Genomic DNA, 57,671 nt, shown 5'->3' with positions numbered 1-57,671 from the left:
ACTAAATAAAGCGCCTTTATATAATCCGTCAATATTTTTATCTTTAACTAAGAGATCAACCTTTTTAAGATACAATGCTTCTGCGTACAGCGGTTGTTCTAATCCCCTAAATCCGAGAGGTAATGAGATTGGAGCGCATCGACCAAAACTTCCTAAATCGATTAGTTCAAAACCCATGCTTTCTAACAAAGGGTGAATATCAAAAAAGGTTTTCTGATCTTGATATAATTTTACAAATTCGACTTCTAACTGTATTCCTATGCAATTATTCACTAGAAAGTCTTTTGCCCCTTCTAAAATATCATATTCGGTTCCTTGTACATCTAATGATAAAAAGTCTAAACCAACATTCTTGGAGCGTTTTAAGGCTTCTTCTAATGAAAGTAAATTAAGTTCAATTGATTTAACGCGCTTACAAGCTTCACCAAAGATGTATTCTCCATATCGAAAATCTCTTACAAATCCATAATTTGCATATTCTTGATTAAAAGGATATAAAGAATTCGTTGTTGGGTGGAAATTTAAATTAAATAAAGCGCGTCCCGTTTTTTTTCCAATACAATAAGGATAGATGCTAAATTCCCCCCAGCCTTCCTGTTCAACTTTTTTCATTTGCTCAAAACAATTTTCATCCGCATCGTACAAAGCCAAATGAAAATCTCGTAATAAAATACTATCTGCTAGCGGCAAGGGATAAGTTCCATTACGACCGCCGATGTGGTGATATGTAATCATAACAAGTTACTCAGCGAATTGAAATTGAATCATCCCCGCTTTTTATTTTTTCAACAGCGCAGTGTTGATTTTGGAAACAACATTTTTGACCATTATACTTAATGTTTCTTATTTTGCAACTCTCTCACTTTCACAAAATCTAATTGGTGAGTTATAGAAATTTTCTGATTGAAATTAAAGAGTGGTTTAGGTAATGATATATACAAAATTGGCCAGGAAGTTAGGAGATTAAGCCTCTACAAATAATTTCAATTTCTGCTTTACAAAGAAGAGGGGTTTATGAAGTAATATCAATTACTATCTTATTCTTTAGCGCTATTGTCTTAAATCTCCTAATAGATCCCAAGACAACATAAAAGATAAATTGCGCTTTTTGCATCCTGTTTGTTCTCTAGCTAATATTGTACATTCTAAACCCTTAACATGAGAAGTAAGGATTTATTGGTTTCCTGGATCTGGTAATATCCTTTTAGTGAGTTTTTTAAGTGATCATATTTCTCATAAAGAGAATTCTGAAATAGAAAATTTTTATTGTAAGCTAGGAAGTCATTTTTATTTATTAATGGATGATATGTTAAAAAAAGCCATGTCTAATATATTTCAGCCAGAAACTATAGCGTTTGATGAGAACGATACACAAGCAATATATTCTCCTTTGTATAAAGAAAAGGAATATTTAAATTTGTAAAAAATACAGGCTCTATGATCATTATGAGGTTTCCTCTCCATACATTTACATGGGAGAGGTGTCTGTAACTCACAATATTCCCCATACAGAGTTTTTAGACTTTTTTAACAAAAAAGGGTATAACAAAGATAGTCATTATTTGTCATCCCTTGAGATACAATATTTTCTTTTTATCTAAAAAAGAAAGGGTAGTTTTTTTGATAGAATTTACCAATGGAGAATCCACATAGCACACTATCGCGCGCAATATTTACGACATGTCATGTTGTTAGAAATAAAAAGAATGTTTTTATAATTCGTTACGAAGATATTTTCATAGCAGATAGTAGCGCGCGTTATCATGACTATATAATTATATGAATTTAAATGTAAAAGATGAGGAAATAATAGCATGGAAAGATAATAACTTAAAATATAAAAAAAATTATAGATTTTGGACAATGTTATTTTAAAGGTTCTGCTGCTGCTGATAAATAGAAAGCCTATTTCACAATGGAAATTTAAAAAAACTAGGAATCATTGATTTAGCGAATAGCCTAGGATATAAAATTTCAGGAACAGATTTCATTAAAAGTAAATCTCATGAAACTGAAAAAAATAACTTACCTTTCTCTAAAGTGAATAAGCGTTGGCTTATAGGTTATTTACCTACTGGCGCTATAGAAATACCGAATACCAACATTATACTACGCCTCAAAAACTGAAATTATTCTTTTATTCTATCGGTTATGATAGTTCTTACATTCAACAACTAAGCATTAATTCAGATTTTTCTTATTTCCTAGACTCTTCTTTTATAAAAATAGACGAAAGTTCTTGCAATCTTATAGGAATACCTCTTACTTTTTAACACCTAACTGGGGATTGTATTAATGATAACGATTTTAATGATTCTTTGTGCGGCTTAAATAACTTAGCCAAAAAAGTTTATCAAGTTATCTAATAGAACCCGACACGTCTAAACCATTAAAATGTGTCGTCGGTAATGGGCGAGAAAGTTTATGGATAATTTTGGCACAGCAAGCTGCACCAACGTTATCCATAGATGTTATCATCCGTTGTCCATAGATGGGGATTGATTAATATACAACAATAAATTTTTATTGATTTGTAATAGCTTCTGATACTAATATCAGTAGTTGAACACTGACTAAACGATCTTTGTCTATTTCAGTTTCATTTTAAATAGAAATACTATTTTTTGGAGAAACATAAGTGTCTCAACATTGATTGAGATAGCTTTTTTGGATGGGAAATACTGTTTTTAGTGCTGGGGAGTTAAGCCAGATGTCTAAACCAATCGCTATTATAAAGCATTTAAAAAAAAGCTATTGAATATATTAACGTAGCTACCCTGAATATCATCTACAGAATGATTTAGAAGGCAGCCTTCGGAAGAGGGGATTAACCAAAGAACTGATTCTGTCTGTTAAAGATGTAATTAGGAACTTCACTGAAGATAACGTCCAAGAACGCAGATGAATTAGAGTGGTTAGCAAATTTTGTAGGATTATATTTACATGAATTTGTGAAAAGTATACAGATATATTTAGAGATCATTAAAGTGGCGGAACATAAGCATTCTATTTATCGTTCTCTTATGGAAGTTTATTTCTATGATTTAGATACGCTGGTTAATTTTGACCTTATAGAAAATGAAACTTCTCAATTTACAAGCCCATCGGAATGGGTTGATCCTATATTCTACTGTATGTCTTATACTTACATGGGGATTTTACTGCAACGTCTTGGGCGCTTTTGGGATGCTCGGTGTGTATTTAATATGGCAGTCCGGTTTGACTGAGATCCTCGCAATATAACTTGGACAGCAGAATATAAAAACTTTGAGCTTGACTACCTCGCGAGTATAGAAAGCAAAGATTTGTTACAACGACAAGAAGTATTATCCACTGCTAATAACAACCCACTAGTTATAGTGGGTTGTGTTTTTTTGGTGTGCATAGGCAACTTTTTTAAAAGTCAGCGGTAGCTTATTTTTTATTCAAAAATAACTTAGAACTTTTGAAAAAATATTGGAACCCCATTCTGTAATTTTTTGTACTTTTTTTGATAAAATCAGTTTTTGGCGATCAAAATTTTATCAAGAAATTTCCTCTTTTTTTCTATTGAAATTCATGTAATTTCTGAGCGACTAATTTCGAAACATCCTGATTTGGTTCCGAATGCTTATGATGTGACTCCTAATTTAGCATACTCCCTTTCAGGGTTGTTACAGACTTGTTTTCTAATTATGGACAAACGATGTAATGCTAGTCTTATCAATTTGACTCCAGATGCGATATTTTCTGATATCACTGTCGCTGAAATAACTGGCGTAGTTAATAAATGGTATAAAGTCATATTTGCTCCGGGCATCCAATTAAATAGAGAAACTGTTTTAGATGATGTTTCAAAATTAACAGATCATAACAATGCTTCTACCTTTAGAGTTTCCCCAGCGAAACTCACCGAACTAGCTTTTAACAATCTACATCCTGCGAAAAAAGCTTCTTTCTGTACTCGTGAAAAAAAATGACTTATCCTGGCTTTTTATTATGGTGGACAGAGAATGGTTTATTCGGTCACTGTTTTCAAATGCATCCGATCTTCATTAAGTCCGAATTTCTTCAGCATACTCCTATTCGGCGATTTGACTCAATTGACGGTGACTTTATTTACCTAATGCTTCCTTGATGTTAGGATTGGCAACAAAATATTTATATCATAACTGAACCTCGTCAAATAATCATGTTTGAATTGTCAGGATCAGATATTCCGGTCGATATTAAATACTATACTAACAACCTTACTCAGATTCGGGTTTGTGGATTGCAAAAGTAATGCGCCCTTTAAGCTTCTGGCTGTTAACGAAGCGAATCGTATTTGGAAATATGAAAAATGTAAAAAATAATCTAATAGCTCATATGGATAATGTGATTTCAGATTTGGCAAAGTTAGGCAATAGATTGAAATGTGATCGATTGCTGAACGTAGCAGCTATTTTAGAAAAGGCGGATTCCAATTTAAAAACTCTTATTGAAAACTGGAAGCTGGGGTCTAGTAATTATAAAGTAGCGCCTTCCAAACTTGGAACATCTATTGATGCGATTGTGGTCATATATTCTTTTGCTGTTTGGACAGTTGCTATATTGAAAACTTTCTTAACATATGCTTTCTTAGTTTGTTAGCCGAACGCAATTTTGGCAATTTAATGAATAATAAATATAGTTTATTTCTTCTCTATATGTGCGATGAAGATGTTCCACTTTTTGAAGAGACGGAGAAATTTCAAAAACTTAAAAGAATTATTTCTTTTGAAATAGTACCTATCAATCCCCAGAAATTTAAAAATAAATACGCTGTTTTAAGTAACGTCCAATCTCATACTGTACAGCGTAGTCATTTCTTTGATGCGATCTGCTTTCTGTATTCTGATTTCCTATTGGCTAAAGGGGAATTAAGTTTTGTCTGCAAAAGCTAGCCGAAGGGTATGAGGGGGTTGTTTCCCCAGTGCCACCGGTGTTATTGGAGGATTTTTATGAAGTTTTAAATAGTCATTTTACTGATTTTGTGCAGTACACTGGAGATGGGATTAAAGATTTTAATATATCAATCACTCCGCGAATATTTGTTCGCTATGAAAAACCTATTTTGCATCCTATGATGCGGGATAATAACGTTTCCTATAACCTTAACACAGGAAATCACGCTTATGTGCTTTAGCTAGGTCCTTTAGATGACTTGCTTATCCGTTATTTCCATAGCCATCCGGTGATGTTAAAAGTAAAGAATGACATGCCTGAGTATTCGATCCCTTTTGATAAAACTTTAGATGAATAGTTTTTACCCTCTGCTTATCCGGCAGCAGATCGCCTCTATTTTATTCAGGACTCTGATGAGCTAGCTCTTATTAGTTTAACTGAAGAAGACTTCGTAACGCCTTATGTAGGAGAAAGTTATCATCTCGATGCAGTATCCATTGCTACGTGGGCTGAAAGTTGTGCAACACCCATGCAAAGATTATGTTAATTACTATACACTATGGCATGAAAATGAGCTGATCCTTTTAAATTTTCAGAAAACCATTGACCGATCTAAGATAACAGTCGTGGAAGTTCAGCGGCGTCTTTCCATGCCAGATCTCGTTGTTCAATCAGAAAGCTCTAAGATATACCTTGCGAGAAAAGATCGAGCTCTACGTTATGTAAAAAAGAATATTATATAAACGATTTCAATTAGGCCAGAATTAAATGAAGCTAATAAAAAACCTAGCAAAAAACAAGCAATTTTTAGTTCAATATTGGTTAATATATTATATCTATTATTGTCGTATAAAGTTTTAAAATGGTTTTCTCGTAGATTTTCTCCAAGAATTAAAGCCTGGCGTTTGTTTGATTCATTAAAAGACTTACTCGAGACACGTCAAGCACGTGTCTCGAGTAAGTCTAACTGGAATAAGTTTATGAATAGTTCCAGAGGTGTTGAAATTAAATTTACTCATTACATTTCGTCCGTTTTAAAATCTATATTCTTTTTTTCTATCACTTTTTCCGAAAAAAATATGACGATGGCAATACCTAGCTAAAAAATCATTTTAGTTGATCGTAATGATAGCGTTCTTTTAATTTTTAATTTAAATTATTCCTAAGTGAAATTCATCCTGAGCTGGAGTTGTAATGAAGGATTCATGATTAAAAAAATATAAAGAGCTTGTATACAAAATTTTCCGCATACGGAAGATAGAAGAAGAAGTTGTGTTTCAATATCCCAAACGCAAAATCCGATGCCCTACGCATCTTTCGATTCACAAGAGGTTGTTGCTGTGATGGTTTTTGAAAATTAAGCACCATTGATCTAGCAGTCAATAGCCATCTAGTATATAATTATTATTTGATCAAAACGGCAGTCTCAAAGCACTAATTTCTAAATTGTATCTATAAGTAAAGGGTGTTACTGCTGGTTTCGGCGGGTCGATGAATCTAACGACCTTTCTTCGTTTCGTGGCAAGCACTGCTATCCTAGCTGAAGAAAGCTGTCGATATTATTACTTTATGGAAAGTGAGAAAAGTCATCGAAGGAACCGATATCACCGTAGTTGCTATGTCATAAATGACGATATAAGCGCTCCGCACTGAAAAGTTTTTAAAAGCTCAGGGTATTCACTGTGAATTAATAAACTTTATAAAACCATTAAACCGATTGATTTGGAAACAACCGACGCTTCAATTAGGAAAACAGGAAGGTTTATAGTTTTGGATACCGCTTTTGAATTTTGCTTTGTCGCGAGTGAAATAATTGCGATAACAAACATAGATTGATTCTCTATACTACTCCAACCGATAAAGCGATTGCTGCACCTAATTATCCTGCACTAACATCATCCGCACTTGCTGAGTCGATGTACACCGATAGCGATGATATCACTCATGCTATCATCAAGGTTTTTCAGTTGCCGGTGAATGTTGAATCTTTATAAAAAGAAAGAGATCTTAGACAAAGAGATGTGTCAATCGATTAGTTTGGACAACTTTTTTTAAAATTAAGGAATCCATGGTGATTAATAAAACACAGAGCGTACTCTTCATATTTCATTCTGCTGGTGTGATATTATCAGTGTTGTGTTTTATTTCAGAATTTCAGAAGCACTATTCATGTGATTCTATCCTGATGAATTAGGGCCTATGAGTGTACTTAACAGTGGTACAGGAATTATTTGTTGAACAGGACTTATTATTTGCACACTATCGTTAATAAATCATCTGCTGATTTTGATCTATGTCTAATGGCGAGAATCAGTGAGATATTCATAAGCCCATATTTTGGCTGGATATTCTCTAGGATATGTTTTTGCGATTTTATACCCTTATCTATATCATTTTTTATTTAATAGAATTTTTGGTATTGAGCTTAAAAGTAGTATAATTTTGGCTCTAATATTATATTCATTTGCCATTTTTGTATTGACGTATGGCGTAATAAATTATATGTTTTGTTTTAGCTTAGCAATTTATTCATATGCAACATATTATTTTTATGTTAATCTCTCTTTTTAAAAAATATTTAAAAAGTGGTAAACATTTTATTTGATTTTTTACCTGTTAAACCTTAACAGTAACTAAGTATTCTTAGTTATTAGTAGTTTTTTCATTCCTCTATACTATACATTTGGTACGCTTTCCAGCGGGATCAGTATAATTAGTATCGTCCTCTAAACACGTTTATAAAAACAGTCATGACTGACAGGAAGTTTATAATTTTGTTAACCATTTATACTAATCTATACTATTAGTAGTACAATTTTAAATTTTTTTTCTCCAGAGGTGAGATAAGAAAATACACATGGACACCTTTAGGAACGTTTTTATATGGTATTGCATATATAATTACTTCACTAGAAGAATCAACTTATTTCACATGTAAGTATTCTGTGATTTTTATTTTATTTTTTCACTTCGACTGTTATGTATGTTTCTCACTAATGATAGAATAAAAACAAAGCAAAAGTTACTGCATTTTCTGCTTCTCTGCGCCAATTTAATGTATTTATTATTTACAAGTTATTTAATTGAAATTACTCCGATCTTATTGGGTGGATCAATAAGAACACATTTTTTTCGTTTACTTTATCCATATTTTATTTCGTTTGTTAGTGATAAATTTCTTTTCCTTGAACATGGTCAACTCGCTATTCGGAAATACTTATTTTTTAGTGTATCATCGTTTGTAGCTGTTTTTTAATAGATTTTATAATTACAGAACAAATTTCTTATAAATTAAAAAAATTGGAAAGTAAAGAAAATTAATAGATAAATCTACTATTATTCTTAGTTCTAATTTCTGTTTTCTTTCTACATCCCGATGAAAAATGGAATTTAAGAATATTAGAGATAATGTTCAGGCATAAAAATATTAATTTGAATCAATATTTACAGATAGAGAATAAATAAGCTCATCCCGAAACGAGTATTAGTAAATTTTCATTTACATGCTACCTTTTCCATAGAAATAAGTCAGGAAAGCATGAAACAAATGTTACTAATATTTTAGTTGATCACTACTTAAGGAAAAATCAATATATTTCAGAAAAAAATAACCAATTTAATCTACGCCATTATGCCAATAGGCCTGAAGTCGACATCTTTACAACCATGGTAAGAAAAAATTTATTCGATGTATAAAGTTTCTGTGACACGCTAGTTTAAATAGTTGCTGAACTATCTAACTCCATTATATACATGTAGACATATAGGATTTTTCCAATAGGATATTTTTTTACAAAACTGAAACCGATGTCCACAACAATATACTAAGTTTTGAAAACATAAAAACTACTCTATAATTATGTGAAAAATTGTTATTTATTCTATTGATCTTTATTTTTTAATGTACAATCTAAGTTCAATACTAAAAAGGTGGTAATTCGATAAGTTGTGATAATTCTTATCATTCTTTGTCGACGCATAGGGAATGCGTATTTAAAAAAATATCCAAGCAATTTGTTAGCATAATAGATTATCTGAGTGAGACAAATATCCATCTGTTTTGAGGATGGTAATGGGGGCAGTGTTAAAAACTTGGCGGGAGTTTAAATGAAAAATGATGCGCGTATTTTTTTCACGGGTCATCGAGGACTTGCTGGCTCAGCGATACTGCGTCGGCTTAAAAAGTAAGGTTATTCCTTACTTATCATTCGAATTCATCAAGAACTTGGCCTTATGGATAAAGAAAAAATATTTGATTTTTTTGAAAATAGTTGTCCAGAGTATATGTTTTTAGAAGAAGAACGTGTTGGAGGTATTAATGACAGTAATTTACACTCCGTTGATTTTATTCGCAATAATTTAGCCATCCAATAGAATATCATTGAAGCATCATTTCTATATAAAATTAAGCGTTTATTATTTTTAGTGAGTCCATGTATTCACTCTAACGGCGCACAACGACCACTTAAAGAAGTATATTTTAATTCGGTAAAATTATAGCCTACGAATCGAGCGTATTCAAACACAAAAATTTCTGGTATTGAGAATTGTTTGGATTATAATCGGCAAAATAATACATAATATTTATGTGCCATGCCTATGAATCTTTTTGGCCTTAATGATAATTATGATTTGGAGAATGGACATGTTTTAGCATATTTAATTAGAAAAATACACGAAGCTAAAGTACAAAAAAGACCCAGTTTTGTATTATGGAGTAGTGGGAAAGCAAGATGAGAATTTTTATATTCAGATGACCTTGCAGAGACCTGCTGCCATCTTATGAATCCCCCGATGAATATTGTTAAATCTGTGTTTGAACAAGATGATCAGCTTCCCGTCGTTAATATAGGAAGTGGTAAAGAAATTAGTATCTATGAGCTTTCATTACTTATTCAAGATATCATTGGATATCAAGGGGATTATTTGGGATCATAGCACAAACCAGATAGTGCATTTACTAAAGTCATGGACGTTAGTTTAATGCAATACCTTGGTTGGTCTGCTGGGAGATAAGCTATTGCAATTGAGGGAATAGAGAAAAATGCGTAAAAAAGCATTTATTACTGCTATTACAGTGCAGGATGGCTCTTATTTAGCAGAACTTTTTTTGAGAAAAGATTATGAAGTACATGGTATGATCAGACGATAATCTTCATTTAATACTCAGCGTCTTTCATATATTTATGAGGAAAGATACAAAGAAAATGCACATTTATTCTTGATATTATGGTGATATCACAGATGGTTTAGTGCTCAATAAGCTTATCAATGAAATAAAACAACATCAAATCATAATTTAGCGGCACAAAGTCATGTGCGTGTTTCCTTTGATACCTCTGTCTATACTTTGGAAACGATTGGACTAGGAACATTAAATACTCTAGAAGCAATTAAAAATGCTGATAATGCAAAAGAAATACGCTTCTATCAAGCTTCAAGTTCAGAAATTTATGGTGATATTAAATCAGTTCCGCAAACAGAGTCCACTCCATTTAATCCTTGTAGCCCTTATGCTTGCGCTAAAGTGTTTGCACATTACCAAACCATTAATTATCGCGAGAGCTACGGGCTTCATGCGTCAACAGGCATTCTTTTCAACTATGAAAGTCCTTGGTGTGGTGAAACGTTTGTTACCCGAAAAATTACCTCTGGGATAGCAAAAATCTAGCCGGACTTAAAAAAAATTTATTTGCGTAATCTAGACGCTAAACGTGATTGGGGATATGCTAAAGATTATGTCGAATGATATGGCTTATGTTGCAATAAGACACTCCTGATGATTATGTGGTTGCAACAGGTGAAACATGGTCTGTTAAGGATCTATTAGAATATTCATTTAGTTTAGTTAATCTTAATTGGCGTGATTATGTTGTAATAGATACAAAAATATTATAGACTTGCCGAAGTTGATTTTTTGTTAGGGGGACCTGAGAAAGAAAAAGAGAAGCTTGGTTGGCAGCCAGATACTTCTTTCCATAAGCTTATCAAAATTATGCTTGAACATGACCTCAAATCTTATGATGTTATCCTGCCGTTGTCAAATGAAAAACAAACAGTTGAAGTTTGTATAGGAAGCTTAAATAATCTGTACTACGGTGAGGAATCTACTATGGTTTCAGAAAGAGCGAGGAAGTTATTGAAGCGTGATATTAATACAGCAGATAGAAAACTTGTACTTGATCTTGCTGTTATAGTTCCAACATTAAATGAATCGGCTGTGATTGCAAGCGTTTTAGAATCTATACGCTATAATCCCCCAGTGTTCGTTACACTGTATTATGTCGCCGATGGGGGAAGCACTGATCGCACGGTTGAAATCGTAAAAAAATGTCTGAATCAGATCCAAATATCATTTTCCTTCATCAAATTAAAAACAGACCTGGTAATCAGAGAAACGCTGGGGTACGAATGGTACTAGAATGGCTAGTGAAAAATACGTCACATACGGTATTTACTGAATTGATTCAGATGATGAATGGTCTGATGGCTGTTTCTTTGTGAAAGTTCGATTTTATTATTGGATCAAAATATTTGTATGGTTTCAGAGTAGTCGGGAGGACGCTTTATCAAAGATCATAAGTTACTGTTACAGTTTTTTAGCAAGGATTTTTTTGCGACGATTAAGAGATTATAGAAACAGTTATCGTTTTTATTCCTATGAAACTGCCAAGTTAATTTTATCAAGAAAGTTTTCTTATTCTTCACCAATTTATTTACTTGAAACTTTGATCATCTGTATGTCAAATGGCCTTAAGATTATTGAGTTACCTTCAACTTATGTAGAAAGGAACATAGGTAACTCTAAAATTATATTTACTGATGTAATTAAGGGCTTTTTATTATGCTGTCTTTGTAGGCTTTAAATATAATTTTTCACGCTATAAAGCGTTTCAATCAAATCAAGGAAATATGACTAGTTATCATCAAATAATGCTCGATAGAATTAACCAAAGCTCCAATCTTATTCCAGTGTTGCATTTAGGTAACTAAGCACTAACAGGAGTTTTCCCTAGTGATGTGACAACAGCAATAACACAAGGGCCGCTGGAATTAGTATGCTGTGAAGATACTGGTGTATTTCAACTGAATCATTCCTATGATCCTGCAGAGATGTATGGGGATAATTATGGTTATCGTTCTAGATTAAATCAGGCAATCATCGATCATTTAGCTAATAAAGTTAATTACCTAGGAAAGAATAGTTACGCTTCAAGATAATGATGTAGTCGTTGATATTGGCAGCAATGGTGCGACTACTTTTAAAGGTATATTCCAATCAAAAAATCAGATGCATTGGTATTGATCCAGCAGGGAAAAAATTTAAGCATCATTATTTTTTTCCGAAGAGGCTTATCACTCTGCTGAAACTAACCCTGTTCGTATTATGACTTCAATTGTGATGTTTTACGATTTAGAATCGCCTATTTCATTTTCAAAACAAGTAGAGTCGATATTGGCTGATGATGGTATTTGGCATTTAGAGCAAAGTTATATGCCATACATGTTGCGACTTAATTTTTACGATACTATTTGTCATGAAAATTTAGAGTATTATTCTTTAAGCACTATCAAAAAGATTTTGGAGATGGCGAATTTTTTCCTAATCGATGTTGTCGCAAATGACATAAATGGTGGGAGCTTTGCTGTCACAGCTGCAAAATCAACTAATAAAACGATCAAATCAAATCAGCTAATAATAGATTGGATGTTAGAACAAGAAGACCGAATGGGTTTAAATGCTATACATCCCTTATGCTGTCTTTAAGGAGCGTGTTGTGCATAAAATCGAACTGAACGAACTAACCAGTTTAATTAGAGCACTAAATTTGGCTGGTAAAAAGGTATTAGGTTATGGTGTGTCAACAAAAGGAAATGTAGTGCTCCAGTTCTGTGGGTTTATTGAAAAAGATATTCCAGCTATTGCTGAAGTCAATCCAGACAAGTTTAATTGTGTTTTACATCGGGGACACATATCGCAATCGTATCTGAATTAGAGGCATGGGCCATGAATCCAGACTATTTTCTGCTATTGCCTTGGCATTTTAAAGAAGGCATACTTCGCAGAGAAAAGCATTATAATAAATAGCGCAAGGCGGTAGATTTATTCTTCCTTTTCCCAGAGGTGAGGATTATTTAGAAAATGAAATCAGCGCAACTTCAGAAAGGCCCTCCAAACCAATCGCCTGGCACGTCTCTTGGTTTAGCGTCTCTTTCTTTCTGTAAAGGTTCAACATTCACCGGCAACTTTAAAACCTCAGCAACAGCTCGAACGATATCATCACTGTAGGTGTACATCGGTGTGGCCAATGTGGGTGACGTTAGGACAGGATAATCAGGCGTAGCCAAACGTTTTGGTGGTGCAAGCAGGCTAGAGAAGCAATCAATGCTTGCTTTTGCAATTATTTCACTTGCAACAGAGCAAAATTCAAAACCAGTATCTAAGACTAATAATCTTCCTGTTTTTCTTATTGAAACATAAATCGTTTCCCAATCAAGAGGCTTAATGGTTCTTAAATCGATCAATTCGCAGTGGATGCCTTGAGCTTTTTTTAAGAATTTCAGGGTATGCAGTGCTTCTATCGTCATGTATGACATAGCAACTACGGTGATATCGGTACCTTCGATGACTTTTCTCGCTTGCCCTAATGGAATATAGCGATAACTGTCTTCGACTTCATTGACATGAATATTATGCAGCCATCGATGTTCAATAAAGATAACTGGGTTATCATCAAAAATGCTGGATAATAGCAAACCATAGGCATCTTCCGCTAACGAAGGCATCACTACTTTTAAACCGGGTATATGCGCAAAGCAGGCTTGTAAACTCTGGCAATGGGTAGGCCCCTGCCCCCAGCCTCTACCCACAATAGCGCGGATAGTTAAGGGGACGGGCATAGTACCGGCAAATAAACTATACCACTTAGCAGCTCCATTGATTATTTGATCCAGCGATAATAAAGCGAAATCTAATCGGCAATGCGATAAAACGGGACGGAATCCATTAATTGCCAACCCGATCCCCACCCCAGTCATGCCATTTTCAGCTGTTGGCATGTCGAAAACTCGGTTTTCGCCAAATTCTTCAAGCAATCGCGTGGTAGTGCCAAAAATACGCGCTGAATCGTTGATACCTAATCCATAGCAAAGTACCAATGGGTCAATCTGCATTGCTTTTCTCAAGGCAGCATTGATTCTATGAATAAATTTTTTCTGACTCAAGTTAGCAGCTCATCCTTTTGTTTATCCAACTGATGTCTTAGCCATTCATTCCGACTATCAGCATATCGATAACGAAATCGGTCTTCAGGAGGGGGGTATGGTGAACTTTCAGCAAAAGTGAACGCTTCATCAATTTCATTTTGGATTTCGTGCCGCCATTTATCGATTTCTTCCGGGGAAATGGTCCTGGCAGTTAATAGTTGAGATTGCAGTAGTGAGAGAGGATCTCGGGCCATCCAATGATCAAATTCAGTTTTCGATCTGTCGGTAAATGTTTCCTCTTCCGGGCCGCAATGCACTTTGAAACGATACGTTTGAAATTCTAAAAACCACACTCCGCCATTTTCCCGCAGATCTTTCATCACCTCACAAACGCTATGAAAGCTTGTCGGAATGTCATTTCCGTCGATATTTTGTGTCTTAGCACCTATTCCTTTTACCATTTCGTGGATGGTTCGATTAGCTGGCTGCCTTAAGTGCAGCGGCGTGTTAACAGAATACAAATTATTTTCGCAAACAAACAAGATCGGTAGACGTTTCAATACTGCAAAATTTAATGATTCATAAACCACACCTTCTTCAACGGCAGCATCCCCTAAGAAGATGGTAGTTATGAGATTGCTTTTTTTAAGTTTTTGTGAGAATGCTAGCCCGACACCGATAGGCACTGTATTAGCTACGATAGCGGTACTGGCGATGAAGCCGACGGAAAGGTCGCTTAAATTCATAGAACCGCCTCTCCCGGCAGTGGCACCCGTAACTTTTCCGTGCAATTCAGCAATGAGGGCTTTGAGATTCCCGCCTTTAGCTAAATAATGAGCATGAGCTCGATGGGTGCTGAGCGTTAAATCAGTATTGTGCAAATTTTCACAAACCATAATAGGAACAGCTTCCTGTCCAATCGAAAGATGGGTTGGACATCGCATTTTCCCGTTGGGATATTGAAGAGCGATTTCTTCCTCAATCATTCGTATCCGCAAGAGCTTGTACAGTAATTCTTTATATCGATTCCAATCTTCCATCCGTATCGAGGCCTCGCTGGTCAAATACTCATTTCCACTGTGGGGGAAGTTTAACTTAAAAATTAAGTTCGCCTCACTATAAATCTATTTAATTTTAAAATCAATAAAAGTGAAAGCTTTATCATTTTGTACGCGCTCAAGGTGGAGTTAATCCATACTAAAATATATTCTCAATATTTGACGAGGTAGCGTCGCTTGGTACATGTATTTAATGTCCTTTTTTATGGGTTATTTTTCATAAAAAATATTCTCGAAGCGCGTGAATTACTTGTACGGGCTTGATCATGCTTTGTTCAGCGAACAAGGTTAATTTCCGATGTAGTTTGATAGAAAAGATATTTTGGAGTAAGGTTCTTGTCAAGTTTCGAATTGTTTCGCGTTTTATTAAATTTAAGAATCTTTTTTTTCTTCGGACATTTCACTTGCTAATGGCGCTTGAAATGCAGCTTTGATGCTGTGGATGCTGTCCTTAAAATGTTCCAATTACGTTCCTTTGAAGTCTGTGTTAGTTGGTTGAGCGTTTACGACAACATCGGGTTCATCTAAAATAAATGACATTTTCGTAGCACGTGGGTCCCACTAAAATCTCATAACCCGATTGCCACTTTGGGTCTACAAAAATTCTTCAGAAGTCATGAAAAATTTTGGAAATAGGTGTTTAATAAAATAATTAGATTTTGGAAATGGATATGTATAGAGGTCTTTGTAATCTACTTGTGAAATCTTTTCTAAGTCCAGTAGCGGTCATCTGCAGAATTTGTTGTATATGATCAGTTGACTACTAATAATCATTGCAACATTGTCATGTGTTTTAAATGCTTCGACTTGCCTGAAAAGTAAGGTACTGCGAGGCCGATAATCGTCATTAGACAAATAAATGAAATATTTCACCCGCATTAATGCGGAAATGAAACGTCGGATATGTGCTCGGTCTCCTTGTATAGATCCTATGTTCACTTTGTTACGAATATTAACGAATACGCTTATCCTTAATAGGCATTGACAACAGCGAGGGTATCATCTGATGAACAATCATCAATGATAATTATCTCAAAACGCTTATTAGTAGTTCAGGATTTTCAATTGAGGTACTATACATAAGTTATCTTTAATTTCGATGAATCTTAAGGCGCGACATCAGGTCAAATGGCTCTTTTTGAGAAGTCAGTTATAATTATATGTCTTTAACATTTCTTTTAAGTCTGAAAAAAACCTATCGTCGTCTACGAAATCACCTTCTTTGAGAACAGACGGGGATTCGAATCTATTTTTAATAGAAATAAAATAACGGTTTAGCGGTGTATCATAAGTAGATGGATTTTTTGAAATCATGTCACAAATTTCGTAGAGAAACTCATTATAATTTAATTTTTTTTGTTTCGTAGAGATGTGTTCATCGATATGTTCATCACTCAGTTCTAAGCAGTGTATATCAGATTCATTATTGCAAGAAGCTATTTGTTGATCAAATGGAATGTTAATCGATAGCAACTGATTTAGAATAGAATTGTCAATTGGATAGTAATCTTTTTGGAATTTATAATTATAATGGTGACAATCTAACAATATAGGGTGATAGTGATAGGCTCTTAGAACAAAGCCATTTGGGGTTTCAAAAAGCAACTGAGCGCGGGAGCTAAAATTTGTATTATTTTCTGATACGATGATTTTTTTAGCCGCTGGATGAAGATTAGTGACTTGAAGCATTGTTAAAACTGAGGCAGGCACCGTTAGTTGAATTCTTTCCTTACCTTTAAAAAATTTTTCAAGCTGCTGAGCAATTTTTTGATAATCTGTTCTGGATGTGCTGATGATTGCTACTTTTTTTCCTTCAATTAAAAAAAATGTATTCGTTAAGAATCTGTCTGACAATACAAAATCTGGCATCATGAATGAAATATAAGATTTATTTTTTACAGCTATTTCGAGCGCTTGAGTTTGTAAAGCCCCTAGAAGGATGTATTTAATATTCGAAACGATACCTGTTATTTTTTTGGAATATAGAAAAGGAAAATATTTAAAATTGGATTTATAAGCTTTTATCAGAGATCGAGGTAATATAATAAATTCTATATTGGCGTAGTTTTTAACATACTTTATTATCGGTGAGAGCGAAAGATTGTTTTTTGTATCAATATCACAATGAACGAGTACAATTGTCTTATACTTTTTTGAAATGGAAGGCAAATTTCCTTCAGCGAGTAACGATGGAATCAAGTAGGTTTTAACTTTTTCAGCATATGCTTTCCCCCAGCAACAGAAATGAATAATGTAGGCGTTATTTATTTTTAAGGTAAGCAGATTTTTATCCGTTATTAATAAATAACGATACAGTTTAATAAAAAATTTAACTATAGACGGACGAAAAAATTTATATTTGCTTTTTAGAAAGGATATTCCTGACGCTAAAGAATTTTCTTTAACTATCTGAGGAACTTTATCTAAGGCATAAATACCGAGTAGATATTTGATCCCAGAATAAAAGAAAATTCTTATGTATTTTGCAGTCTTAATTAAGTATTTTTTTGATAATTTATGCATTTATTTGAGTTTGCGATAAAGTCACGCTATATATAATGTTTCTCAAGATAAAATTCCCTAAATTTTTTGATAGTATAGTTAATTTCCTCCTCCGTTAAATAAGGATGTGCGGGGAGAGTTATCACTGCTTCTCCATGTTTTTCTGCCATAGGAAAATCACCTTGTTGATAACCCAAGCTTTTAGCAGCGGGTTGGAGATGCATTGCAATCGGGTAGTGTACCTTTACTTCAATGCCGTTGTCTTTCAAGTATTGAAATAATTGATCGCGATATTTTACTCGCAGTACATAAATATGGAAAACATGGTAAACGCCTTCGCGACGTACCGGTACGTCTATGAATTCTGATAAATCAACAAATGATTGATCATATAAGTTCGCAATGCTTCGGCGTTTTTCGGTAATTGTTTCAAGCTGATTCATCAGCCGATTCGCAATAACTGCCTGAATCGTATCCATGCGGCAATTAATACCATATTCGACACAAACATCACGATTAATTAGGCCGTGATTTCGATAAAGTCTTAGCTTTTCTGCATATTCATCGGAGTGCGTGATAATCACTCCCGCATCGGACCAGACATTCAGGTTTTTAAGGGGGTGTAAACTAAAACAAGCAAATTGTCCCCAGCTTCCTACGAATTTATCATTAATTCGTCCCAAAATTGTTTGGCAGGCATCTTCAACGATATAAAGATTGTGCTTTTCAGCAATCTTTGCAAGGGCTGTCATATCGGCAATATTGCCTGTGTAATGAACTGGCATAATCGCTTTGGTTTTAGCCGTAATCGCTGCTTCAATTTTTTCAGGATCAATCACATAACCATTTTCACTGTCAACCAATACAGGCGCAGCGCCTGCCTGGACAATAGCGCCTACGGATGCAATAAAAGTGTTCGCACAAGTGATGACTTCATCACCCGCACCAATATTTAGCATCTTAAAAGACATCGCTAATGCGTCAGTGCCTGTGGCAACGCCGATGGCGTGTGGTACGTTGTGCAATGTAGCAAATCGTTTCTCAAATTTTTCTAATTCTGCGCCTAATGTAAAGTCAGCAGTTTTGATGAATTTACGAAGGTCATTGAGATAAGGTTCAATATCGGCAAACTGACGTTCTAAATAAGAATAGGGTACACGCATTACATACTCCTTCTTTTCATTATGTGTCACACTCGTGAAAGTGAGTGTGAGGAGTGATTTTCTTTCTTCTCTACGATGATGGGTGAAGAATAAAACGTTTTAATTTCGTTGATAATATAATTTTGTTGTTTGAGACTAAGTTCTGGATAAATGGGTAATGACAGGGTGTGTTGGGAGGTTTTCTCCATATTCGGGAAGTCTTTTGGGCTACATTGTAAAGTTTTTATCGCAATAGGCTGCCTATAGATAGGCACTTGATAGTGAATGTGAGTTTCAATCCCTTGGGTTTGTAAATATTCTTTTAACTCATTCCTTTTTTCTGCCTTTGTAATATAGGTATGAAAAACGGAATGATATTCGTCATTTGAGATAGGTGGTGTTACAATTTGCGGTATATCCTTTAATTGTTCTGAATAATGAGTAGCAATTTCAATCCGTCGTTTTGTCCATTTTTCGAAGTGCTTGAATTTTATATTCAAAATAGCTGCTTGGATAGTATCTAGACGAGAATTGCTGCTCCAATAATAGCAGGAACCGTCGTTAGAGAGTCCATTTTGTCGGAGAGCGTGAATACGATCGTTAAGCATTGGGTCATCAGTAATAATGATACCGCCGTCTCCGCAGGCGTTTAATGTTTTGTAAGGGTGTAAGCTAAAACAACCTATCTTAGCGAACGTTCCCACTAATTGGCCTTTATATTTTGCTGAAACCGCTTGCGCGCAATCCTCAATAATCTCTAAATTATATTTTTGCGCAAGCCGGCAAATACGTTCCATATTGCAAGGTCTGCCTGTCCAATGCACTACCAATATTGCTTTTGTTTTTTCAGTGATCTGTTTTTCAATTTGATTGACATCGATGTTATCATCAGTTCCGATGTCAACCATCACTGGTGTAGCGCCAACCAACGCAATACTGCTTACTGTGGTGATAAACGTATTGGCTGTGGTGATTACTTCGTCGCCTTCGCCAATTTTTAAAGCTCGTAATGAAAGAATAAGTGCATCAGTACCCGAATTAACGCCGATAGCGAATGATTTCTTATGATAATCAGCGAATTTTTTTTCAAATTCGACAACAGGGTTGCCTAAAATAAAATGAGCTGTTTGAAAGGTTTCTTCAAGTGAAGTAAATATTTCTGGGAGCAATCTAGTGTGTTGTTTATCAAGGGCTGAGAATGGTACGTTCATGTGCAGATCCTCCAAACAGCTCTCACATTATAGTATTAGTGGATTGTTTTTGTCGATTGTTTTTATTCTCTAATAACGCATACATTGAGTCGAATTCCCTAGAAATGATTTCCTCTTCATCATCCTTCCACACCCAGCGTTGAAACTGATTAGCAAAAGGAGGTGTTTGGTTGAGACGGAAACCGATTTTTAGCATGTTTTCTAAAGTGGCTGCGGACTGTTCTTTTACGATCATTTTAAAAGTGACATAACGGGTGTGTGCATTTAACCAACACAATGACATCGGGCCGTTGTTAACGCCTAGGTTTAAATACGCTAATTCATAGAGAGCGGCGCGTAGCCCCATGTTCCAACAAGCGGCTTCGAAGTACGTAAATTCTTGGAGTGGTTTGGGTGGACTGTGGGAGGCTTTTTCTGTGTCAGGGACAATAACGACAAAAAATTCTTTTTTATTGAGTTTCTTAGCGAATGCTGCCCAGGCGGTTATATTACTGTTTCGTTCTGGCGTGTAATCGTATTGTCGCAAAGTGATAACAATCACTTTGCGATGATTGGCGCGCTGTTCCAACCATTCGGAAACATAAGTCCGTGCTTTGGCAGTAGCGCGAAATGACATGAAATTCTTGTATTTCAGGCCATCCTTTGTTTGATGTGTGGTAGGAAAAGTGACGCTGTAATTGTTTGGATAGAGGTATCGCGCTTCTTTTTTTATCATTAAAGCTTCTTCTCGTGAAGCACAAAAATAAAGACTAGGTTGATTAGCCAGCAGCATTGGCGTTGGTAATAGAATGGAATAAATGCGCCACCAGCGGGCAACATCGTTGACGATCGTTTGGTATTCGGAGTCTTCTTTTCTTAAGCCTTGTGATAACCCGGGTACGATGATAATTTTTAGCTGTAATAGCCGATGTTCTTTACGCCTTGCTTCTGCAATTGCCAACGCCCAGCAAAAATTGTAAGTAATGGGCTCTACTTCGAGATCGTAAAAAAAGTATAGTGTATCAGCGTGGCTTTTTTTTGAGCGCCGATAATTAATAATATCCATGAATTTACACAGAAGTGGATAAATAGCGAACTTAAAGGGCTTTAGGTACTTCCCTGTTTTCGTCACAGGCTGTAAGATTTCACGCAGCACTCGCCGCATGAACCATCGCCAACCTTGTGCCTTGATTTTTTCCCTAATGGCGATCATCTTTTTACTTCGACTTATAAGTTTATACAAAAAAATGTAGATTACTATATCTTAGATTAAAGATGCAAGAATTCCTAAATATTGCAGTAAGCATCTATTTGGTTGATTTTATTGAAAATAATTGCGAAAATAAAATGAAAAACGAAACCTAGGGAATCATTTAGTGATAAATGATGGTCAAACTCTTTTAGAGTGTATCATAAAAATGATTTATGATGAGAAACTTAATAATGAGATGAGAAACTTAATAATGAATACACAGGGTTTTGAAAAGAACGTCAAGTCATTTTATGAGGATTCTCTGCGCATTTTTCCCAAATAAAAATATTACTTGAAGCAATCAATCAATATAAACAATAATTGCCTGAACTTATGTAGATGGTGGGTTAGCATTTTTTGCACTCTTTTTTCTATGTCAGAACTCCAAGGTTATTCAACAACAATAAGTACGATAAAAGCCTATTGCAGAATTTTATATTTGACTTTGCGCAGTTTGCTAAACAGCTATTATCCTTTGATATACTTTTTAGGCATATTGCGCGTACTATCGATATTTTGCATTTAATGCTATTAAACGTCTAAAAGGTATTTTTAGCGAGAATAATCAGGAGTTTGTTGCACGGTTCATTATTTTTGTTTCTGAATTTTTATTCGCTATAACGAATATCATTACTGATCATGCACGCATAAATAAAAAATCTGTTAGATTTTAGAAGAAAAAATTCTAAATACACTTTTATTATATGGGTAATTATGGGAAATCCTTTAGATGTTCTTTTTTCAATGCTTAATCAAATTGATATTCTTGAATATGATAGAGATCATCGATTTACAGCTTATTGCGCTTATTATGTTGAAAATTATATGCAAGAAGCCCTCAAGAATATAAATGATTTAAAATATAAGGATCTTTGTTACCGGACTGAGAAAAAATTAAGAGAGTTTTGTGATTTTATTGGGATTATTGTTTCAGACGAGTTTATTAAAAAATGGAAAGAAAAGTCGCATTTCAAACAACTAACTAATGCTCCTGTTTTGTTACTTCAGAAGTAGAAAACGTAATACGTGCAATATTAGCGTCGCAATTTTCGCGCGAAAAACCTGAACCATGAGAGAGGTTTTTTCGAAAAACGTTTCCATCTGTAAAGAGTGATTTTACGCTCATGCATTTCTTGCAATTTGGAAATTAGTGCTTTTGAGATGGTAGATTTTTCGGCTCCCTACAATCCGGTTAGGAACAGATTTATATCCTGCTTGTTTTAGGAGGAAAATATTTTCGCAATTCAGCAATAATTTCAGGATAGGAAAACCATTCTGGAATCTCGAGTCCCTCTCGCAGATGCCGACGAATTTCTGTCCCAGATATTTTTAAAATTGTTTCATTTTGTTGTATCTGGGTTACTGGAATGTATTTCTGCTTCGCTTGGCTATAACCATCTCGTGAAAAGGAACAATTTGAATACCTGCTTCCTTTTGGTATTTTTGTACCAATTCCTGTGCTGCATAGGCTCATAAAAAGGTTTTCCTCGATGGTCAATACCAGAGCTTACATGATCGCGCCCAATGATAAAGTGCGTACATCTGTAGTTTTTAGTTAATATATGCCAGAGCGCTTCACGCGGCCTTACCATACGCATTGCCAGTGGCAAAAAATTTAGAAATGTTATTCTGGAAGGCATAATAGGAGAGCATTATGTCGTAACAACACGCACGCGTGATATAATCCACATCACCAAGCTTAGTTATTCCAATTACAGGCTGAATCAACAAATTTGCATCGCATATTTCTGCAGCGTACCGTCTTAATTCAAAATGGGCACAATGCATGGGATTTCTTGTTTGAAAACCAACTAAATTTCTATGTAATCCTTTTAAGTTATCTTTCAGCTGTTGGGGAGAAAGTCGATTTGGAATGAAATCGTAATGTTTAGGGGCGTTAATTTTTGTCAATTTTCCATTCAAATAAAAAGAACCCTTATGACGTAAAAGCTGTTTCACTCCGGGATGTGTGCTTCATCAAGTGTACCAAATACACAGTGAGCTTTTTGTATTTATCCGGTTCCCATATTTCTTCAACTTCCAGAATTTCCAATAAACTACCTTGGTCATCACTTAAAGCAAGGGGTTCAACAATAATCAACTTTGTTGCAAATTCGCTTTTCACATCCAACGTGATTGGGATAGACTATAAACTCCCATCAACAATACGCAATAATAGTCCACTTCTGACAAGAAGTCGTTCAGTTGTCAAAAACCACCATTAAAAAAGCATTTCGAGATCGCAAAGTTGGCGCGAGCTCAAAATCAATGAACATATGGTGGGAAATTGTCCTTATAATCCTTTACTATTATCAGGTAGCCTACAAATGGATATCCCCTACTGCCAAAAGCCAAGAATTTGGGATAAAAAATGCAATTTATTGCAAGATAATGATTTTCCGGTTTCAATGAGAATTTTCCTCCCGCTTGTTCTAAAACGCATTGCGTTGAAGCCGTATCCCACCCTTTAGTAGGACCTAATCCAGGATAGATGTGTACTTCCCCTTCTGCTAGCAGCATATCTTTAAGCTACTGCCCATGCTGATACACTCGCAAGGACCAATTTTATCAATAAATTTTTGTATGCCATCAAGTCCGGTGGCGATTTATTATGACTTTGATAGGTTGATTCAAGTCCTTTTCTCTCCGGGGCCAATTATAATTGTCGGGCTGGTTGTTCTCCAACTTGCTTGAAGGCGCCAGCTGCTTCACTTGTATAATAACAAGTGTCAGTTATAGGAAGAAACGCTACCCCGAGTAACTACTTTCGCATTTTTTCTTAAGGCTATTTTAACAGCAGATTCGCCATTAGGTTTAATAAAATCTTTGATTCCGTCAAAGGATCAACCAACTAAAAATAAGAGTTTAGAAGGGTGTTAGAATAAATTTCAAAATCTAACTCTTCGGAAATGATGGGAATCTTCGAGGTTAAATTAGGGAGTTGCTCTGAAATAAAATCATGCGTCAATCAATCAGCGTTTCTTAACGGGGAAGCATCGTTTTTCTTTGTCACTAAGAAGAGGGCTCACTATAGATACTAAGAATCTTTTTTGCAGAAAACTTGATTATTTCAATCACAGATGTCAACATCTTTTGACTATGAATGAAGGTTTCCATCTTTAATCATTCTCCAGTTGTTTCAATACGATTATTAGCAATTTCGATTCGTAAATAAATAGCAATAGAAATTAGCCGGAAAAGGTGCTTGTTGCACGATGAATAAAGAGTTGATACCTTTAGGTCTGTTAAAAAATGGATAACCGTTATGGAAGGTAAGAAAATACTCATTACAGGTGCTGGCTCCGGCTTGGGAAAAGCATTAAGTTTGTGGTTGTCTAAATTGAGAGCAGACTTGTACTTGTTATCTCAATCAAAACAAGAACTTGAGGATTTACAAGCGGAGCTCAAGTCCACTACTAAAATCTGCGCAATAGATTTTTCTGATGAAACAGCCTTAGACAAAGTACTACTTCAATTACTAGAAATAGACTTTATACCGAATGTTATTATTCATTGTGCTGGCGGGGGATTCAAAATGCATGATCCGCTTTTAGCTAGACAAGAGTTTTGTAAATTAGTTGATATTAATTTGTTCTCAGGCGTTCAAATAAACAACAAACTGATACCTAAAATGGTGGACCGTCAGAGCGGTGTGATTATTCATGTGGGCTCAACGGCTGATTCTGCGGCACACGGATCAGTAGCATATAACACGGCTAAAGCAGCTTTGGCTGCTTATGTCAGAAGTTTAGGGAAAGCACTAGCTGCTAGTGGGGTTGTGATGACAGGGATCTCTCCTGGCAGTTTTATAGCAAAGGATAATAATATGTTCCGATTTAAAAATGATAAGCCTGTTGAATTTGAGAACTACGTTGCAGCGCTGCCATCAAAACGAATGACCGATGTCGCAGAATTTTTTTCCATTGTAGAAGTCTTATGTAATCAAAAAACTCCATTGTTGAGCGGCTGCATGCTACCCCTCGATGCAGGCGAGGGCATGGGTTATACACCCGCTTAGGATAGAAAATGAATGACGTTACTGATCAGTTAGTACAAAATTTAGCTGAACCGATAATAATTATCGATAAGAAACGCTTATCTATTTTTATTGGTGCGCAGGATTATTTCAAAGGTTTTAAAAAATGGAATCTCTGGCTTTATATGGCCTATGCGGAAATACGCAGGCGCTACAAACGAACCCTTATAGGGCCCTTTTGGGCGACTTTGAGCATTGCGATTTTTATAGGAAGCATGGGTTTCTTGTTGTCTACTTTGTGGCACCGTGAAATCAGCAGTTATTTGCCTTTTTTCGCTTCTGGTTATGTAGTATGGATTTTTTTTTCAACAACGCTCTCTGAATCGTGTACGACATTTATTGCCAGTGAGAGTTGCATGAAGCAAATTGCTTTACCTTATAGCTTTTATGCTTTTTTGGTTGTATCACGTAACGTAATGGTTTTTTTTCATCACTTTGTTGTTTTCCTTACGGTTGCATTAATTTTCCATCTTCATATTACTCATAATACTTGGTTGGTTATTCCAGGCTTCGCTTTATTGATTTTAAACTGTAGTTGTATTGCAATTGCACTTGGATTAGTTTGTGCACGGATGCGCGATATTCAACAAATCGTGACGAGTATTTTGCAGATTGCAATGTTTATTACGCCAATATTTTGGTCAGAATCTCAATTAGGTCATGGTAAAATCGCTTTATTAATTGTTAATCTTAATCCAATTTATCATTTCATTAGTGTGGTTCGCTATCCTTTAATGGGTGAGCCTACAAGTCTCGTTAGCTGGATAGCAAATATTTTAATTCTTGTGGTTGGTTGGACATTTACGATGATTTATTTAGGGCGAAATTATAATAAATTGATTTATTGGTTATAGGAAAAATCGATGCAAAATTATATTGAGTTGCAAAACGTATCTATTGAAATTCCTGTTTTTGACGCTAACCGGAGTTTCCGTCGATCTTTAGCAAATCGTTTAGGTGGAGAAATTAATCGTAATGAGAAAAAGAAAGTTTATATAACTGCTTTACATGATATTTCATTTTCTTTAAAGAAAGGTGACCGTCTTGGTTTAGTTGGCCATAACGGCGCTGGTAAAACAACCTTGTTGAGATTGTTGGCGCATATTTATCGACCGACTAAAGGTCAATATATTTGTCGAGGGCGGATAACTTCATTATTCAGTATTAATTTAGGTATAGATATGGATGACACAGGTCTTGAAAATATTCACACCATTGGCATGTTCTTGGGAATGACAAAGCAGGAGCTTAAAAAAAAGCAAGATGAAATTATTGAGTTTAGTGAATTGGATGATTTTATTCATTTGCCTTTACGGACTTACTCTTCAGGTATGTTAGCTCGACTGAGTTTTGCTCTAGCAACAGCACTTGAGCCTGATATTTTATTAGTGGATGAAGGTATTGGTGCAGGTGATGCAAATTTTTCGATAAAAGCTAAAAATCGTCTAAACGATTTTTATAAGAACATTAACACTCTTGTTTTGGCATCTCATTCCAATCAACTAATTAAAAAATTGTGTAATAAAGCGATATTATTGGAGCATGCTAGTGTCAAAGCCTTCGGCGATGTTGATGAAATTATTTCCGTTTATCAAGGCAAGTTGTCCTTAAAAAAATGAATTCTCTTTCTTTGTCTCATAGGATTCTTAGTAGGCCTAAAGTACCCAACAATAAAAACGAGTAATTCGCTGTCACGAATGTTAAATTATTCAGTTTATTTGGCGTTTCCTTTACGAATGAATCCCGTACTTTTTTCTAGGGGCGGCGGTACATCATCCTTTAACAGAATTTTTATGAATCCGGTCTGCTTGATAAGCCATAACGACGCTTGTCTCCAAAGTGTCGATTTGTGTGCTGTCTATTTGAATATAACGGAAGTGAAACAATTAATTGAAGTATTATTGAGATTCTAATTCGATACGAATTTTTTTACGCTACAAACTGGTATCGACGCTTAGAAAAATGAAAATTTGTATTTCTTAAGAATGGGGATGGGTCGAATGAAAAGGCGTCACCCATGTGGGATACCTTTAAAAAAAGTCAGATGATCATTTATCAAAAACATCGGAATAAGAAAAAATTGGACGCATTGAAATAGATAACAATTTCATTGAGAATGCGATTCCTCCTTTCGCTTAGAATGAAAAAATTAGCTCTTTGCGAGCAGTCCTGCTAGTGTTAACCTCTAGCGGTGCGAATAACAAAGACTTTGCTGTTCCAGGAGTTGTAGTTGGCTTAAAAATGTGGTTTCTCCTTCTTTGGGCAGCCAAATCGAGGTTGTCAATAAAATTTTTCATGCGTAGGCCCTGTAATATCCTGTAAAATCATGCTTGACCTCAAAGCACAGTTACGTAATTATTAAGCCTTAATTAGGGCCGTTAGCTCAGTCGGTAGAGCAGCTGACTCTTAATCAGCAGGTCCAGAGTTCGAGTCTCTGACGGCCCATCATCAAATTAATAACTTACAATAATACTATGGTTATTTACAGCGAGTCAGAGAAATCGGTGAATGGGGACCCTGGATTCGATTTTTTTAAAAGGCGTGATTGAGACTGAAAAAAATATTATCCAGCTTTTTGTAGAAGATCGGCAGAAAATAGAAAACTTAGGCCGACCAGCTGCATATCCACTCTTAGTTCATCATTATTTAAAAAATATTCGTCACCAATATTAGAAAAATCGTAGAGCATTGCAACATTACTATTCCTACAGCGACGAAATTGATTAAGCATTTAGAAGTACTTAGTATTGCCAAAGAAATTATGGACAAAGAACGCCATAAAATTTGTACCTACCAAGGTTATTTAGACATTCTAAATGAGGGAATTGGCGATTTTTAATGTGGATATATCATTATAAATGCTGATCCATTTCACGAATGTGGTTTTATTATCTTTTTCGGTAACGTAAATAATGAGGCTCCCAGGTTTGTTGATCGAGCAGTATTTCTACTTGATCGAGAGGAAGTTTAGCGAGGCCTTCTTCAATAGCGGTTTTTGCAACAGCAATGGCTACTTGGCGGGAGGCTTCTTGGGCTTGAGTGATGCTGGGCAATAAGCGGTGTGTGGATTCGTTTTCGTATCGACTGAGGGCTTGACTAGCGCTCGACAGCATATTGTCACTAACGCGATTGGCTTTAACTGCGATAGCGCCAAGACCGATGCCGGGAAAAGCTAAATAGTTATTGCATTGATTCACGGGAAATATTTGATTGTTGAAAATAATATCCTCAAAAGGGCTACCAGTGGCAATTAAAGCTTTACCATGGCTCCATCGATGCAAGTCAGCCGGTTCGGCCTCGCTGTGATCGGTAGGGTTGGATAAAGGAAAAATAATAGGTTTTTCAACGTGTTTTGCCATCGCTTTTACAATGGTTTGATGAAAGGCATGGCTTTGAGCGGAAGCACCAATTAAAATAGTGGGTCTTATATTTTCGATGATTTCAAGCAAGGAAATTTGTTGTAGATTTTTGATTTTCCAAGAAGCTATTTCTCCTTTTTTACGAAGGTACGGTTGCTGAGCAGGAGTTACTTCTTCGCTATACTCCGTTAATAAGCCATTTCGATCGATTAACCAAAATGGATTTCTGGCTTCTTTTTCTGATAAACCGTTTTGAGATAAGGCGCGAAATAGCGTATCGGTTATTCCCATTCCTGCTGTGCCAGCACCAAAAACGGCGATACGCTGTTCTGGCAAGGTTGAGCGGGTGATTTTTAATGCGGCCAAGATAGCTGCGAGAGCCACGCAGCCGGTGCCCTGAATATCATCGTTAAAACTGCAAGTGATTCCACGGTACTTAATTAAATTATGATAAGCGTTCGTGCGTCCGAAGTCTTCCCAATGTAAAAAAACCTGGGGAAACGTAGTTTGGATGGCTTCAATGAATTTTTCGATAAATTCCGCATATTCATTGCCGGATAAACGCGGATGACGCCAGCCTAAGTAAAGAGGGTCGTTTAATAATTCTTCATTATTAGTGCCTGCATCTAGCAAGATCGGCAAAGTCCGAATGGGGTTAATGCCACCGATGGCGGTATAAACCATGAGTTTCGCCACAGGAATCGCCATCGCGCCGACCCCTTGATCACCAATGCCTAGTACGCCTTCACCATCGCTGACGACGATAAGGTCGATGATGGGGTGAGAACGGTTATTAAGAATTTTTTTAATTTGGTTTCGGTCTTCGTAAGAAATATAAAGACCGCGGGGATGCATGAATCTTTTATTGAAAGCGCGCACAGCGTTGCCGACAATAGGTGTGTAAATGGTGGGAAGCATTTCTTGGAGGTGATCTTTCATTAACCGATGAAACAAAACCTGATTGGTATCTAAGAGATGATTGAGATAGAAATTACGATTAAACTGCATATCAAATGATTTATATTGTAAGTAGGCGCGAGCCACTTGATCGTCTAGCGTTTCGACTCTGTTCGGTAGTTTCCCTCTTAATCCAAAAGTGTCACGTTCTTCTTCGGTGAACGCCGTTCCTTTATTTAACTGAGGGATAGTTAATAAGGCCTTACCAGTGATGCTGGTTTCAAGATACGGTTTGTTGTTTCTGTCGATTTTGAAGGTAATGTCTAGCATATTAAGTCTTTTCTTTATCTTCGTTATTAATCCCATTTAAAGTTACTAATTTTTTTTGCTAATTCTGCGGCGAAACCAGTGTAATTGCCAGGGGTCAGAGATTTTAAATGATTTTTAACTTCGGTGGGAAGCGATAATTGTTCGATAAACTTGGTTAGCCAATTTTTATCAATTTTTTTATCCCGAGTCAGGTCTTTCAGTTGTTCATAAGCTCCGGGGATGCCATATCGACGCATTACTGTTTGTAAAGCTTCTGCCAGCACTTCCCAATGTGCTTCGAGATCGTCCCGAATGCGCTGTTCGTTCGCACTTATTTTATCTAACCCTTTGAGAAGTGACTCATAAGCGATAAGCGCATAACCGAATATACAACCTAAGTTTCGCATTACGGTGGAATCGGTTAAATCGCGTTGCCATCGAGAAATGGGTAGTTTGTTGATGAGGTGGTTCGCTAAGGCGTTAGCAAGACCTAAATTCCCTTCCGCATTTTCGAAATCGATCGGGTTTACTTTGTGCGGCATGGTAGAAGAACCCACTTCATTTTTTTTCGCTTTTTGAAAAAAATAACCCAGACTAATATAACTCCAAATATCCTGACAGCAATCGATAAGGATCGTATTTAAACGGACCAGCGATTGTAAGAATTCACTAAGTCGATCATGAGGTTCGATTTGCGTTGTGTATTCGTTGGCTTCTAGGCCGAGTGATTGAATAAAACGTTTGCTGAACGTCGGCCAATCAAAAGTTGGATACGCTGCTTGGTGCGCGTTAAAATTACCGACAGCACCGTTCATTTTGCCTAATAATTTAAGGTGGGTGAGACTATGATATAGAGCATGAATACGCGCAATAATATTTGCTAATTCTTTCCCTAAGGTGGTCGGCGTTGCCGGTTGACCGTGAGTGCGACTTAATAAAGGAAGTTCAGCATATTTTTCCGCTAACGTTTGTAATCGCATTCCAATATTTTTTACGATGGGAATAAGCGCGATTTCACATGCTTTGTTAATCATCAGTGAATAGGAAAGATTATTAATGTCTTCAGAAGTGCATCCGAAATGAATAAAACCGATGAGAGGCGCGAGGTTTTTTTCTTTTTCCAATTTTTTTTGTAAATAATATTCGACGGCTTTAACATCGTGGTTGGTGGTTGCTTCAATTGTTTTGACTGCCTCGGCGGCTTGTAAATCAAAGTGATTAATAATCTCTTCTAGCTTTTTAATATCCGAGTCATTTAAAGAAAGAATTTCAGTTAGCGCTTTTTCTTGTGATAAAAAAAGCAGCCATTTGATCTCGACTATCACCCGATAGCGAATTAGGCCATATTCGCTGAGAATGGGCCGCAATGCCTCTACCTTGTTTTGATAGCGACCGTCGAGTGGCGATAATGCAGTTAGTGGCGATAGTTTCATAGTGAAAAATAATACACGAGACGTTTGGAGAAATCATCCAATTGAAGTTGTTTGGGTTTTTAGATAGTATTCTCCCTCTTTATAGGCTACTACTACTAAAGGAACCGCGTAATGAAATTTATCGACTTAAATGAGCAATACCTGAAGATAAAACAAGCGGTTGATAGAAGAATGCAAGCGGTGCTGGACCACAGTCAATTCATTATGGGACCGGAAGTGAAAGAGTTGGAGACCCGGTTGGCTGAGTGGGTGGGGGTTCGTCACTGTATCACGGTTTCTAGCGGGACGATGGCTTTGTTGATTGCCTTGATGGCCTTAGGCGTAGGGCCGGGGGATGAGGTTATCACCTCTTCCTTTAGTTTTTTTGCGACGGCTGAAACGATTGTTTTTTTGGGTGCTACACCCGTTTTCGTTGATATCGACCCTGAAACCTACAATATAGATGTTTCACGTATCGAAGCGGTGATTACTGATCGAACAAAGGTGATTGTGGCAGTGAGTTTGTATGGCCAGTGTGCCGATTTAGTGGCGATTAATGCCATTGCTGAATGCCATGGTTTGCCTGTGATTGAAGATGGAGCTCAGAGCTTAGGTGCGACCCATCATGGTCGCCAGTCTTGTGGTTTCACTAGCATCGGCTGTACGAGTTTTTTTCCTTCTAAGCCGTTAGGTTGCTATGGAGACGGGGGGGCTTGTTTTACGAATGATGACGAACTGGCGCAAAGGATGCATTTGATTCGTAACCACGGCCAAGAGAAACGCTATCATCATGTTCGGGTCGGCTTGAACGCGCGGTTCAATACCTTGCAGGCGGCTGTTTTGTTGGCAAAACTGGAATTATTTGCTGATGAGTTAGAGCAGCGACAGCGGGTGGCTGAGTGGTATTCTGAAATTTTAGGGGCAGATTTTGTTACCCCTTATATTGCTCCAAATAACGTGAGTGCATTTGCCCAATACACCCTCCGTGTTGAACAAAGAGAGAGCGTTCAAGCTGCTTTGACGGAAGCTGGCATTCCAACAGCCATTCATTATCCGAAGTCGTTGCATGAACAGCCTGCGCTACAAGCTTATTTGCAAACCTATGACAATTACCCGCAAGCGCAAACAGCCAGTGAGCAAGTATTGAGTTTACCTTTTCATCCCTATTTGGCAAAAGAGACAGTAAGAAACGTTTGTGACGAATTATTAAGCATTGTGAGCTGTAAGAGTGTCAACGGATAGCGATTGGTATCTTATTTATACGAAACCTCGCCAAGAAAGAATAGCCAAGGAAAATTTAGAGCGTCAAGGTTATAGAATTTATTTGCCATTTATCCAAGTTAATAGACGGCGATCCAAGTGTTACCAGCTGGTTACAGAGCCTTTATTTCCTCGTTATCTTTTTATTTTTCTAAATATCGATAAGGATAATTGGGGTCCTATATGTTCAACGCGCGGTGTTTCTGCATTGGTTCGTTTTGGCGGTATTCCTGCAAAAGTAGCTCCAGACTTCGTTCAATTTTTAAAAAACAATGAAACTTTAGCGGGCGCGCCCGCTAAAGTTTCTCTTTTCCAAAAAGGGCAACGTGTTCAAATAATCGACGGCATTATGGCGGGTTATGAGGGAATTTTTGAAATGCACTCGGGCGCTAAACGAGTCACCTTGCTATTGAACATGCTTGGTAAAGTAACCCGTGTTGAAGTGCCATTGGATTCTGTGACAGGAGGTTGATAATCTTGGTAAGTCAAGATATAGTGTTCGTGCTATGAACGCTCATGATAAGGATATGGAAATTACGCTACCGATTCTTCAATCGATTGAACAGAAAAGCAATATTACGCAACGGGCTTTGTCTAAAAAATTAGGTCTTTCATTAGGTTTGACGAATGCGTATTTAATATATTGTATCAATAAAGGATTAATAAAAATCGAACAAATTCCAGCCAATCGTTATTTATATTATTTAGCGCCGAAAGGTTTTGTAAAGAAAATGCGTCTTACTGCGCAATACCTTTCCCGATCTTTTTATTTTTATCGTAAAACCGGTTAAGCATGTCTTCAATTATTCAATCAATGCCGCCTTAATCATCAAAAAGAAGTTGTGCTGTGTGGTGTTTCTGATTTGGCTGAAGTCGCGCTTTTACAAGTGGCTCGCGCCGAAACGAAGGTATTGGGAATTTATGATCTTCACTACGAGGGCGATGCTTATTTGAAGCATGTGGTTTGGCATTCCCGCGAGAGATTACCCTTAGAAGCAGTTTTTCTTGTTACTGCTTTTGAAGTGCCACAGTAATATGGTTAAAGATATTCAACAAGTGGTAGCATCCCATCGGGTGTCGGTACCGAATATATTGTTGACATAGTTGCGTGTGTAAATCGCCCAATGCGGAAAAATATCCGTAGGGCGGTAGCGTACTTAATCCAAAAGCACTTAACCAAAACTGGAGTAAAAAATGCAAGATTGACCAAAGATTGTTGTTTTGGGAGTATAGGGTATTGGGGAAAGAATTTAATTCGCAATTTCGCAAAATTGGGTGCTTTAGCTGGTATCTGTGAAGTTAATTCAAGAAGTCGGTATTAAGTGTGCTGAAGAAGAACATAATATCCCTATTCTTTCATGGAAAGAAGCGTTAGTTAATCCCTCGTATCACCCTGTAGTGATCGCCACACCAGCAAAAGAGCATGCAAAACTTGCTTGGCAGGCTTTAGAAGCTAACAAAGATGTATTTCTTGAGAAACCTTTAGCATTACAAGTGGATGATGCAAAAAAGTAGGTCAACTCGCATTGGCGCATCATCGCATTTTAATGGTTGGTCATTTGCTGCAATATCACCCTGCTTTTACAGCGTAAAAATCGTTGGTGCACGAAAGGAAACTGGGGAGGTTGCAATACCTTTATTCTAATCGCTTAAACTTAGGGAAAATACGACGAGAAGAAGATATTTTATGGAGTTTTTCACCACACGATATTTCCATGATTTTAAGCTTAGTAAACGAAAAACTGAGTGTCGTAAAAGCAATTGGCGGATGTTTTTTGCATAAATCCATCGCAGATGTGACAACGATGCACCTTGAATTTTCAAGCAGAATACAAGCGCATATTTTTGTTTCTTGGTTACATCTCCATCATAAAGAACAAAAGCTGGTTGTGGTGGGATAAAAGGGAATGGCTATTTTGACGATGCAAAACCGCGGGTACAAAGATTAGCTTTTTATTCACATCAAATTCATTGGTGTGATGGAATGCCTTTTCTGGATAAAGCCGATGCCACTTACTGGCCTTTAACGGAGGAAGAGCCACTAACAATAACAAGGGAATGTGAGCATTTTATAGACTGTATAAAAATGAAATGCGTGAGCAACTAATTACCGATGCCAAAGAAGGTTTGCATGTGTTAGAAGTTTTAAACCAGGCGATAAAGTCGTTAAATTTAGAATCGTTGGCTCGAGCCAATGACTTTTTTGTTCACGGAACAGCGATTATTGATAAGCACGTTGCGTTGGAAAAAACACGAAGGTGTGTCATTTTTCACATATTTTAGAGAAATGCAAAATTGGAGAAAACTGTATTATCGGGCAAAATGTAATGATTGGTCCGGAGGTTAAAATAGGTAATTATTGTAAAATTCAAAATAATGTCAGCCTTTAATAAGGGAGTGACTTTGGAAGATGGTGTTTTTTTGGACCTTCCTGTGTTTTCACCAATGTAAATAACCTACGCGCCATAATTGAAAGGAAAAATGGATTTAAAAAAACTTATGTTGAACTGGGTGTTACGATTGGAGCAAACGCAACAATTGTTTGTGGCATGCGTCTCGGCGCTTATTCGTTTATTGGTGCAGGCTCTGTGGTGAGAAAGATGTCAGGCCTCATGCGTTAGTGGTGGGTAATCTAGCACGACAGGTGGGGTTGGTAAGCCATGCGGGAGAACGATTGTACGATCGTTTGATTTGTCCGCGGGGAGGACGTTGTTACGGTGTGAATGATGAGAATGGACTAATTGATATCGCTTGTATTAGGTAAAAATAAGGGGGAAATTGATGGATATTCGAGGTAAAAGATTTGTAGTCATTGGTGGCGCCGGTTTGATTAGCTCGCATACAGTGGATCGGCTTTTACAAGAAGATGTGGTCGAAGTCGTTATTTATGACAATTTTGTGTGAGGAACTCGGGAAAATTTGGCTCAGGCACTACGTGATCCACGGGCTAAGATTTAGACATTGGCGGTGATATAAATCAAACAAATATTTTAAATGCGGCATTAAAAGGGGTTGATGGGGGTTTTTCTTTTGCCGCGCTGTGTGGTTGTTGCAATGCTATGAATATCCTCGTTCCGCCTTTCAGACAAATATTCAAGGAACGTTTAATGTATTAGAAGTCTGTGTGGTGCAGGGTGTTAAAAGATTAGTTTTTTCTTCTTCGGCTTCGGTGTATGGGGATGCATTAGAAGAGCCGATGACTGAAGCACATCCGTTTAATAATCGGACTTTTTACGGGGCTACTAAAATTGCTGGCAAAGCGATGGCGACAGCTTATCATCATCGTTATGGGTTGCCTTTTCTCGGGTTGCGCTACATGAATGTCTATGGTCCGCGTCAAGATTATCGCGGCGCTTATATTGCAGTGATTATGAAAATGCTAGATGCGTTGGATAAAGGACAACCGATGACGCTTTATGGAGATGGATCACGGGCTTATGATTTTGTGTACGCTGAAGACTGTGCTGCAGCGAATATTTGTGCGATGAAAGAGGATACGGTGGATGAAATGAATATTATAATGTGGGTACTGGGAAACGCACCAGTATTTTTAGAACTTGCCAAAGAAATTCAAAAAGTCACCGGAACTTCCAATAATATTCAATTTTTACCGCAAGGAACTACTTTTGTAAAAAATCGCATTGGTTGTCCTAAAAAAGCAGCGGAACAAATTGCTTTTAAGGCAGAAGTGGTTTAATCGAAGGATTACAAAGATTAATTGAATCGCATCGTTCACATGTTTGCTGAGATAGAGCAACGTCGAGAGGTAGCCGATGATAAAACAAAAACGAAAAATTCCTATTGCGATATCTTCTACAGGTGATGAAGAATGGAAAGCGGTGAAAACACCATTGGAGTTGGGATGGTTAACCCAAGGGCCAAAAGTTGCCGAATTTGAACGCCTTTTTGCTGCTCGACACAAAGCCAAAGGCGTTGGCAACCACTTCATGTACCACTGCGTTGCATTTGGCCATAGCAGCAATGGGGATATGGCAGGGAGGGGGTGGTGAGTAGTAGATTGTGCCTGCATTTTTTACATGGGTTGCTACAGCCAATGCGGTCTTATATTGTGGGGCACGCCCGTATTTGTTGACGTTGATAGACACTTTTAATATTAACGTTGAACAGATCCGTCATGAAATTTCAGATAAAACGAAAGTAATTATTCCAATGCATTTATTTGGTGCTTGTGCGGATATAGACGCCATGCGCAAAGTTTATTCTAATTTTATTTTCATCGCGCAAATCGATTACTACCGGTGAAGGAGGGATGTTAACGACGAACAACATCGAGCTTTCACATCAAGTTGAAATTATGCGTAATCACGGCTCTGAAATTCCTGAAAGAGTGCGGCATTTGAGTGATAAACCTTATTTCTTGCCTTATTAAATTATTAGGTTTTAATTATCGTATGACAGATTCACAGGCTGCCGTTGGTATTATGCAATTAGCTAAAGGATACTTTTATTAATGAACGTGATCAATGGGCTAATTATTATTACACCCATTTAAAAGATCTCACTTGGTTGCGTCCGCAGCGATTGTTACCTAATTGCAAACATGCTTGGTAAGCTTGTGTTTTTTTTACGTAGACTCGGAGTGTGCGCCAATGCCTCACAATACATTGATGGAATGCTTAAAAGAATCTGGTATTGCCACACGGCCGGGTACTCATGCTGTTATCTGTTAAGTTTCTATCGAGAGAAATATGGAATTTATTCAGATGACTTCCCTGGTGCGTGTGATTGTGCTCACAAAACGATGGCAATTCCTCTTCATAATTGTATGACTAAAGATGATTACGATTACGTCATTGAAACTTTAAGAAGTATTTAATTGTGTGCGGTATTGCAGGGATTTTCAATATAAACAGTAACCCAGTTGCCTTCGATCAAATTAAAGCGATGATGGATTCTATTGCTCATCGCGGACCCGATAGCCAGGGACAGTTTACTGACAAATATATCGGATTGGGGCATAGAAGACTGGCAATTATAGATTTAAGTCCTGCCGGTCATCAAGCGATTCAAACGAAGGATGGTCGTTATCTTATTACTTATTAATGGTGAAGTTTATAATTTCAAAATACTGCGTAAAGAATTAGTAAATTTAGGCTATTCTTTTTTTCAACACCGACACGATGGAATTAAACCATTATATTATTACTAAACAAATGAGTGCTTTGTTTTTTCATATGAAATAAAGGCAATTATTGTTTCCAGCCTTTATGGAACTGAGATTAATAAAGAGGCTTTGCTAGAATATTTAACTTTCCAAAATTTATTTACGAATCGAACCCTTTTTAAAGATGTCCGTATTATGCCTGCCAGTCATTTTATGATGGTAAAAAGAGAAAATTCATCGCTCTATCAATTGGGATTTTAATTTTATAAATGATTCAGCGTTTTCTGAAAAAATGCTATTAGAAAAAATTAATGATTTATTTCAGAAAGCGGTTAATCGCCAGCTTGTCAGTGATATTCCTGTAAATAGTTATAGTTATTTAAGCGGGGGTGTGAATTCGGGATTGATTACAATGATTGCAGCAAAGTAATTGCCGCACATGCGTACTTTCACGGTGGGGTTCGATTTGAGTTCCGCTTCTGGTTTTGAATTAGGGTTTAATGAGAGTCAAGAAGCCGAACATCTTTCTTATCTTACTGGCCACTGAGCATTAATGAAATGGTATTAAAATCAGGAGATATGGAACGTTGAATGCAGGATTTGGTGTGGAATTTAGAGGAACCGCGGATCGGATAAAGTTACCCGAATTTTTATGCTGCTAAATTGGCCAGTAAATTTTGTAAAGTTGTATTAGCTGGAACTGGCAGAGATGAGCATTACGCAGAATGTCCATGGCGCTATTTGTGCGAACAGAACAGAAAAAGTTTTAAATATTATATTGATAAATATTACCAATATTGGCAACGATTAATGAGTAACAAAAATCTTTTTAAAGTTCTTTCTCCTATTGCTGAAGAAGTAAAATCTATTTGGACCCAAGATATATTTGCTAATGTTTTTCGAGTTAAGAATACGCCAATAAAGACTGAAGACCATGTTAATCATTCTTTATATTTTGAAGATAAAACGTTTTTTCATGGATTACTTGTAGTTGAAGATAAACTAAGTATGGCGCATGGACTTGAAACTCGGGTTCCTTTCCTTGATAACGATATATTCTCTAAACAAGAAAAAAGGGTGAATGGTAAAAAGATCTTACGTAAAATGATGAGCCCTTATGTTCCCGATAATGTCGCTCATGCTCTAAAGCAAGGATTCTCCGCATCGAATGCCAGTTGGTTCAATGGAGAAAGTATCGAATTTGTGCACTCGTCGCTTGGTGATAGAAATACTAAAATTTTTAAATTACTTGATTATTCAGTCGTGAACCATTTAGTGAATGACCATATTCAAAACCATCATAATCATCGATTATTAATTTGGTCACTAATTTATTTAGAAATTTTTATGCAGATGTATTTGTCTAAGGGGCACAAGTCTAATTATCCTTTGTTTACGCCAGAAACGATGGAGATTTAAATGAGTCATATTTTTTATGAATTAGAGATGCTTATAAAAAAAAGAAGCTTATTTGCTAGACTATTGGAATCGTAGTCTTCCTTTTCAAGATGCTATGTTTGATCGTTAGAAACGAGCCAAAAGATTGGGATTTGGAGAAAATGTTAGTATTTATAATAGCGCTTTAGTGTTTGGAAATGTGGCAGTAGGAGCGAAAAGTTGGATCGGTCCGTATGTGATCTTAGATGGGTTGGGGGACGACTTAGTTCGGTTGTTATTGTTCCATTTCAGCAGGAGTACATATATACCCACGATAGTGTAGGCTGGGCAGTTACGGGGGTAAAAGAATTTATCAAAAAGGAGATGTAATAATAGGTAATTGCTGTTACATTGCCCCGCAATCGATTATAAAAATTGGCCTAAAAATAGGCGATCATTCAATTATTTCTGCTAATAGTTTTGTAAATACTGATTTATCTTCTTATTCGATAGTAGCGGGGTCACCAGCTAAGATAATTGGAAAAATAGAAATCATTGATGACAAAGTTAATTTAAAATACTAATAAACTAAGCATATGTTTAATTATATTAAAGTAATTTTATCATTTTTAAATAAAAATGATATAAAGAAATTAAACTTGTTAATTCTTTTAATGGTGTTAGCAGCCTGTATAGAATTAGTTAGTGTTGGCGCTATTTTTCATTATATAAAGATATTAGGGGATCAGCAAATTATCTAACATAATTCAATTTTGAATTATGTTTTCAATTTTATTCATTTTAAAAGAAATAATTCGTTTTTAGTTTTTATTGAAATCGTGATGTTTTTTATGCTTTATTCTTTAAAAGCGATTATAATCTGAATAAATAATTATTATCAGTCAAAATTTTAATACAAAAATATCCAGATTTTGTATTAGAAGTTATCTTTTTATTCTTTATCAAAAAGAAATAGAATTTAATACTTCTACTTTGTCAAATTATATCTTGACTGACGTAGTATACACCATAAATGTAATTACTTTTATACTATCAATAGCGATTGATTTTATTATTTTCTTTCATTTGGATCTTTAATTTTATGGATTGACTTTAAAATTGTCTTATTTTCTTCTGCTAGTTTGAGTACTCTTTTACTTTTAAAAATGAAATGAACAAATAAGAAAATAAAAATATTAGTAATGAAAAAAAGTATTATGTACGAAAATCATATAACATTGCCTCTGATTCTTTTCAGGGGTTGAAAGATATAAAAATAAATAATGTTGAAACTTATTTCATTGAAAAATTTGTTTTTTTTTGGAGAAGAAAAAACGCTGAAAATATGGTGAGTTATAATGTCATTGCAAATGTGCCATCGGTGCTTACGAATTTAGTCGGTTTTTAGAATATTATTGATCGTTCTACTATATTTGTTATTTTCTCATTGAAATTTAATCTCTATATTACTAATAGTGTGGATTATTGCTATCTCGATCCAGAGAATATTGTCTGCGATGGCACGTATCTCACTTGCGTTAGACAATATCAAAGGTAATACCATGCGAATGTATTAGTTAGTCTGTGAAGCACTTAATGAGTTAGGGGAATATCAGAATTTTGCTGATGAAGCGTTGTTCTCAGAAAGGGGTTGAATTCAGGCAGGAATTAAGGCTTAAAGATATCACGTATCAATATCCAAAATCAAAAACAATGACTTTAAAAAATATTTCATTAACAGTTCCAAAAAATACTTCTGTTAGTATTGTAGGTGCTTTCTGGGCAGGGAAAACCACGTTAGTTGACGTAATTCTTGGGCTGCTGCCAGTGAAAAGCGGTTCTATTTTTTGTGACGATATCGACATAACAAATAGCCATATGGATTTATCTCATTTGGTAGGATATGTACCAAAACATACACATCTCCTTGATGGTACGTTATTAGATAATATTGCATTAAGAATTTCAGAGAAAGCAATTAACCACGAGACGGTGAGCCGTAGCGTTAATACATCGCAATTATAGAATTTAGTAAATGATTTACCTGATGGCTTATACGAAAATTGGAGAAAAAGGTGAAAAATTGTCAGGCGGCCAGCGACAGCGGGTGGGAATAGCGCGCGCATTATATAACGACGACCATGACATCGTTATCATGGATGAAGCAACAAATGCGTTAGATTCTATTATAGAAAATGAATTTAACGAAGCTTTGAAATCATTGACGGGAAAGAAGACATTAATTATCATCGCTCATCGACACAGTTCAATTTATTTTGTGATAAACTTGTCGTGTTACGTGAAGGTAAGATAGTTTCGTAAGGGAATCACAACGAACTTGTAAAAAATTCTGAAATTTATCGAACGCTTTATGGCTTAGAAAGCATTAAAAATTAACAAGAAAAGTCAATGTCTTACAATTTAATATCGATCAAGACTGTGCGTGAGAATGAGGAAATTTGTATTAATGGAGTTAATTTTAAGTATCGTGAAGACATCTTGATAAATCAATTAATCTATTCCAAAGTGCAAAAAACAGCAGAAGTTTTCAGACAGAGATAGCGTAAAACAAACACTTATGACTCACAAGTTGCTAGAAAAAGACCCGTGCTTGGCTAAACAAACATTATGGCGAAGCTAAATCCTATAAATGGTTAATCGGTGGCTATCTATTCTTGTTGGATGCAGGCGCTTGTGCTGGTTTAGGTACGCTCGAATAGTTTCTTGATGTACTTAATAAAATTAGATTTATTGTCGTTGATATTTCAAATAGTGTTAAAATAGCGCGTAAAAGGGTTGCGAGTGCAGGTTTAAAAATAAATTTTTACAAACGAGTATAGAAAAATATTCCATTTCCTGTGAAAAGATATTGGAAGGATTAAATCTTTATCAAAACTGGGTAATATTTTACGAGATCTTAAGATAGAGATAGAAATTTCAGAAGAAATTAAATATTTAAGTATTTCTGCAAGAAAAATAAATTTACAACGTTTTTTAGCATATTTTTAAAATATTTTAGTATCCTAATTTAAATTTAGAAAAATTAACTCATACTAATTATAATTAGTGTGCGTCGATGAATACGGATTGCTATGCTGAGTATGAAATAATTCAATGGCGTAAATAAGAAAAGTTTGAAATAGAGGGGATACATATTGTGCCAGCAGAGATATCCGTAATATTATCCAGGAAAGTATATGTTTATTAATGGAAACACCTTATCAATATTTAGAAACAAAATTAAAACGGGCGTTCTCTCAAAATTTGGAAAATCGTCCACGCATGGAATACGTTATATCTGTGGTTGATAATAAAAAAAATTCGTTGAAAATAAAAGGTAAATGGAGAAAGAGTGGACGTGAAGTTATTTTAGTGAAAGAAGAATTACTAAATTTTATAAATAAAGTTCAATTAAACGATTGTCTTTCTGACATATTAATAAAAACGTTAGAGAAATACATGTGGTGGCCGAATTAATTTTTAGGTGGAATATGAAAATATCGAAGACGATTGATCTAAGAAAAAGAGTTGTAGATTTATCTTATAAAAGACAAATGGACTGGAAGTCTCTTTTATATAATTTAGATATATTAAAATTCAAAAACAGGCCCTTTAATGATGACTATTCATATTTCAATTGAACCTGAAAATACCTGTAACGCGCTTTGTTTTGTCTGTGAAACAAGAAAAAATGAAATGGCACGAAAAAAGGTCATTTAGATATTGATTTATTTAAGGGATTAATTGATGAAGTATGGTCAACGACCTCTAGCCTGATGTATTATTTTATGGGAGAGCCTTTTCTTAATAAGCATTCCTATGAAATGATTTGATATGCTAGAGAAATGGGAATTTTTGTTGAAACTTATACAAATGGTGATTTAGTTAATCCAGAAGGAGTGATCTATTCAGACATTAATCAGATTAGTTTTCAATTAGGGGGGGGGGAATGGATTCTAAAACTCATCACCGTTATCGAGTAAATAGTGATTTAAATAAAGTTCATAAGAATCTATATAAATTAATTATCGACAAAACAAAAAATTAATATAAATGAATGAAATTTATTGGGTTAGAAAATCTAGAAGCTTTAAAAACTCATTTTAAATTTGTTAAAAATTTGTCTAATTTTTCATCTATTATTAATGAAGTTAGAATTAATATTACCGAGGATTCGATTGTCAATCTACTAGAAGGTGGAAATTTTTTCTGAAAAACTTTTTTGGATATCGATTGTTGTTTAGGATTATTTTTTTAGCAGCTTTTCTTTTAAAGACAGATACTCTTATTGCAATAGATGTCGATACTAAGAGTATTTTTATGATTAATAAATTATTAAATAAATATTTCCATTCATCTAGTTTTCTTTTGAGAAAGTTAGCGTTTTTGATTTAGATCGGACAATCGATTCTTAGTTTAATTTAGTTTACTCCTATGGTGTTACATTATACTGGGAATATGTACAAAGCTATTTGGAAAATAGAAGCTATATTCGAATCAAATGGTAGACTCGTCATTTCTTTATATATAAAGACAAAGTCATGCAAATTTTAGAAAATGAAAAAAGATCTATATAGTAAAGTGCTCGCGATTATCTATGCTTCTATACGTTATACTTATATTATTTTGATATTACTCGACCATCGGATAAAAAGAAATAACCCATTTAAATTTATCAAAAACTATAAGATTTTTTGGCATGTCCTTTATTCACGATGTGCATGATTGGTTAGGTTGGCTATCCTTATAAATCTATCACTCTTCAGGAAATGAAAAAGTTTGCTAATTTTATTGGATTTTGTGTTGATAAACAAAAGATCCAAGCCCATAAAATTTCTTCCGCTATTTTTTGGAGTGCTTGTGATGAATATGTGCTTAAAAATTTCAAAACGTGATTTAAGTATTGTTATTGCCATAAATGCTTTAGACGTTGGTGGCGCGGAGAAGCATTTATTGAGTGTGTTACCTTCTTTAAAAAAGAGGAACTATAATATCATTTTATATCTTACTAACCATCGAGGTGTAATGTTCGAGGAAATGTTAGCGACCGGCATTCCGATTATTACTCCTCCTTTCTGTGAATTTTTAATTAAATTAGGCTTATTGGGAAAGCTTTTTATTTATTCATTGTCGATAATAAGATTATATCTTCTTATATTAAAAAAAAATCCATCAATTCTTCATTTTTTTCTTCCAGGAACTTATGTACTTGGAGGGATTAGTGGCCTTTTGGCTCGTGCCCGCTGCATGGTGATGAGTCGTCGTGTCACTAATGAATATCAAAAAACGCACCCCATTGTTGCAAAAATAGAACCACTATTGCATAAATATATGAAGGTAGTGTTGGCAACCTCATCGCGTGTTGGCGCCGAGCTTTTAGAGGAGGGTGTTCCTCCTAATAAATTGGGATTAATCTATAACGGTGTTGAAGTTGAGAAATATAATATTCATTACAATAAGCCTGTAATTAAACGCTATCTTTGTTTAAATGACGATACGTTTATCATTATTATCCTAGCGAATTTATACAAAAGGAAAGGACATAAAGATTTGTTCTATGCGTTGTCTTCTATAAAAGAAAAAATGTCCGAAAATTGGAAATTGTTGTGCATTGGTAGAGATGGAGGAGAAAAAAATACACTAGAAAATTTACGTGACAGTTTGGGCTTACGAGAATATGTTATTTTTTTAGGTCAACAATATGACATTCCCCAGTTATTATCAATTGCTGACATTGGCGTTCTGAGTTCTCATGAAGAAGGTTTTTCCAATGCATTGCTTGAATGTATGGCGGCTGGATTGCCGATGGTGGTCACCGACGTTGGAGGAAATGCAGAAGCTATCATTGATAAACAATGTGGATTCGTCGTGCCGCCTAAACAACCACAGAAATTAGCAGAAGCTTTATTGATGCTCGCTTTAGATAAAGAAAGACGCGATAAATATGGAAACGCGGCAAAAGAGCGTGTTAAAAAGTATTTTAGTTTAGAGTCTTGTGTTTTGCGTTATGATCAATTTTATGAGGCTATGCTGGCCTCTGAATGGGAGAGAGCCATTAATGTTGTTAAGCCACCCTCTTGGCAGGACGACGATAAAAAAAATACTGCGGAAGGGAAGGCTTGCGCTAATTTTTCACTTTCGGGTAAATAAAGTAATGTGCGGAATTGCTGGATTTTGGGATTTTCGTCAGTCTTGGAAAAAAGAGCAATACAAAAAAATTGTTGCTAAGATGGCGAATCAAATTATTTCTCGAGGGCCAGACTCATCAGGCGTTTGGTGCGACGAAAAAACGGGACTGGCTTTTGGGCACCGACGGTTAGCTGTTATTGATCTTTCGACAGCAGGGAATCAACCCATGTTGTCGCGTTCAAGAAATACCGCTATTATTTACAATGGTGAGATTTATAACGCTCCCTTTATTCGTCAAGAATTAGAAAATGCAGGTATCTATTGTTTTGGGCATTCAGACACTGAAGTTCTTCTCGAGGCCTGTGAATTATGGGGTGTTAAATCTGCAGTAAAAAAAATGAATGGAATGTTCGCCTTTGCTTATTGGAACAAGCTTGAAAAAAAGCTGTATCTTGCTCGCGATCGTTTAGGAATTAAGCCGTTATTCTGGAGCTTAAAAAATAATATTTTTTATTTTTCTTCGCAATTAAAAGCACTTGCTGCGCATCCAGTTTGGAATGTTCAAATTGACCGGACTGCTTTAACCTCCTACTTTCGATTTAATTATATCCCCGCGCCATTATCAATTTACAGTGGTGTTCATAAACTGAAACCAGGCATGATACTTTCTATCGACCACAATCAAAAAATTATTGAAGAAACGTTCTGGTCGTTAGAAACAGTTTGTAAAAAGAATATTAATAAGAAAAAAATTGACGACAACGAAGTACTAGAAGAGACGGAAACTCTATTGCGTGACGCTGTTAAATGTTGTATGTACTCAGATGTTCCGCTAGGTGCCTTTTTATCCGGCGGTATTGATAGTTCTACAGTCGTTGCTTTGACGCAGGCTCAAAGTACAAATCGAATTAAAACTTTTTCTATTGGATTTTATGAAAAAGAATACAATGAGGCCTCTTATGCGAAAGAAGTTGCTAAACATTTAAAAACCGATCATCACGAATTGTATTTGCATGTGGATGAAGCTGCTCGATTGATTCCTCAAATTCCGGAGTGGTATGACGAGCCATTTGCAGATTCATCTCAAATACCCACTTATCTTGTTTCCCAATTAGCAAGGCAGCACGTAACGGTAAGTTTATCGGGTGATGGGGGTGATGAATTATTTGCTGGTTATAATCGCTATCTTTTAGCCGAAAATCTATGGTCCAAATTAGTTCGATTTCCACTGTGGATGAGACAGTCAGCTAGTAAAATGATTAATTTCTTTAGTCCTTCAGGGTGGGATAAATTTGCAAATGTGATACCACGGAAGTTACGTCCATCCTCTGTGGGGGATAAGGCGCATAAGTTAGCCACACTATTAATCCAATCATCAGAGGATTTATATAAAGGAGTTGTTAGCCTTTGGGAAAGACCAGCTGAATTAGTGATTGATGGTTCCGATATTTCCTTATGGCCAGAGCTATTGCTGGATTTAAATTTTACGGAACAAATGCAGTATATTGATACTCTCACCTACTTACCTGATGATATTTTAACAAAAGTAGACCGTGCTAGCATGGCTGTTAGCTTAGAAGTAAGAATCCCTTTTCTAGACTATCGATTAGTGGAATATATTTGGTCTTTACCCATGCGATTTAAATTACAACAGGGTGAAACTAAATGGTTATTGCGACGTGTATTAGGGAAATACGTCTCAGAGAAATTGTTTACTCGTCCGAAAATGGGCTTTGGCATGCCGATTGATCATTGGTTACGTGGTCAATTGAGAGAATGGGCAGAGGATTTATTATCTATTTCTAAACTAGAAAAAGACGGTTTACTGAATTCCTCATTATTTCGTCAACGCTGGAAGGAACATCTTTCTGGAAAAAGAAATTGGCAATATTCACTTTGGAGTGTGCTTATGTTCCAATTGTGGCGTGAGCGCTGGTGATAAATAATGAAAAAAAAATTATTGATTGTCATCAACAATGCAAAATTTTTTCTCTCCCACCGATTGTCTTTAGCAAAAGCAGCAAAAGTTGCTAATTATGATGTCCATGTAGCAACTTCGGTTTCTCCGTTGATTAAAAAAATAAAGGAAGAGGGATTTTTCTATCATACCATTCAGATAGATCGATGTGGTTTTAATCCTTTTAAAGATATTTTTGCCTTGTTTTCATTATGGAAATTATATCGTCGTTTGAAACCTGACATTGTTCATCATCTAGCTATTAAACCAGTTTTATATGGAGGTATCGCAGCCCGTTTATCTGGCGTTCCTGCTGTTGTTAATACGGTGACAGGACTTGGGTTTATATTCATTTCGAAATCTCGCTATATAAAAATTTTACGCTCTATTTTGCAACAGGGTTATAAATTAGTTTTTCAGCATAAAAATACCTGTGTCATTTTCCAAAATGAGGATGATCGAACTCAATTTCTTCAGACCAAACTTTTAGATCCAAATAACAGTGTTTTAATTCCAGGGTCAGGTGTTTCTATGAGCGCTTTTTATCCAACAGAAGAAACGTCAGGGGTTCCTCAAGTGATCTTAGCTTCTCGATTATTATGGGACAAAGGCGTGGGAGAGTTTGTTGAAGCGGCAAAAATATTAAAGAAGAAAAAAATAGATGCCTGTTTTATTTTGGTAGGAGGAATTGATTCAGAAAATCCGGCTGCTATTAATCAAAAACAATTAGAATATTGGGAACGTGAAGGCTTAATTGAATGGTGGGGAGAGAGTACAGAGATGCTGTCTATTATGCATCGAGGCCATATTGTCTGTTTGCCTTCTTATCGCGAAGGATTACCACGTGTTTTGGTAGAAGCGGCGGCGAGTGGCCGAGCCATTATCACAACAGATGTACCTGGTTGTCGTGACGTTGTGTGCGATGGAGAAAATGGATTGCTTGTGTCAGTTAAAAATAGCGAAGAATTAGCATCGGCTATTGAGACTCTTATCCAAAATCCGGAACTTCGAAAAGAAATGGGTCGTCGTGGTCGTTCAAGGGTAGAGTTCAAATATGAGTTGGAGAAAATTAATTTTCAAACAATAATGGTTTATGAAACCCTTCTTAAGAAAATTTCTTAATTTAAGTGAAAAAAATTGAGTTCATTAACTGAAAGGAAAATTTTTTTGAAAGACGGTATTTACATTTCAATCAAAAATTTTAAATCAATCAATCTATATATCGGTAATGAACTTTGCAATGGTATCCAGGGTTAATTGAAGACACGCCATAGTACTTCATGGCAATAATATGTCAAATATTTTTTTCGTGAGTTAAGTATACCTTATCCAGATTAATAATTTAGAAGTAGGTGCAGGAACGCATGGTGTTAAAACGGGAATGATGTTATTACGTTTATAACCTTTATTACAGAAGTTGTATCTTGGTATGGTGATTACTTATGGAGATACAAATTCAACATTAGTGGCTACTTTATGTGCTAAAAAACTGCATTTTGCAGTTACTCATGTGGAAGCAGGATTAAGATTTTTTGATAAAAAAATGGCAGAAGAACTTAATCGGATTTCGGTAGATTATATTTCAGGTATATTATGTGCACCAACAGTCACTGCAATAAATAATTTATTAAAAGAGGGTATCTCTAGTGAAAAAATTATTCAAACCGGCGATATTATGTATGATATTGCTCTTTTTTGTAAGAAAAAATCTGATGAAACTCTTTTAAATAAAATTGGTGTCCAGAAAATGGCTATATTTTGTTTACTATGTATAGAGATGAAAATACCGATGTCAATCATTGTTTATATTCTATCATTGCTGCAATAACTAAAATTTCTGAAGATTTTTCCGTTGTTTGGCCAATTCACCCTCCTTCAAAAAAAATGCTTTAAGAATCTGATTTATATAAGCACGTTTCTTGTTTAGTAAACATTATTGATCCTGTAGGATACAAATCCATGTTAGGACTTGAAAATTCAGAGAAAATTATTATTACTGATTCTGTAGGTGTTCAAAAAAAGGGCTTATTTTTATGATTTTCCCTGTCTTGTTTTATGTGATTCTACGAAATGGACGGAGTTGATTGACTTCAAGTATAATACACTTGTTCCTGATCTTGCTTCAAATAAAATCGTTTGAAAATTTCAAAAGGCTTTAAAGAATGATCCATTTAATAACGTATCTGAGTTTAGGCCAATGTTTTATGATGACGGTAATGCTGCCGCAACCATTATAGACAGTATTTAAAAATTTTTAAATATATGGAGTATTATGAAAGTAGATAGTTTTATAGATTCCAGTTTAGTGGAGCTTGATAAAAAAGGAAATTTAACAGAATTGCCAGAAATTTATAATATAAATAATGCCTATTCTAAGGTGGTACATTTACGCCGCATTATCAAGATTTGAAATATACTGATTACTTTAAACAATTTTCGATTCAACTCTATTCTTGTGAAGTGGATACCTTTCGGACTTTAAGAATTATTGCGGGTTTCTTTAAGATATTTAAACAATTTTCAAAGAATAAATTTGATATCGTTCGAGGTAGATAGCCATATCTGGGTAGCTTATATGGTTTATTAATGGCAAAAATATTTTGATATCTTTTGTACTTTCTTTAGGTTTGGACAATCGTCTTTTCCAAGAAAAGAATAAAAAATTTAATTATAATTATAAATTTATTTCTTATACAATCGAAAAATTTATCCTTCGATATATCGATCGAATTATTTTCCCTAATTTATTTACTAAAAAATATGTGGAAAAACTAATTGTGAAAAACAATTGGAAAAAAGATGCGCCATTATTACATGGATTAGAGATCCAATCCAAGAGAGTGAATAAAAAGACTGTATTTGTGAGCGATTTAATATTCCTTCTGATGCAGTTTTAATCCTTATTATTTGATTTTTAAATAGATATAAATAACCGATGTTTTATATAATGTAATTAAAAAATGGAAATCACCTTTGCCAGATAAAAAATTTTATTTTCGTTTTTTGGTGATGGGCCTCTTTATCAGTGGGGGGGAAGCAAAGGAGTTTTTGATAACGAGAATGTTTATTTTTTAAGTTGGTAGGAAAGGGAGATAGTGCATGGGTTTATAAAGAGAGCCTATCTTCTTCTTATTCCAATGTCGGGGTTTGTGTTACTTGGAGGCAGCGAGTATCGGGAAGCTGTTTATTACGTCGAAAGTAGAGTGGCATGCTGAAAAATGATTGAAGATCATGTGACAGGTTTGTTAGTTGACCTTCTATCTGTCGAAGAATGGATGAATCAAATTAATTTTGCTCTGCTAAACTCTGAAAAGATGACTGCTTATTCTAAATGCTTAGAAAAAGAGTATTGGAGTAAGTATTCAAGTTTAATAGAAAAACAGCATGAAATTAATTTGTACCGCTCATTATATCCGAATCGGAAAAAATAAATTTTTAAGAAAAGTATTGCAAATACCATTTAACAAAATTTTTAACACCTATTTGTAAAGAAGTTCTTGGCCGATATTGAAAATCTTTTTCCAATTGAGAAACATCAGCATATGTTTGAGGAACATCACCCGGTTGAAGGGGTAGAAAATTTTTAATTGCTTTTTTATTTAACTCCTTTTCCAAAATAGCAATGAAATCCGTCAATAAAACAGGATTATTACTACCAACATTATAAATTCGATAAGGCACCTTACTGTTTGCTGAACTAGGTTGATTTGCGGAGCAATTAGAATTCGATTCAGGTGGATGATCTAAAGTCAGTAAAATAACGTCAACGATATCGTCGATATACGTAAAATCACGCGACATTTTTCCATGATTATAAACATCGATAGATTTGTCAGCTAATAAATTACGCGTAAATTTAAACAGCACCATATCCGGTCGCCCCCACGGACCATACACAGTAAAAAATCGCAGACCGGTGCAAGGAAGTTGAAACAAATGTGCATAACTATGCGCCATTAATTCATTGGCTTTTTTTGATGCTGCGTATAAAGCAATAGGATGGTCCACGTTATCGTTTTCAGAGAAGGGGTATTTCTCATTGGCGCCATAAACAGAGCTGGAGGAAGCAAAAATCAGGTGTTTAATGGATTGGTGCCGACAGCCTTCCAAAATATGCGCGAAACCAACTAAATTTGAATCTACGTAAGCGTAAGGATTAGTCAGGGAATAACGGACACCGGCTTGTGCCGCTAAATGCACAACAGTATCAAATAAGTGCTTTTGGAATAAATCAGCCATTCCTTGTCGGTCAGCGAGGTCTAATTTATGAAAACTGAAATGGGGGAATTCTTTCAATTGCGCTAAACGGGCTTCTTTTAAATTAACATCGTAATAATCATTTAAATTATCGAGCCCGATGATATGGGCGCCTCGCCCTAATAAATGCTTAGTTAAATGAAATCCAATAAAACCTGCACAGCCCGTGACTAACGTTCGCATTTTTACAATCTCCACAAGGTGATACCATTTGATTTACAATCTTGTGGATTTAATACATTTTTGACATCAACAATAATCGAATGATTAGCGAATTTGGCGTGATAGTCTTTTAAAGAATATTGGCGAAATTGGTCATGAGCAACGGCTAATACGAAAGAATCCACATCGTGAATCTCATCCCATGATTTAAGATCTATGTTATAGAGTTGCTTAGCTGTCTCAGGATCGGCAAGAGGATCATGCACCATGCATTCAATGCCGTAGTCATTTAATTCCTCGATAATATCGATGACTTTTGAATTTCGTAGATCAGGATAATTTTCTTTAAATGTGAGGCCTAAAACAGCTACCTTAGCGCCTCTGATGGTATAGCCTGCGTGGATCATTTGTTTAATCGTTTGTTCCGCAATAAATTTACCCATCGCATCGTTGATACGGCGACCGGCAAGGATTACTTGAGGATTATAGCCATAGTGCTGAGCCTGGTAGGTGAGATAATAAGGGTCGACGCCAATGCAGTGCCCCCCCACCAAACCGGGTTTAAAAGGCAAAAAATTCCATTTAGTCTCAGCAGCGGCTAACACTTCTTGAGTGTCAATATCCATTCGCTTAAAAATAATGGCCAGCTCATTCATTAAAGCGATGTTTAAATCGCGCTGGGTATTTTCAATGACTTTTGCTGCTTCTGCTGTGCGAATGCTAGGAGCGCGGTAGATGCCGGCGGTTATCACGCTGCCATAGAGGTGGGCGACAATATCTAAAGTTTCAGGATCAGAGCCCGATACGATTTTGGTGATCGTTTCAAACCGATGCGCTTTATCGCTGGGGTTAATTCGTTCGGGTGAATATCCTAGTGCAAAGTCAACACCATATTTAAGACCTGACGCCTTTTCAAGAACGGGTGCACATTCTTCTTCTGTGACGCCTGGGTAAACGGTCGATTCAAAAACAACAATATCCCCCTGTTTTAAATAACGACCAATAGTTTCGGAAGCATTGAGAAGGAGCGATAAATCGGGGTGTTTTGATTGATCGATGGGAGTTGGGACGGCAACGATATAAAAATTAGCTTTTGCCAAATCATCCGGGTCGTCAGTAAAATCAATTTGGCAGGTGCGTAACTGTTGAGAATCAACTTCGCCGCAGGCATCATAACCTTGTTTAAGTGCCCGAATTCGGGCAGGGTTTTTGTCGTAAGCGATGACCGGTTGTAGATGGCTAAAAGCAATGGCGACGGGAAGACCCACATAGCCAAGCCCAACAACAGCGATTTTCCTTGCGACGGTGTTCATGTTGTGGGATTGTAACGTAAGTGTTCTTTCTGCGAAAGTAGGAGATAAGGATTAACCATGAAAGTGAGTGTGTACGGTGCAGGTTACGTTGGATTGGTAAGTACCGTTTGTCTAGCTGAGCTTGGCCATAGCGTTTGCTGTTGTGATGTTAACGAAGAAAAAATTGTAAAACTAAAGCGAGGGATAACACCGATTCATGAGCAACAATTAGCGTCTTTGCTTCAAAAGCACTTGAAATCCAAGCGCGTTTTTTTCACAGTGCGTTCTAGCGAAGCTGTCAAACATGGGCTCGTACAAATTATCGCTGTGGGAACGCCATCCTCGGACAATGGGCAAGTGGATATGCGTTGCGTAGACAATGTTGTCAAATCGCTTGGAGAACAACTTGCCGATTACGCTGTCATCGTTGTTAAATCCACTGTGGCGGTGGGTACGGCCGATAGGATTAACACGCAGATAGAAAACCACCTTCAAAAAAGGAAACTAGAGCTTGAATTTGACGTCGTCTCTAACCCTGAATTCTTAAAAGAAGGATCAGCGATCATTGATTTTTTGGAGCCTGATCGCATTGTAGTAGGTGTAAATAATTCGCGTGCTGGGAATGTCATGAAGGAGCTTTACGCTCCCTTAATTAAAAAAGGATACCCCTTTATTGTCATTGGCCATCGCTCGGCAGAGTTTTCAAAATATGTTTCAAATGCTTTTTTAGCAACGAAGATTAGTTTCATTAATGAAATGAGTCATTTTTCTGAATATTTTGAAGCTGATATTGAAGCAGTAAAAATTGTTTTGGGCTTGGATTCGCGAATTAATGGTAAATTTTTTAACCCAGGCTGTGGTTTTGGTGGCTCTTGTTTCCCAAAAGATTTATTAGCCTTGCAGAGTATTTCAAGAATAGCCACTATTCCAGCATCCATTGTTAATGCCGTATTAGAAGTCAACGAACGACAAAAGTTAATTTTATATGAAAAAATCCGACGTTATTTTAATGGGAATTTGCAAGGCAAAATTATTGCCGTATGGGGGCTCGCATTTAAGCCTCACACGGATGATGTGCGATCGGCATCCAGTCTGAAATTGATAGAATCATTCTGGAGAGCAGGTGCTATTGTTCAAGCCTACGATCCCTTAGCGATGGAGAATATCCATGCCTTGTATGGAGGAGAGTCATCACAATTGAAACTTTATGAAAATGCCTATGCTGCATTGAATAATGCGGATGTGCTTGCCATCGTAACCGAGTGGGACGAATTTAAAAATCCTAACTTTGCTTTAATTAAAAATAATTTGCGTTATTCTGCTATTTTCGATGGTCGCAATCTTTATCAACCGCATCAATTACAGGAATGGGGATTTGATTATTTTGCGATTGCTCGAGGAGGGATACAATTTTAAACCCTTCCCAATTAATAAAGAGGAAGCAATGGAAATTCAAAGATCAAGTTGCGGTTATAACCACTGGCGGATCGGGAATGGGCACTGAAACGCCCGGTTTTTTGTGCCATTGGGGCACCAAGATAGTATTACTCGATAAAGAAACTGATAAGGGACGCGACATTGCAAAAGAATTGGGTGGCCTAGCGGTGGAATGTGATGTTTCTGATCCAAAAAGCAGTGAAGCTGTCGTTAACATTGTTAAAAAATTTCAATTAATCACCATCCGAATTGTGAAGCGTGATGGAGCAATGCCACTAGCGGATTTTCAAAAAGTGATTGACGTTAATCTGATCGGAACTTTTAATTTATTACACTTATGTGTCGAACAAATCGTAAAACAAGGATCGATTAATAATGACGGTGAACAGGGCGTTATTATTAATACAGAATCGATAGCGGCTTATAAGCGCCAAGTCGATCAAGCGGGGTATAGTGCTTCTAAAGGAGGAGTTGCGGCACTGACGTTACTGGCTGCTTGCAAACTCAGCAAATTTGGTATTCGAGCGATGACGATTGCTCCAGGCGTTATTGTCACTCCCATGATGGCTAAATGATTGATGTGGTTAAAGAAAGTTTAGCGGTCGCTGTTCCTTTTTCTTCTTGGCTAGGTCAACCGGGCGGATACGCCTGATTAGTGGGAGAGATTATTAAAAACTCCTATTTAAAAAGAGAGTGTAATCCGTTTAGATGGCGCTTTGCATATGGCCGGGAGGTAAGGTTATTCCATGAGTTTAGTCGAAAGTCCTCCGTGGCAGGCATTAAAATCTAAATACCAGGAATTATCTTCTCTACATATGTGCGATTTCTTTGCGCAAGATAAAAAGCGTGGAACGCGGTTGAGCATAGAGGCGGCTGGTTTATATTTTGATTATTCAAAGAATCGAGTGGATGAGAAGACCGTTGATTTACTGTGTGAGAGCGCAAATGCGTGTAATTTGCCACTGCGAATTGATCAACTCTTTAGCGGCAAATTAACAAATGAGTCGGCGGAAATGGTGGGGTTTCACACGGCTCTGCGTCAAGTGAACAACTTCTCTTTTAAAACGAATAATAATGCGATTCAGGAAGTTCACGCTTCTTGGGAGAAAATAAAAAAATTATCAATTCGGATTTGCGAGGGCGATTATAAAGGGTTCACCAACAAATCAATTACCGATATCGTTAATATTGGAATTGGCGGGTCGAGTTTAGGACCGCAAATGGCTTACAATGCGCTAAAACCTTATGTCAAAGCTCCTTTGCGATGCCATTTTATTTCCAATTTAGATGACACGGATTTCTATGAGACGGTGCAAACTTTAAATCCAGAAACTACTTTATTTATTATTACCTCAAAAACATTTACGACAAAAGAAACCTTGGAAAATGCACATCGCGCTACAGAATGGTTAATGCAGGCCGCTAAAAAAGAAAATGTAATTCAAACTCATTTTATGGCCGTAACGACAGCGCCAGAAAAAGCACACGAATATGGTATTCAAAAGGATAATATTTTTATACTATGGCCGTGGGTGGGTGGCCGTTTTTCAGTTTGGTCCGCAGTTGGGCTTTCGTTAGCAATTGCGATTGGCTGGGAAGAATTTTTTGAATTTCTACGCGGTGCGCATGCCATGGATACCCATTTTAGGCAAGCTGAATTTAGCAAAAATATGCCGATATTATTGGCGTTGTTGTCAATTTGGTATATTAATTTTTTCAATGCAAAAACTCAGGCCATTATTCCTTACAGCCAGCGATTAGCTTATTTACCTCATTACCTCACTCAATTGCACATGGAAAGTCTTGGGAAAAGCGTTCAACTTGACGGCTCGGCGGTGCATTGGCAGACGGGGGCGGTAGTGTGGGGCGATCTTGGAACCAATAGCCAACACAGTTTTTACCAATTATTTTTGCAGGGCACCTTGATGGTGCCCGTGGATTTTATTACGGTCTTAAAAAATACGCGAGAAAACCATTACCAACTGCCTTTAATCGCCAATTGTTTAGCCCAAAGCCAGACACTGATGGAAGGTTATGATAAAGAAGCAGTGGTAAGGGATCTCGTTAGCCAAGGCATTGAGCACCAAAAAGCAGAAAAATTGGCAACTTACCGGTTGATCCGTGGTAATAACCCGAGTAATACCATTATTCTGGAAAAATTGAACCCCTATTCGTTAGGATCATTGTTAGCTTTATATGAACATAAAGTATATGTGCAAAGTGTTATTTGGAATATTAACCCTTTTGATCAATGGGGAGTAGAGCGAGGCAAACATTTAGCTAAGGATATCTTGCAAGCGTTGCAAGCAGAAACTGATCAGTCATCCTTTGATGGTTCTATGGAACGATTGATCAATTACGTGCTCAAAATAAAAGGTAACTGCCCATGAAAAAAGCCACTACTGCGGTTTTTCCTGTGGCTGGATTGGGAACACGATTCTTGCCGGTAACCAAAGCAGGTCCCAAAGAGATGTTGCCAATTGTTGATAAGCCAATTATTCAATATGTAGTAGAAGAAGCGATCGCTGCTGGCATTACGCATCTCGTTTTTGTAACGAGTAGCAGCAAGCGGGCTATCGAAGATTATTTTGATAGTAATTATGAATTGGAAACGCGGTTGCGCTCCAGTAGGAAATTGGATGCCCTGAAATTAATACAAAACCTCTTACCCAAAGAAGTTCATATTAGCTATGTGCGTCAAGCGCACCCTTTAGGCTTGGGTAATGCGGTGTTATCGGCGAAACATGTTATCGGCAACCAGCCGTTTGCGGTATTGTTGCCCGATAACATTATTGACTGCGGTGAGAAAAGTTGTTTGCAATTGATGATGGAGGCTTTTGAAAAGCATCAACAGAATATCATTGCGGTTGAACAAGTGCCTTTAACACAAACCGATAAATATGGCATCGTTTCTGTTGTGGATGAGCACCAGGTGAAGCGAATTACTGGTATGGTTGAAAAACCTCCCCTTGGAAGCACGTTGTCAGATTGGGCTGTCACCGGCCGCTATATTTTGTCTCCACGTATTTTTGATTATCTGGATGCCATCAATTTTGGGGTGGGGGGGGAGATTCAGCTAACGGATGCGATTGTCGCGTTGTTGCAAGAAGAGCAGGCGCTTGCCTTTCCTTTCCAGGGTCACCGTTACGATTGCGGCAGTCGATTGGGTTTCTTGCAGGCGACGATTGCTTATGCGCTCAAACGACCTGAATTTAAAGAGCCCTTGCGGGAATATTTATTTAAACTGTTGGGCTCGGGGTTGGGGGGGGTTAACGGCGAGTGCAATTAAAAGTGTAGGTTAGGCCGGCTCCGGCTCACGGGATCTGCCGTGGATTTGCAGTATTATTTGAATTGATATTGTTTTCTACTCTTCAGTATCTTTATGTCAATAACTATGGTTTCGTTT

The 57,671-nt window shown here is 36.4% G+C and carries 24 protein-coding genes, 1 tRNA gene and 23 pseudogenes (1 of these 48 running past the window's edge); 34 read left to right on the top strand and 14 right to left on the bottom strand.

Annotated elements, in window-relative coordinates; genetic code table 11:
- Positions 1 to 838, bottom strand: a pseudogene (locus FIV31_RS00235) (FkbM family methyltransferase) (it extends 456 nt beyond the left edge of the window).
- Between the two features lie 252 nt (positions 839 to 1,090).
- Here FIV31_RS00235 and FIV31_RS00230 point away from each other — a divergent pair.
- From FIV31_RS00230 to FIV31_RS00205, 7 pseudogenes are all read left to right on the top strand, one after another.
- Positions 1,091 to 2,273: pseudogene (locus tag FIV31_RS00230) on the top strand (sulfotransferase domain-containing protein); the annotation flags it as partial.
- Positions 2,274 to 2,710: 437 nt separating this feature from the next.
- A pseudogene (locus tag FIV31_RS00225) lies at positions 2,711 to 6,004 on the top strand (hypothetical protein).
- A 3,008-nt stretch (positions 6,005 to 9,012) separates the two neighbouring features.
- Positions 9,013 to 9,921: pseudogene (locus FIV31_RS00220) on the top strand (NAD-dependent epimerase/dehydratase family protein).
- A gap of 28 nt (positions 9,922 to 9,949) precedes the next feature.
- Positions 9,950 to 10,576 (top strand): annotated as a pseudogene (locus FIV31_RS00215) (GDP-mannose 4,6-dehydratase).
- 210 nt (positions 10,577 to 10,786) lie between these two features.
- Positions 10,787 to 10,891, top strand: a pseudogene (locus FIV31_RS08160) (GDP-mannose 4,6-dehydratase); the annotation flags it as partial.
- A gap of 126 nt (positions 10,892 to 11,017) precedes the next feature.
- A pseudogene (locus tag FIV31_RS00210) lies at positions 11,018 to 11,814 on the top strand (glycosyltransferase); the annotation flags it as partial.
- A gap of 3 nt (positions 11,815 to 11,817) precedes the next feature.
- A pseudogene (locus FIV31_RS00205) lies at positions 11,818 to 13,045 on the top strand (class I SAM-dependent methyltransferase).
- A gap of 20 nt (positions 13,046 to 13,065) precedes the next feature.
- On the opposite strand, the gene FIV31_RS00200 reads toward FIV31_RS00205, so the two are convergent.
- From FIV31_RS00200 to FIV31_RS00170, 7 genes and pseudogenes are all read right to left on the bottom strand, one after another.
- A complete protein-coding gene (locus tag FIV31_RS00200; protein ID WP_280123404.1) occupies positions 13,066 to 14,130 on the bottom strand; it encodes an alpha-ketoacid dehydrogenase subunit beta in 1,065 nt (354 codons plus the stop codon).
- Complete coding sequence (locus tag FIV31_RS00195) at positions 14,127 to 15,176, bottom strand: thiamine pyrophosphate-dependent dehydrogenase E1 component subunit alpha (protein WP_280123403.1); 1,050 nt, start codon at positions 15,174 to 15,176, stop codon at positions 14,127 to 14,129. The genes FIV31_RS00200 and FIV31_RS00195 overlap by 4 nt, the downstream gene beginning before the upstream one ends.
- Positions 15,177 to 15,299: 123 nt before the next feature.
- Positions 15,300 to 16,207 (bottom strand): annotated as a pseudogene (locus FIV31_RS00190) (glycosyltransferase); the annotation flags it as partial.
- 109 nt (positions 16,208 to 16,316) lie between these two features.
- Positions 16,317 to 17,693: a hypothetical protein gene (locus tag FIV31_RS00185; protein WP_280123402.1), complete on the bottom strand. Its 1,377-nt coding sequence runs from the start codon at positions 17,691 to 17,693 to the stop codon at positions 16,317 to 16,319.
- Positions 17,686 to 18,835, bottom strand: a pseudogene (locus FIV31_RS00180) (DegT/DnrJ/EryC1/StrS family aminotransferase). Before FIV31_RS00180 ends, FIV31_RS00185 begins: the two are co-directional and overlap by 8 nt.
- A gap of 26 nt (positions 18,836 to 18,861) precedes the next feature.
- Complete coding sequence (locus tag FIV31_RS00175) at positions 18,862 to 20,025, bottom strand: DegT/DnrJ/EryC1/StrS family aminotransferase (RefSeq protein WP_280123401.1); 1,164 nt, start codon at positions 20,023 to 20,025, stop codon at positions 18,862 to 18,864.
- Positions 20,026 to 20,047: 22 nt separating this feature from the next.
- Complete coding sequence (locus tag FIV31_RS00170; RefSeq protein ID WP_280123400.1) at positions 20,048 to 21,217, bottom strand: hypothetical protein; 1,170 nt, start codon at positions 21,215 to 21,217, stop codon at positions 20,048 to 20,050.
- A gap of 753 nt (positions 21,218 to 21,970) precedes the next feature.
- Between FIV31_RS00170 and FIV31_RS00165 the strand changes: the two genes are divergently transcribed.
- Positions 21,971 to 22,270: a hypothetical protein gene (locus FIV31_RS00165; RefSeq protein WP_280123399.1), complete on the top strand. Its 300-nt coding sequence runs from the start codon at positions 21,971 to 21,973 to the stop codon at positions 22,268 to 22,270.
- Here FIV31_RS00165 and FIV31_RS00160 read toward each other — a convergent pair.
- A pseudogene (locus FIV31_RS00160) lies at positions 22,251 to 23,540 on the bottom strand (adenylyl-sulfate kinase); the annotation flags it as partial. The gene FIV31_RS00165 and the pseudogene FIV31_RS00160 overlap by 20 nt on opposite strands.
- Positions 23,522 to 24,373 (bottom strand): annotated as a pseudogene (locus tag FIV31_RS00155) (3'(2'),5'-bisphosphate nucleotidase CysQ family protein). The pseudogenes FIV31_RS00155 and FIV31_RS00160, both read right to left, overlap by 19 nt.
- 148 nt (positions 24,374 to 24,521) lie before the next feature.
- On the opposite strand from FIV31_RS00155, the gene FIV31_RS00150 reads away from it, so the two are divergent.
- The 5 genes and pseudogenes from FIV31_RS00150 (at position 24,522) to FIV31_RS00130 (ending at position 27,965) form a co-directional block, all read left to right on the top strand.
- The gene (locus FIV31_RS00150) at positions 24,522 to 25,274 is read left to right on the top strand and encodes an SDR family NAD(P)-dependent oxidoreductase (protein WP_280123398.1); all 753 of its coding nucleotides are present in this window, start codon (positions 24,522 to 24,524) and stop codon (positions 25,272 to 25,274) included.
- 8 nt (positions 25,275 to 25,282) lie between these two features.
- Positions 25,283 to 26,146, top strand: a complete 864-nt coding sequence (locus FIV31_RS00145; RefSeq protein ID WP_280123397.1) for an ABC transporter permease — start codon at positions 25,283 to 25,285, stop codon at positions 26,144 to 26,146.
- Between the two features lie 9 nt (positions 26,147 to 26,155).
- A pseudogene (locus tag FIV31_RS00140) lies at positions 26,156 to 26,976 on the top strand (ABC transporter ATP-binding protein).
- A gap of 688 nt (positions 26,977 to 27,664) precedes the next feature.
- Positions 27,665 to 27,737, top strand: a tRNA-Lys gene (locus FIV31_RS00135).
- Between the two features lie 63 nt (positions 27,738 to 27,800).
- Positions 27,801 to 27,965 carry a hypothetical protein gene (locus FIV31_RS00130; protein WP_280123395.1) on the top strand — a complete coding sequence of 55 codons (165 nt, stop codon included), beginning with the start codon at positions 27,801 to 27,803 and terminating at the stop codon, positions 27,963 to 27,965.
- Positions 27,966 to 28,180: 215 nt separating this feature from the next.
- On the opposite strand, the gene FIV31_RS00125 is transcribed toward FIV31_RS00130, so the two are convergent.
- The gene (locus FIV31_RS00125; protein WP_280123394.1) at positions 28,181 to 29,878 is read right to left on the bottom strand and encodes an NAD-dependent malic enzyme; all 1,698 of its coding nucleotides are present in this window, start codon (positions 29,876 to 29,878) and stop codon (positions 28,181 to 28,183) included.
- A gap of 26 nt (positions 29,879 to 29,904) precedes the next feature.
- Positions 29,905 to 31,290, bottom strand: coding sequence for an adenylosuccinate lyase (purB, locus tag FIV31_RS00120; RefSeq protein ID WP_280123393.1), 1,386 nt, complete (start codon positions 31,288 to 31,290; stop codon positions 29,905 to 29,907).
- Positions 31,291 to 31,401: 111 nt separating this feature from the next.
- On the opposite strand from purB, the gene FIV31_RS00115 reads away from it, so the two are divergent.
- The 17 genes and pseudogenes from FIV31_RS00115 to FIV31_RS00035 all read left to right on the top strand — a co-directional run bounded on the left by FIV31_RS00115 (position 31,402) and on the right by FIV31_RS00035 (position 50,548).
- On the top strand, positions 31,402 to 32,511 hold the full coding sequence (locus tag FIV31_RS00115) for a DegT/DnrJ/EryC1/StrS family aminotransferase (protein ID WP_280123392.1): 1,110 nt from the start codon (positions 31,402 to 31,404) through the stop codon (positions 32,509 to 32,511).
- On the top strand, positions 32,498 to 33,001 hold the full coding sequence (gene rfaH, locus FIV31_RS00110; RefSeq protein ID WP_280123391.1) for a transcription/translation regulatory transformer protein RfaH: 504 nt from the start codon (positions 32,498 to 32,500) through the stop codon (positions 32,999 to 33,001). Before FIV31_RS00115 ends, rfaH begins: the two co-directional genes overlap by 14 nt.
- Before the next feature lie 34 nt (positions 33,002 to 33,035).
- Positions 33,036 to 33,633 (top strand): annotated as a pseudogene (locus FIV31_RS00105) (winged helix-turn-helix transcriptional regulator).
- Between the two features lie 108 nt (positions 33,634 to 33,741).
- A pseudogene (locus tag FIV31_RS00100) lies at positions 33,742 to 35,293 on the top strand (Gfo/Idh/MocA family oxidoreductase).
- Between the two features lie 17 nt (positions 35,294 to 35,310).
- On the top strand, positions 35,311 to 35,433 hold the full coding sequence (locus FIV31_RS00095) for a hypothetical protein (protein ID WP_280123390.1): 123 nt from the start codon (positions 35,311 to 35,313) through the stop codon (positions 35,431 to 35,433).
- A gap of 142 nt (positions 35,434 to 35,575) precedes the next feature.
- Positions 35,576 to 36,226, top strand: a complete 651-nt coding sequence (locus tag FIV31_RS00090) for an NAD-dependent epimerase/dehydratase family protein (protein ID WP_280123389.1) — start codon at positions 35,576 to 35,578, stop codon at positions 36,224 to 36,226.
- A gap of 76 nt (positions 36,227 to 36,302) precedes the next feature.
- Positions 36,303 to 37,366: pseudogene (locus FIV31_RS00085) on the top strand (DegT/DnrJ/EryC1/StrS family aminotransferase).
- Between the two features lie 2 nt (positions 37,367 to 37,368).
- Positions 37,369 to 39,073 (top strand): annotated as a pseudogene (locus FIV31_RS00080) (asparagine synthetase B family protein).
- A pseudogene (locus FIV31_RS00075) lies at positions 39,074 to 39,615 on the top strand (acyltransferase). It abuts the pseudogene before it with no gap.
- A gap of 12 nt (positions 39,616 to 39,627) precedes the next feature.
- Positions 39,628 to 41,428 (top strand): annotated as a pseudogene (locus FIV31_RS00070) (ATP-binding cassette domain-containing protein).
- A gap of 810 nt (positions 41,429 to 42,238) precedes the next feature.
- A complete protein-coding gene (locus tag FIV31_RS00065) occupies positions 42,239 to 42,508 on the top strand; it encodes a hypothetical protein (RefSeq protein ID WP_280123388.1) in 270 nt (89 codons plus the stop codon).
- A gap of 14 nt (positions 42,509 to 42,522) precedes the next feature.
- Positions 42,523 to 43,073 (top strand): annotated as a pseudogene (locus FIV31_RS00060) (radical SAM protein); the annotation flags it as partial.
- An 818-nt stretch (positions 43,074 to 43,891) separates the two neighbouring features.
- On the top strand, positions 43,892 to 45,181 hold the full coding sequence (locus tag FIV31_RS00055) for a glycosyltransferase family 4 protein (protein ID WP_280123387.1): 1,290 nt from the start codon (positions 43,892 to 43,894) through the stop codon (positions 45,179 to 45,181).
- Positions 45,182 to 45,185: 4 nt separating this feature from the next.
- On the top strand, positions 45,186 to 47,099 hold the full coding sequence (gene asnB, locus FIV31_RS00050; RefSeq protein WP_280123386.1) for an asparagine synthase (glutamine-hydrolyzing): 1,914 nt from the start codon (positions 45,186 to 45,188) through the stop codon (positions 47,097 to 47,099).
- A gap of 6 nt (positions 47,100 to 47,105) precedes the next feature.
- Entirely contained in the window at positions 47,106 to 48,239 is a 1,134-nt protein-coding gene (locus tag FIV31_RS00045) for a glycosyltransferase family 4 protein (protein ID WP_280123385.1), read from the top strand.
- A gap of 180 nt (positions 48,240 to 48,419) precedes the next feature.
- Positions 48,420 to 49,365: pseudogene (locus FIV31_RS00040) on the top strand (UDP-N-acetyl glucosamine 2-epimerase); the annotation flags it as partial.
- A 24-nt stretch (positions 49,366 to 49,389) separates the two neighbouring features.
- Positions 49,390 to 50,548: pseudogene (locus FIV31_RS00035) on the top strand (glycosyltransferase family 4 protein).
- Between the two features lie 4 nt (positions 50,549 to 50,552).
- Here FIV31_RS00035 and FIV31_RS00030 read toward each other — a convergent pair.
- Positions 50,553 to 51,572 (bottom strand): NAD-dependent epimerase, encoded by a 1,020-nt coding sequence (locus tag FIV31_RS00030; RefSeq protein ID WP_280123384.1) that lies wholly within the window; start codon positions 51,570 to 51,572, stop codon positions 50,553 to 50,555.
- Positions 51,560 to 52,849, bottom strand: a complete 1,290-nt coding sequence (locus FIV31_RS00025; protein ID WP_280123383.1) for a nucleotide sugar dehydrogenase — start codon at positions 52,847 to 52,849, stop codon at positions 51,560 to 51,562. Before FIV31_RS00025 ends, FIV31_RS00030 begins: the two co-directional genes overlap by 13 nt.
- A gap of 57 nt (positions 52,850 to 52,906) precedes the next feature.
- On the opposite strand from FIV31_RS00025, the gene FIV31_RS00020 reads away from it, so the two are divergent.
- From FIV31_RS00020 to galU, 4 genes and pseudogenes are all read left to right on the top strand, one after another.
- A complete protein-coding gene (locus FIV31_RS00020; protein WP_280123382.1) occupies positions 52,907 to 54,244 on the top strand; it encodes a UDP-glucose dehydrogenase family protein in 1,338 nt (445 codons plus the stop codon).
- A gap of 14 nt (positions 54,245 to 54,258) precedes the next feature.
- Positions 54,259 to 55,002: pseudogene (locus tag FIV31_RS00015) on the top strand (SDR family NAD(P)-dependent oxidoreductase).
- Between the two features lie 9 nt (positions 55,003 to 55,011).
- Positions 55,012 to 56,655, top strand: a complete 1,644-nt coding sequence (gene pgi, locus FIV31_RS00010) for a glucose-6-phosphate isomerase (protein ID WP_280123381.1) — start codon at positions 55,012 to 55,014, stop codon at positions 56,653 to 56,655.
- Positions 56,652 to 57,554 (top strand): UTP--glucose-1-phosphate uridylyltransferase GalU, encoded by a 903-nt coding sequence (gene galU / locus FIV31_RS00005; protein ID WP_280123380.1) that lies wholly within the window; start codon positions 56,652 to 56,654, stop codon positions 57,552 to 57,554. Before pgi ends, galU begins: the two co-directional genes overlap by 4 nt.
- The last annotated feature ends 117 nt before the right edge of the window (positions 57,555 to 57,671 follow it).

It is taken from the genome of Coxiella endosymbiont of Ornithodoros amblus (genome assembly GCF_019425495.1).
Taxonomy (GTDB): domain Bacteria; phylum Pseudomonadota; class Gammaproteobacteria; order Coxiellales; family Coxiellaceae; genus Coxiella.
The sequence above is the reverse complement of the archived record's forward strand: the minus strand, read 5'-3'. Positions and strand labels throughout refer to the sequence as shown.

Excerpts from the sequence above, each read along its gene's own strand:
- FIV31_RS00185 (WP_280123402.1), bottom strand. The coding sequence starts at position 17,693 with ATGCATAAATTATCAAAAAAATACTTAATTAAGACTGCAAAATACATA.
- FIV31_RS00175 (WP_280123401.1), bottom strand. The coding sequence starts at position 20,025 with ATGAACGTACCATTCTCAGCCCTTGATAAACAACACACTAGATTGCTC.
- FIV31_RS00170 (WP_280123400.1), bottom strand. The coding sequence starts at position 21,217 with ATGATCGCCATTAGGGAAAAAATCAAGGCACAAGGTTGGCGATGGTTC.
- FIV31_RS00165 (WP_280123399.1), top strand. The coding sequence starts at position 21,971 with ATGGGAAATCCTTTAGATGTTCTTTTTTCAATGCTTAATCAAATTGAT.
- FIV31_RS00150 (WP_280123398.1), top strand. The coding sequence starts at position 24,522 with ATGGAAGGTAAGAAAATACTCATTACAGGTGCTGGCTCCGGCTTGGGA.
- FIV31_RS00145 (WP_280123397.1), top strand. The coding sequence starts at position 25,283 with ATGAATGACGTTACTGATCAGTTAGTACAAAATTTAGCTGAACCGATA.
- FIV31_RS00130 (WP_280123395.1), top strand. The coding sequence starts at position 27,801 with ATGGGGACCCTGGATTCGATTTTTTTAAAAGGCGTGATTGAGACTGAA.
- FIV31_RS00125 (WP_280123394.1), bottom strand. The coding sequence starts at position 29,878 with ATGCTAGACATTACCTTCAAAATCGACAGAAACAACAAACCGTATCTT.
- purB (WP_280123393.1), bottom strand. The coding sequence starts at position 31,290 with ATGAAACTATCGCCACTAACTGCATTATCGCCACTCGACGGTCGCTAT.
- FIV31_RS00115 (WP_280123392.1), top strand. The coding sequence starts at position 31,402 with ATGAAATTTATCGACTTAAATGAGCAATACCTGAAGATAAAACAAGCG.
- FIV31_RS00095 (WP_280123390.1), top strand. The coding sequence starts at position 35,311 with ATGGATATTCGAGGTAAAAGATTTGTAGTCATTGGTGGCGCCGGTTTG.
- FIV31_RS00065 (WP_280123388.1), top strand. The coding sequence starts at position 42,239 with ATGGAAACACCTTATCAATATTTAGAAACAAAATTAAAACGGGCGTTC.
- asnB (WP_280123386.1), top strand. The coding sequence starts at position 45,186 with ATGTGCGGAATTGCTGGATTTTGGGATTTTCGTCAGTCTTGGAAAAAA.
- FIV31_RS00045 (WP_280123385.1), top strand. The coding sequence starts at position 47,106 with ATGAAAAAAAAATTATTGATTGTCATCAACAATGCAAAATTTTTTCTC.
- FIV31_RS00025 (WP_280123383.1), bottom strand. The coding sequence starts at position 52,849 with ATGAACACCGTCGCAAGGAAAATCGCTGTTGTTGGGCTTGGCTATGTG.
- FIV31_RS00020 (WP_280123382.1), top strand. The coding sequence starts at position 52,907 with ATGAAAGTGAGTGTGTACGGTGCAGGTTACGTTGGATTGGTAAGTACC.
- pgi (WP_280123381.1), top strand. The coding sequence starts at position 55,012 with ATGAGTTTAGTCGAAAGTCCTCCGTGGCAGGCATTAAAATCTAAATAC.
- galU (WP_280123380.1), top strand. The coding sequence starts at position 56,652 with ATGAAAAAAGCCACTACTGCGGTTTTTCCTGTGGCTGGATTGGGAACA.